This is a genomic window from Desulfogranum marinum, assembly GCF_963675105.2.
Taxonomy (GTDB): Bacteria; Desulfobacterota; Desulfobulbia; order Desulfobulbales; family Desulfobulbaceae; genus Desulfogranum; species Desulfogranum marinum.
The window spans coordinates 7,501-65,171 of record NZ_CAXXRO010000002.1 but is presented as its reverse complement, the minus strand read 5'-3'; the positions used below and the strand labels follow the sequence as shown (position 1 = coordinate 65,171).

Annotated in this window: 45 protein-coding genes (2 of these 45 only partly in view); 14 read left to right on the top strand and 31 right to left on the bottom strand. The window is 46.4% G+C overall.

Annotated features, from left to right (window positions below; genetic code table 11):
• Window positions 1-208: the 5' portion of a TetR/AcrR family transcriptional regulator gene (locus ACHZCY_RS01055; protein WP_319547536.1), read on the bottom strand. The gene continues 398 nt to the left of window position 1, outside the view; 208 of the gene's 606 nt are visible here — the first part of the coding sequence; it begins with the start codon at window positions 206-208; its stop codon lies off the left edge, out of view.
• 207 nt (window positions 209-415) lie between these two features.
• Between ACHZCY_RS01055 and pdxH the strand changes: the two genes are divergently transcribed.
• Both pdxH and ACHZCY_RS01045 read left to right on the top strand, forming a co-directional pair.
• Window positions 416-1,054 carry a pyridoxamine 5'-phosphate oxidase gene (gene pdxH / locus ACHZCY_RS01050; RefSeq protein ID WP_319547535.1) on the top strand — a complete coding sequence of 213 codons (639 nt, stop codon included), beginning with the start codon at window positions 416-418 and terminating at the stop codon, window positions 1,052-1,054.
• 233 nt (window positions 1,055-1,287) lie between these two features.
• Window positions 1,288-2,034 carry an SDR family oxidoreductase gene (locus tag ACHZCY_RS01045; RefSeq protein ID WP_205222987.1) on the top strand — a complete coding sequence of 249 codons (747 nt, stop codon included), beginning with the start codon at window positions 1,288-1,290 and terminating at the stop codon, window positions 2,032-2,034.
• Between the two features lie 27 nt (window positions 2,035-2,061).
• Here the strand turns inward: ACHZCY_RS01045 and ACHZCY_RS01040 are convergent, their stop codons facing one another.
• From ACHZCY_RS01040 to ACHZCY_RS01020, 5 genes are all read right to left on the bottom strand, one after another.
• Window positions 2,062-3,258 carry an MFS transporter gene (locus tag ACHZCY_RS01040; RefSeq protein ID WP_319547534.1) on the bottom strand — a complete coding sequence of 399 codons (1,197 nt, stop codon included), beginning with the start codon at window positions 3,256-3,258 and terminating at the stop codon, window positions 2,062-2,064.
• A 64-nt stretch (window positions 3,259-3,322) separates the two neighbouring features.
• Entirely contained in the window at window positions 3,323-4,225 is a 903-nt protein-coding gene (locus tag ACHZCY_RS01035; RefSeq protein WP_232371070.1) for a nucleoside recognition protein, read from the bottom strand.
• 65 nt (window positions 4,226-4,290) lie between these two features.
• Window positions 4,291-4,521, bottom strand: coding sequence for a hypothetical protein (locus ACHZCY_RS01030; RefSeq protein ID WP_319547533.1), 231 nt, complete (start codon window positions 4,519-4,521; stop codon window positions 4,291-4,293).
• 36 nt (window positions 4,522-4,557) lie between these two features.
• Window positions 4,558-4,866, bottom strand: coding sequence for a hypothetical protein (locus ACHZCY_RS01025; RefSeq protein WP_205222985.1), 309 nt, complete (start codon window positions 4,864-4,866; stop codon window positions 4,558-4,560).
• Window positions 4,867-5,223: 357 nt separating this feature from the next.
• Window positions 5,224-6,924 carry a potassium channel family protein gene (locus ACHZCY_RS01020; RefSeq protein ID WP_319547532.1) on the bottom strand — a complete coding sequence of 567 codons (1,701 nt, stop codon included), beginning with the start codon at window positions 6,922-6,924 and terminating at the stop codon, window positions 5,224-5,226.
• A gap of 1,111 nt (window positions 6,925-8,035) precedes the next feature.
• Here ACHZCY_RS01020 and ACHZCY_RS01015 point away from each other — a divergent pair.
• On the top strand, window positions 8,036-9,256 hold the full coding sequence (locus ACHZCY_RS01015) for a TDT family transporter (protein ID WP_319547531.1): 1,221 nt from the start codon (window positions 8,036-8,038) through the stop codon (window positions 9,254-9,256).
• A gap of 885 nt (window positions 9,257-10,141) precedes the next feature.
• Here the strand turns inward: ACHZCY_RS01015 and ACHZCY_RS01010 are convergent.
• The 6 genes from ACHZCY_RS01010 to ACHZCY_RS00985 form a co-directional block, all read right to left on the bottom strand.
• Window positions 10,142-10,372 (bottom strand): hypothetical protein, encoded by a 231-nt coding sequence (locus ACHZCY_RS01010; protein ID WP_319547530.1) that lies wholly within the window; start codon window positions 10,370-10,372, stop codon window positions 10,142-10,144.
• Between the two features lie 508 nt (window positions 10,373-10,880).
• The gene (ldhH, locus tag ACHZCY_RS01005; RefSeq protein WP_319547529.1) at window positions 10,881-13,055 is read right to left on the bottom strand and encodes an L-lactate dehydrogenase (quinone) large subunit LdhH; all 2,175 of its coding nucleotides are present in this window, start codon (window positions 13,053-13,055) and stop codon (window positions 10,881-10,883) included.
• A gap of 26 nt (window positions 13,056-13,081) precedes the next feature.
• Window positions 13,082-13,645, bottom strand: coding sequence for a LutC/YkgG family protein (locus ACHZCY_RS01000; protein WP_319547528.1), 564 nt, complete (start codon window positions 13,643-13,645; stop codon window positions 13,082-13,084).
• Between the two features lie 126 nt (window positions 13,646-13,771).
• Window positions 13,772-15,484 carry an L-lactate permease gene (locus ACHZCY_RS00995; RefSeq protein WP_319547527.1) on the bottom strand — a complete coding sequence of 571 codons (1,713 nt, stop codon included), beginning with the start codon at window positions 15,482-15,484 and terminating at the stop codon, window positions 13,772-13,774.
• A 766-nt stretch (window positions 15,485-16,250) separates the two neighbouring features.
• Window positions 16,251-17,693: a sigma-54-dependent transcriptional regulator gene (locus ACHZCY_RS00990; protein WP_205222978.1), complete on the bottom strand. Its 1,443-nt coding sequence runs from the start codon at window positions 17,691-17,693 to the stop codon at window positions 16,251-16,253.
• Between the two features lie 87 nt (window positions 17,694-17,780).
• Window positions 17,781-20,465, bottom strand: a complete 2,685-nt coding sequence (locus tag ACHZCY_RS00985; RefSeq protein ID WP_319547526.1) for a hybrid sensor histidine kinase/response regulator — start codon at window positions 20,463-20,465, stop codon at window positions 17,781-17,783.
• An 820-nt stretch (window positions 20,466-21,285) separates the two neighbouring features.
• Here ACHZCY_RS00985 and ACHZCY_RS00980 point away from each other — a divergent pair.
• Both ACHZCY_RS00980 and ACHZCY_RS00975 read left to right on the top strand, forming a co-directional pair.
• Window positions 21,286-24,117: an FAD-binding and (Fe-S)-binding domain-containing protein gene (locus tag ACHZCY_RS00980; protein ID WP_319547525.1), complete on the top strand. Its 2,832-nt coding sequence runs from the start codon at window positions 21,286-21,288 to the stop codon at window positions 24,115-24,117.
• Between the two features lie 316 nt (window positions 24,118-24,433).
• On the top strand, window positions 24,434-25,231 hold the full coding sequence (locus ACHZCY_RS00975; RefSeq protein WP_319547524.1) for a hypothetical protein: 798 nt from the start codon (window positions 24,434-24,436) through the stop codon (window positions 25,229-25,231).
• 100 nt (window positions 25,232-25,331) lie between these two features.
• Here the strand turns inward: ACHZCY_RS00975 and ACHZCY_RS00970 are convergent, their stop codons facing one another.
• From ACHZCY_RS00970 to ACHZCY_RS00955, 4 genes are all read right to left on the bottom strand, one after another.
• Complete coding sequence (locus ACHZCY_RS00970; RefSeq protein ID WP_319547523.1) at window positions 25,332-26,873, bottom strand: FMN-binding glutamate synthase family protein; 1,542 nt, start codon at window positions 26,871-26,873, stop codon at window positions 25,332-25,334.
• A gap of 720 nt (window positions 26,874-27,593) precedes the next feature.
• On the bottom strand, window positions 27,594-28,259 hold the full coding sequence (locus ACHZCY_RS00965; protein ID WP_319547522.1) for a DUF2459 domain-containing protein: 666 nt from the start codon (window positions 28,257-28,259) through the stop codon (window positions 27,594-27,596).
• 234 nt (window positions 28,260-28,493) lie between these two features.
• Window positions 28,494-30,896, bottom strand: a complete 2,403-nt coding sequence (locus ACHZCY_RS00960) for a hypothetical protein (protein WP_319547521.1) — start codon at window positions 30,894-30,896, stop codon at window positions 28,494-28,496.
• Window positions 30,893-31,654 (bottom strand): protein-L-isoaspartate(D-aspartate) O-methyltransferase, encoded by a 762-nt coding sequence (locus ACHZCY_RS00955; RefSeq protein WP_319547520.1) that lies wholly within the window; start codon window positions 31,652-31,654, stop codon window positions 30,893-30,895. Before ACHZCY_RS00955 ends, ACHZCY_RS00960 begins: the two co-directional genes overlap by 4 nt.
• Window positions 31,655-31,833: 179 nt before the next feature.
• Here ACHZCY_RS00955 and ACHZCY_RS00950 point away from each other — a divergent pair, with 179 nt between their 5' ends.
• The 3 genes from ACHZCY_RS00950 (at window position 31,834) to ACHZCY_RS00940 (ending at window position 34,558) form a co-directional block, all read left to right on the top strand.
• The gene (locus ACHZCY_RS00950) at window positions 31,834-32,238 is read left to right on the top strand and encodes a regulatory protein GemA (protein ID WP_319547519.1); all 405 of its coding nucleotides are present in this window, start codon (window positions 31,834-31,836) and stop codon (window positions 32,236-32,238) included.
• Window positions 32,239-32,321: 83 nt separating this feature from the next.
• Entirely contained in the window at window positions 32,322-32,771 is a 450-nt protein-coding gene (locus tag ACHZCY_RS00945; protein ID WP_319547518.1) for a CBS domain-containing protein, read from the top strand.
• A 401-nt stretch (window positions 32,772-33,172) separates the two neighbouring features.
• Window positions 33,173-34,558 (top strand): IS4 family transposase, encoded by a 1,386-nt coding sequence (locus tag ACHZCY_RS00940; RefSeq protein WP_319547517.1) that lies wholly within the window; start codon window positions 33,173-33,175, stop codon window positions 34,556-34,558.
• Window positions 34,559-34,754: 196 nt separating this feature from the next.
• On the opposite strand, the gene ACHZCY_RS00935 is transcribed toward ACHZCY_RS00940, so the two are convergent.
• The 9 genes from ACHZCY_RS00935 to ACHZCY_RS00895 form a co-directional block, all read right to left on the bottom strand.
• The gene (locus ACHZCY_RS00935) at window positions 34,755-35,396 is read right to left on the bottom strand and encodes a FlgO family outer membrane protein (protein ID WP_319547516.1); all 642 of its coding nucleotides are present in this window, start codon (window positions 35,394-35,396) and stop codon (window positions 34,755-34,757) included.
• A complete protein-coding gene (locus tag ACHZCY_RS00930) occupies window positions 35,389-36,087 on the bottom strand; it encodes a hypothetical protein (RefSeq protein WP_319547515.1) in 699 nt (232 codons plus the stop codon). The genes ACHZCY_RS00935 and ACHZCY_RS00930 overlap by 8 nt, the downstream gene beginning before the upstream one ends.
• Before the next feature lie 92 nt (window positions 36,088-36,179).
• Window positions 36,180-36,623 (bottom strand): thioredoxin TrxC, encoded by a 444-nt coding sequence (gene trxC / locus ACHZCY_RS00925; protein WP_205222966.1) that lies wholly within the window; start codon window positions 36,621-36,623, stop codon window positions 36,180-36,182.
• A gap of 12 nt (window positions 36,624-36,635) precedes the next feature.
• On the bottom strand, window positions 36,636-38,987 hold the full coding sequence (locus ACHZCY_RS00920) for a fatty acid cis/trans isomerase (protein WP_319547514.1): 2,352 nt from the start codon (window positions 38,985-38,987) through the stop codon (window positions 36,636-36,638).
• Window positions 38,988-39,003: 16 nt separating this feature from the next.
• A complete protein-coding gene (locus ACHZCY_RS00915) occupies window positions 39,004-39,192 on the bottom strand; it encodes a hypothetical protein (RefSeq protein WP_205222964.1) in 189 nt (62 codons plus the stop codon).
• A gap of 93 nt (window positions 39,193-39,285) precedes the next feature.
• On the bottom strand, window positions 39,286-40,392 hold the full coding sequence (gene mnmH, locus ACHZCY_RS00910; RefSeq protein ID WP_319547513.1) for a tRNA 2-selenouridine(34) synthase MnmH: 1,107 nt from the start codon (window positions 40,390-40,392) through the stop codon (window positions 39,286-39,288).
• A 266-nt stretch (window positions 40,393-40,658) separates the two neighbouring features.
• Window positions 40,659-41,597 carry an AEC family transporter gene (locus tag ACHZCY_RS00905; RefSeq protein ID WP_205222962.1) on the bottom strand — a complete coding sequence of 313 codons (939 nt, stop codon included), beginning with the start codon at window positions 41,595-41,597 and terminating at the stop codon, window positions 40,659-40,661.
• A gap of 118 nt (window positions 41,598-41,715) precedes the next feature.
• Entirely contained in the window at window positions 41,716-42,519 is an 804-nt protein-coding gene (locus ACHZCY_RS00900) for a sulfite exporter TauE/SafE family protein (protein ID WP_205222961.1), read from the bottom strand.
• Between the two features lie 142 nt (window positions 42,520-42,661).
• A complete protein-coding gene (locus tag ACHZCY_RS00895; RefSeq protein ID WP_205222960.1) occupies window positions 42,662-43,366 on the bottom strand; it encodes a FadR/GntR family transcriptional regulator in 705 nt (234 codons plus the stop codon).
• Between the two features lie 215 nt (window positions 43,367-43,581).
• On the opposite strand from ACHZCY_RS00895, the gene ACHZCY_RS00890 reads away from it, so the two are divergent.
• The 5 genes from ACHZCY_RS00890 to ACHZCY_RS00870 all read left to right on the top strand — a co-directional run bounded on the left by ACHZCY_RS00890 (window position 43,582) and on the right by ACHZCY_RS00870 (window position 48,200).
• Window positions 43,582-43,980, top strand: coding sequence for a PilZ domain-containing protein (locus ACHZCY_RS00890; protein ID WP_319547512.1), 399 nt, complete (start codon window positions 43,582-43,584; stop codon window positions 43,978-43,980).
• 158 nt (window positions 43,981-44,138) lie between these two features.
• Window positions 44,139-44,702, top strand: coding sequence for a TetR/AcrR family transcriptional regulator (locus ACHZCY_RS00885; protein ID WP_319547511.1), 564 nt, complete (start codon window positions 44,139-44,141; stop codon window positions 44,700-44,702).
• A gap of 246 nt (window positions 44,703-44,948) precedes the next feature.
• Window positions 44,949-46,103 carry a radical SAM protein gene (locus tag ACHZCY_RS00880; RefSeq protein ID WP_319547510.1) on the top strand — a complete coding sequence of 385 codons (1,155 nt, stop codon included), beginning with the start codon at window positions 44,949-44,951 and terminating at the stop codon, window positions 46,101-46,103.
• A gap of 97 nt (window positions 46,104-46,200) precedes the next feature.
• Window positions 46,201-46,824 carry a hypothetical protein gene (locus ACHZCY_RS00875; protein ID WP_319547509.1) on the top strand — a complete coding sequence of 208 codons (624 nt, stop codon included), beginning with the start codon at window positions 46,201-46,203 and terminating at the stop codon, window positions 46,822-46,824.
• A 38-nt stretch (window positions 46,825-46,862) separates the two neighbouring features.
• Entirely contained in the window at window positions 46,863-48,200 is a 1,338-nt protein-coding gene (locus ACHZCY_RS00870; protein ID WP_319547508.1) for an aldehyde dehydrogenase family protein, read from the top strand.
• Between the two features lie 229 nt (window positions 48,201-48,429).
• On the opposite strand, the gene ACHZCY_RS00865 is transcribed toward ACHZCY_RS00870, so the two are convergent.
• Genes ACHZCY_RS00865 through ACHZCY_RS00845 form a run of 5 tightly spaced genes read right to left on the bottom strand, consistent with a single transcriptional unit; the run spans window position 48,430 to window position 53,776 of the window.
• Window positions 48,430-49,398 carry an ABC transporter ATP-binding protein gene (locus tag ACHZCY_RS00865; protein WP_319547507.1) on the bottom strand — a complete coding sequence of 323 codons (969 nt, stop codon included), beginning with the start codon at window positions 49,396-49,398 and terminating at the stop codon, window positions 48,430-48,432.
• Complete coding sequence (locus ACHZCY_RS00860) at window positions 49,395-50,366, bottom strand: ABC transporter ATP-binding protein (protein WP_319547506.1); 972 nt, start codon at window positions 50,364-50,366, stop codon at window positions 49,395-49,397. The genes ACHZCY_RS00865 and ACHZCY_RS00860 overlap by 4 nt, the downstream gene beginning before the upstream one ends.
• On the bottom strand, window positions 50,367-51,206 hold the full coding sequence (locus ACHZCY_RS00855) for an ABC transporter permease (RefSeq protein WP_205224878.1): 840 nt from the start codon (window positions 51,204-51,206) through the stop codon (window positions 50,367-50,369).
• Complete coding sequence (locus tag ACHZCY_RS00850) at window positions 51,199-52,209, bottom strand: ABC transporter permease (RefSeq protein ID WP_319547505.1); 1,011 nt, start codon at window positions 52,207-52,209, stop codon at window positions 51,199-51,201. The genes ACHZCY_RS00855 and ACHZCY_RS00850 overlap by 8 nt, the downstream gene beginning before the upstream one ends.
• Window positions 52,210-52,222: 13 nt before the next feature.
• Complete coding sequence (locus ACHZCY_RS00845; RefSeq protein WP_319547504.1) at window positions 52,223-53,776, bottom strand: ABC transporter substrate-binding protein; 1,554 nt, start codon at window positions 53,774-53,776, stop codon at window positions 52,223-52,225.
• 451 nt (window positions 53,777-54,227) lie between these two features.
• Here ACHZCY_RS00845 and ACHZCY_RS00840 point away from each other — a divergent pair, with 451 nt between their 5' ends.
• Window positions 54,228-55,190 carry a helix-turn-helix domain-containing protein gene (locus ACHZCY_RS00840; RefSeq protein ID WP_319547503.1) on the top strand — a complete coding sequence of 321 codons (963 nt, stop codon included), beginning with the start codon at window positions 54,228-54,230 and terminating at the stop codon, window positions 55,188-55,190.
• Here ACHZCY_RS00840 and ACHZCY_RS00835 read toward each other — a convergent pair.
• A protein-coding gene (locus ACHZCY_RS00835; RefSeq protein ID WP_319547502.1) for a M14 family metallopeptidase crosses the window boundary here: on the bottom strand, window positions 55,187-57,671 show its 3' portion. The gene runs 857 nt beyond the window's last position; 2,485 of the gene's 3,342 nt are visible here — the last part of the coding sequence; its start codon lies off the right edge, out of view — the gene reads right to left on this strand; its stop codon occupies window positions 55,187-55,189. The genes ACHZCY_RS00840 and ACHZCY_RS00835 overlap by 4 nt on opposite strands.

The window sequence follows — 57,671 nt, the reverse complement described above, 5'->3', positions numbered from 1 at the left end:
TCAGATAGAGTTGTTCTCGGCAGAATGCTAAAAAGATCTCCTGCTTGGTTGTAAAGTAGGAGTAAATGGTACCTTTACCAATTCCTGCCTCAACAGCCAAATCGGTAATACTTGTATTCTTATACCCTTTAACGCTAAAGAGCCGCATACCGGCATCCAGGATTGCCTGACGGGTTAACTGTTTTTTTTCTTCTCGTCGTCCAGACATAGTCTCTTCTGTTTTAAGGTATCGTGACGTTTTAGGTCGCTGTAATACCACATGTCAACAAAAGAGCAAGCAAATTTCGACCGCGGTCGAAATTTTAATTTGCATACAAAATTAGGCTGTTACTCACTTCAAAAGCAACATTTCAGTTGACCGCTCTCAAGAAAAGACCTATCAGTGAGAAAAAGACAACGAATAAAAAGGCTTACCATGGATATCAAAGGCTTCCGCAAAGATTACAAAAGTCCGGTGTTACAAAAACACATGCTTCATCCGGACCCGTTTAAACAATTTGAGCTCTGGTTCAATGATGCATGTAACAAGAACATTGCGGAACCTAATGCGATGTCGCTTGCTACTGCAAACGCTGCAGGCCACCCAAGCCTACGAACAGTGTTGCTTAAGCTCTTTGACATGAATGGCTTTGTTTTTTTTACGAATTACAAAAGCAGAAAGGCAAAAGAATTGGCTGAAAACCCCCACGTATCTTTGCTTTTCCCATGGATACCGCTAGAACGGCAGGTGACTGTCATTGGCGTTGCTGCAAAAGTATCCCCTGCTGAATCGGCAAGATATTTTGCCGGCCGCCCCAGAGAGAGCCAGCTCGGAGCCTGGATCAGCAACCAGAGCTCCATCATCACCTCGCGTAACCTCTTACTGGCAGAACTGGAAAAAGCAAAAAACAAATTCCTGCAGGGTGAAATACCGCTCCCCGATTTCTGGGGAGGTTACCGGGTTGAGCCGCAAAGTATAGAATTTTGGCAGGGAAGAACCAGCCGCTTGCACGACAGATTCCTGTATACAAAAGATGAAGCAGGATTGTGGACGATAGATCGCCTGGCTCCATAACTTCCCCCCTGCCCCCCTACAACCGAACCTATTGATTGGCTGGGATTTTCGTTCAAGATCGAGGCATAGCGACACCATAAACACAGGCATGTAATTGATAGTGGGGCTCTAAGGATTATTTTTTCATATAACACGGAGATCGGGCAAAAAGGCCGTAAATCAACAGGCTCAGAGATTGAACAGAAAGATTGGACAAAAAGAAAGTAAATCAGACTCATAACTGGAGGATGCTCATGGACACACCCCTTGCTGGAAAAATCGCCCTCATCACCGGATCCTCACGCGGCATTGGCCGGGAGATAGCCTGCAAGCTGGCACAAATGGGCGCCGCAGTGGTTATCAACTACAACCAAAGCAAAACAAAAGCTCAAGAAGTCTGCAGCCTGATAAACACGGCCGGAGGTAAGGCTATCGCAATCCAGGCAGATGTGAGGGATGTGGGGCAACTGGAGCACCTCTTTGACCAGACCCTGGAGAAACTGGAAAAAATCGACATCCTGGTCAACAACGCAGGCATCCTGCTTACCAAACCGATTGAACAGGTCAGCGAAGAGGAATACGACCTTTTATTTGCCGCCAATGTTAAGAGTGTCTTTTTTGCCTGCCAACAGGCAGCAAAAAAACTATCTCCCGGCGGCAGGATCATCAACATCTCAACCACGGTCACCAAAATCATGATGCCGGGGTATGGCTTGTATGCTGCAAGCAAAGGGGCTGTGGACCAGGTAACGCGAGTTCTTTCCAGGGAACTGGGCGAAAAAAACATTACCGTCAACGCCATTTCTCCCGGCCCGGTTGATACAGAGCTTTTTAGAGCAGGCAAGAGCAAAGAACAGATTGCGCAGATGGCAGGAATGTCACCTTTTAACCGGATAGGTACTCCAGCAGATGTTGCCGGTGCCGTGGCCCTGCTTGTGAGTGATGATGCGGCATGGATTACCGGGCAAAACCTCTACGTAAACGGTGGCATAGCAGGCTGATGCCTTACCAACAAGTATATTCTATGTTCAGGGAGACAGGGTGAGCTGCTCTTCCTGAAAGTTGGCCACACTCTGCTGGAGTCTGAACACACAAAACAGACAAAAACACAGTACCAACAAGAGATTACCCAAAAATACCTGCCACCCGAAATAACTGTAAATGATTCCCGGGGCAAAAGAGCCTATGGTCCCGCCCATGTAATAGAAAGAGATATAAAGGCCGTTGGCAATCCCTTTTTTCCCTTGAGAAAGCGTGTTGACATAACCGGACAAAATGGAATGTGCGGTAAACATCCCGGTACAAAAGACAAACATACAGAGGAACATACTCTGGTAATTGGTAATCATAAACCCGGCAGCCCCTACCCCGTACAACAGTATCCCGGCACTGACAGCCCTGGTCTCGCTACCAAAAAACCGGATAATCCGCCGTACATTTAAGGAAACGACCACCCCCATCACATACCCGCTATACATAATGCCGATACCCGTTTCCCGAAATGCAGGATTAATACTCTTTAGGGCAAAAGGGAGAAAGTTCAGCGCTCCGGCAAAAACAAAAAACACACAAAAAATGGCGCTATACAGCCAGAAATAGCGCGCCTGGCGCATAATTCCAAGTGCCTCACCCAAGTTCGGCTTTGAATACTGCAGGTTAGCATCTTTTTCCAGCCTACGAAGCAGGTAAAAGCCCCACACTAACAGGACCCCAAGGACAAAGAAAAAAAACCGCCAACCAAAGAGATCCGTAAAAAAACCAGATAAAAGGCGACCAAGAAAACCACCGATAATTGTCGCCGCAATATAGCGGGCAATCGCAGCCTGCATCTGTTCGGCTGTTGAAGTAAATGATATATAGCTTACAAGAGAGGTCAAAATAGCTGGAATCACCATCCCTTGCACCCCTCGGATGGAGAGCAGCAGCAGATAGCTATCTGTTATACAGAAGACGAATTCCAGTAGGCCCAGAATTAAAATAGCCGACCGAACAAGGAGTCGAGCGGAAAACGACTCCAAAAGAATGCCATAAAACAAAGGGGCAATGCCAAGGGGCATCATCATCAAGGTAGTAAACAAAATAGCCTGCAGGGAAGTAAGCCCGAACTCCTGCTGAAAAACAGGTTGAATCGGCTGGGCCGCATACAAAGAACAAAAGGTGACAACAGTACAAAAATAAATTGCCGGTAGCGGACTGTATAGCCGCATTTTGTTTAACAGGTACACCAAGCTCCTCCTGATTTTCTCCAGGCTCTTTTACCAGCCGAGAATTGGCCACACCCCTTGGTTTTCAAGCACGAACAACCCTGTCCAAAGAAAACAACCTGGGAGTTAAAAATAATAATACATAACTCAAAACTACAGCGGTGAACAAACGAGCGATAACAATAACCCACAAGTTTGCGCCAAAAATAACAAAAAGCAGCACGTCTTCTATCAACGAGTGACATATCATCAAAAAAGTCGAGATAAAAAATATATCCCGCTGAGATAAGTTCCCCTGGCTTGCCTCCCTGATTAAAATGGTTGCACCGTACGTTATCCCCAGCAACTGACCGACAATGATGGAAAACGAAGTGTTGACTTTGTCCATATGGTCTTTGATCACTTTGGATGCCTTGAGTAGATCCATACAAATAATAATCGCACTGATAAGCACAATGATCTTCAGCGAAAGAATCCCGGCTTGCAGAATAGATTCGCCAAGCATCTGCCCCACACTCTCAGGCAACACCTTGGCAGCCGGCGCCTGGCGAACAGCAGTATCAGCAAAAAAAGAAGGCGGCAGGAATAAAACAGGCAACACCGCAAGAAAAGCACCAACAATTCGAAGCACAATCGAATAACCGTACGACACCCCAAGCTTGGCCATTATTGCACTTTCAACTACCAGCGCGTGACAGACACCAAGAAAGATACCGAGAATTGTCCATTGGTAGGCTGTCAAGCCAAGAGGTGCCGCAAAGGCAATTGCAGCGTACACATTAAGTAACATGCCGCCGGCAACCGCAACGGCAGCTTCTGCGGGCAGATGAAGTAGCTCCGTCAGTGGTGTGAAAAGAAAACTTATATGGCGGAGGAGGTCATAATAAAGCAGAAAATCCGACAGGATATAAAGGGGAACCACCAGCTTAAGAATCAACCAGGCACTGCTCATGGAGGAGCGCAGGCTTTCAATGAATAATATTTTCAAAACACACGGTACTGTAAAATCAATAATATAGAATATACCTGCCGGCTGCTGCCTTTTGGTGCAATCTACCTTCTTTTGGTGCCACTGTAGGTAAAGGCCTTTGCAATCATCTTGTAAAAACTTCCTTTGTCAATCCCAATGGGCTTGCCGCACACACATCGCAACTTGCCGTCCTTTTCCACAAATGCATAGGTTCTCTCAATTCTTGCCTTATGACAACGAAGGACTTCACCGGGCCCTATCTTGTCATATCTCCACAGCTTTCTTTTGCAGGCTGCACATCGGATTATCAGCATGACTTTTTTTCAAACGGATGATTACAAAAGCAAGCGCTAAATTTTCCGGCGCGGATTTTCCAATTCAGCGGGATCTTTAAACTTCACCAGCCTTACCTTACGACTACGGGGAAATTCTCGTTTGATCATTTCCTTTAACAGACGTGACAAACCATCAGTACGGGATACCACTTCCTGCACAATATAACCATGCTCTTTTATTAAAAAAATCTCTTCATCTTGCCTTATGAGAGCAACAGACCTATTCCGCTTATAGGAAAACAAAGCCACCCCTCCCGGTGGAGTGGTCTTCATCAGAGTGGTAATTGTTTTTTTGCGAACAGCACTAATGTTGATCAATGCCATGGTTTTGTCAGAGAGCCGATGGATAGTATTACGTTCTTAGGAAGAGGTAGCATTTTCATTGCTCTGTTCGGTTATAGTGGTACCTAAATCCTGCAATTGACAATTTCGGAGTCTACGCTACCTGCCGAAGATGTTAGGCACCGGAGGCGCAGACGTATAAAAATACTTCAAGCCTTCGGTAACGTAGCAGATTCGGTAAAATTGGCGATCCCGATAGGGCGTTGAAGGTGAGAAAAAATAGGTTCACCCAAACAGTGAATAGAACTTCAAATCAATTATCTGCTCAATATGTTGTTTTTAAAGGTAGAATTTATTTTTTCTAACATTCGACGTGCAGGATTTAGGTGGTAAACATATCTACCGCGTGAGCCTCAGGAACAGTTCCTCATTCTCCGCAGTACCTATAAATATCAATTCGTCGTTTGCTTCGAGAATGGTCTCAGGGGCTGGATTGACGAGGAGAGTGTCGTTTCGCCTGAGGGCAACGATACTGCAGCCGGTCTTGTCCCTTACCCCGCTCTCCATTATTGAACGACCCTGGAAATAGCTACCGGCGGTCCTGTTGAACACAATAAGCCCCTCAATAAACAAGGAGACCTCATTGGGTCTGAGTAACTGGAAAATGGTTCCTGCCCCCAAGGAAGCATAAGACATAACCTGATCGGCACCTGCCGAATGGAGCTTGGAAACATTACGTTCGAGGATGGAACGGCTGATTATCTGAATATCCGGCCGCAGCTGTCGGCAATAAAATGTCAGGTAGATATTCATATCGTCACTGTGGGTGGTCACGATAACCGACCTTGCTGTTTTAATACCCGCAGCTTCCAGTGTCTTAATGTCTGCTGCGTCGCCGACAATAAATTGTTCTTCCTGCTGATGAGTTATCTTGAGAGGACGTTTTTCCACTATTCGGTAGTTAATTCCATGTTCAGCCAGAGTCTTGGCAGCAGACAGGCCGACCCGTCCCCCGCCAAGAATCAATACATGATTGTTTTCAGCGGTCTGGGGGTGTTCGCCGCCGAAAAGATCTTCAAAGGCCTTGAGTTGATTGACCGTACCGGAGAGCACCAGTATCGTCCCCCTTGACATGACGGTGCTGGGCGCTGATGGGCTAAAAATGCCTTTTTGCATTAATCCAATCACCGTCACGCCGGTCCGACTCCTTATGTTTGCCTCAAGCAGTGTCTTGCCAATCAGTTCACTGTCCTTGACCGGCATTTCCGTGATCATGAGTTCTTCAAATCGGCCTATGACATTGGCGGTCATACACACGCCCTGGGTCCTCTTCGCCAAATGGATCCCGAGCATGTTCGTAAACTGATAAACACTGTTGTTCCCGGAAAACTCGAGGATATCGATGGAGTGTTCCCTGTCAGCGTTGGTAACGATGGGCACCACCTTGTCCACTTCTCTGATAGTAAAACAGATATTGGTGGAAATAAGGTCGTCATTTGTGACCACCACCAGAGAGGCATCGGCAATCCGCAGTGCTTCGTAGGTACTCGGTTTGTCGGGCTCGCCGATCACCACCAGGCAGTCAAGATCATGCAGCTCGTTGGCCAACTGATGATCGGGCGTCACCAGGGCATAGGGGATATTATATTTTACCATCCGCTCAATCAGACGGGCGGTGATAGGATCATAGCTGGTCAGGATGACGTGGTTGTGTATATGCGCAGGTAAAGCCCTGGGGATCTTAGCACGTTCCTGGGCTTCCAGCCAAGGAGTGTAAAAAAACTGGATAAAGATAAAAGGCAGCATAATCAGGAGAAACAACACTCCCGAAAAAAGAACAACCATTGTAAAAAGTAGGCCAAGGTCACTGTGAAAGGTGATGTCGCCAAAACCGAGGGTGGACATGACGGTCATGGTCCAATAGACGCCGGTGATCCAGCTGAAGTTACGCCCTTCATAAATCATCAACACGTGGAACAACGCCGAGTAGAGGCAAATAACAAAAAAAAGAGAGGTGAAAAACTTCCACAGCACGGCAAAATTTCGCTGTACCTTTCTATGGCGAAAGAAAAAAATAAGTTGGCTTGCTAGGGTTTTCATCGATTGCTGAAGACTGTGTTATAATTACCGGCTTAGGAACACACCAAGCGTAATATTCCCACGCGTAAAGGTTAGCCGTTTTTGGTTAAATTATCCATGGGGTAGACAGGGCAGACATTTTTAGCCAGAAAATTGCCAAACACTGCAAATTCTAAATTTCTCTGAGCTATTTAACTTTACAATGTTTTTATAGGCATTTGAAACAACTGGGGATACCTTGTAATGTTACCTGACAACCTTGCTTTCAATGCAGAAAAAATCGACAGTTTCTCCAGCTCTATCTTGGTATATACTTTACTAACAATACCAAAGATACCTTGACGTCACTATTCGAACAAAGTCGGTTTCAAGATCCTTCCGTGCAGGAGTACCTTACAGTTGGCTGCCGGCAATTTCAAGATTACCAGTAACTGTAGTTCGAGACCTTTCTAGTCATTTAAAACTCCATGTAGCATCAAATGTGACTGGAAGCATAATTACTTTCGATTAGCCCGGATTTCTCATCAGTGAAGTTTTTTGCAGATCGAGGCGCAGGGCACGCAGCAGGTAAGCGAAGGCTCCGGTAGCAAGCTACCGCAAATGGCCTGCAACAAAGAGTCTGCGGAAAAATCCGCTTACCCGGAGGGTGAGCTTTTTTGATTATCGACGAAAAAACAGTCTGTTTTTTAGCGCTACTGTATTTTCTATAAATATCAGAAACTTAAGTCGAAAGTCAAAAAAATTATGAGAAATTCGGGTTGGGCGCCTGTCCGGAAGGGTAGCAGTTAAAGACACAAGGGTTCTTTTTTCAGAGCCATCTAGATTTTAAACTTTCCTTAACATATTCATAATGACCCTATGAAAATAGACAGAAAGAGCTTAAAAGAAATTCCAAATGCTGAAGATAAAAAAGGTCAGGTAAGCAATGACTTCGAGGCATGCGCAAAAAACGACCACAGGCATATAAATAATATCGGCATCTATCGCTGTATCTCTGTGGATATTTTTTTAAGCATAACAAGCTGAGTGCAAGACTCCGAGAGGCTGGGCGAAATAGCATTTTTTCGAGATGATCTTCTCCACTACAGGAAAAATCTATTGAAACCTTATACCCAAAAACAGGACGATAAAATTGGACAAAGACCTTAAAAATACAAGTTCAAAAGGGTTTTGGTGGAAGCGTTTTTTTTATTCAGTCACTGGGGCTAATGGTGATTATGAATTAGGCCCGAACTGGTTTGCTTCGGTTATGGGGACTGGCATTATCGCCAATGCAGCTGCCTCTTTGCCGCTATTTTCGGAAAGGCTTCACTCCTTCGCCCTGGTAACGTGGTGCCTTGCCTCCATCATGTTACTTGGACTCGTCGCCTGGACATTCGTTTTCCTGGTAACAGGGCATAGTGTTTGGATAAAGCATTTTAGAGACCCGATGATGGCCCAGTTCTATGGAGCACCACCTATGGCTATGCTCACAGTAGCAGGGGGGACTTTATTAATCGGAGAAAGCGTGCTTGGTCACTCAGTGGCGCAAAACATTGCCTGGGGCCTCTGGTTTCTTGGTACAATGACAGGGCTTGGCTCAGCTCTAGTCATTCCTTACCGCTTGTTTACTACTTTCAGGGTCCGACCGGACTCCGCCTTTGGTGGCTGGCTCATGCCGGTGGTTCCTCCTATGGTATCGGCCGCCATAGGCGCCATGCTTGTTCCGTATGTCCCGGAAGGTGTCTTCAGGGAAACAATGTTCTACGTCTGCTTCTCTATGTTTGGCCTCAGCCTGATAGCCGCAATGATTATTATATCTATGATATGGAGCCGCTTGGCTCATCATGGAACGTCAGGTACTTCCCGTGTCCCCACGCTCTGGATTGTCCTGGGGCCGCTTGGACAATCAATGACAGCTGCGGGTATACTTGGTACCGTTGCCAAGGGTGCCGTCCCTCTTGAGATTGCATCCGGATTTGAGCTTTTTGCTGTACTGTACAGTGTTCCGGTTCTGGGTTTTGTGTTGCTCTGGACCTGTATGGCAATACTGTTATCAATTCGAGCCCACTATAGGCAAATGAAATTTGCGCTTACTTATTGGGCCTTTACATTTCCAGTCGGTACGTGTGTGACCGGTATCGCGCAGTTGGCAAACCACACAGGATTGCCGTTATTTGAGTGGACAAGTATTCTCTACTTCATAGGCTTACTCGGAGCCTGGACAGTTGCTGCTTTTGGAACAACAAGAGGCATGATAACCGGGCATCTATTTCAGCCACCACCGCCGGCAAAAGCTATTGTATCTTTGAAAGAACCACATTTCCAGGGTGATATACTTGATGATATAGAAAAAAAATCTGATTACCCATGAAACGCAGCCTTTTTTTGACTCGGGAGACAGATCGAAGTCTCCGCTATCTGATTTTCATAAAAAGCCATGAAAAAAATCAGTCACCTACCTCAGTACTGAGAAATTTAGGTAAGCGAAGACTTCGATCTGTCTCCCGGGTTTACAAGAGAAATAAAATCAGTCCCCTGTCTGCTTCGATAGATAAATGACTGAGTTTTGTACGTAATCAGAAAAGGAAAGGGAAAAGGAAATCGCAGTATTTTTTTCACTTTTTCTGCGCTGTACTACGCATGATTCTACGCTGTTCAGCGAAGGTCTAAAAACACCCAATCCATCGAACTGTAACTAGCCTCGCCAGTTACATAATACCTAAATTCTGCAATTGGAAATTTCGGAGTCTACGCTACCTGCCGAAGATGTGAGGCACCGGAGGCGCAGACGTATAAAAATACTTCAAGCCTTCGGTAACGTAGCAGATTTGGCGAAATTGCCGATCCCGAAGGGCGTTGAAGGTGAGAAAAAATAGGTTCACTCAAACAGTGAATAGAACTTCAAATCAATTGTCTGCTCAATATGTTGTTTTTTAAAGAAGAACCTAAATCCTGCAATTGCCAAGTTTGCCGAAGGTGCGAGGCTGCGTACACGCAGACGTACTGTAGTACTTCAAGTGTGCGCAAACAAAGCAGATTCGGTAAAATCGGCAATCCCGAAGGGTGGCAAGCATGAGAAAAATGCTCTTAAACCTAACTCACATTAAAAGTGAACTGATTTCTTGTTGATAAAACCGATAACTGTCTGGAAAAACATAACTAAAAGCGTTTTTGTCAAGTTTGACATGCAAGATTTAGGTAGAATTTATTTTTTCTAACATTCGACGTGCAGAATTTAGGTAATAGTAAGTAACCACTACATTAAAGAAAAATATTTCTCCAGGCCATCGCTTCGTTTTTCCGGGGTCATCTCGTTTGGAGATGCTTTTTCGTGTTGCCATTGCTGCCAGAAAAAAAAGAACTCGTCCCATGATATTTTAAAGACCCCACTTTCTACAAGTTCTTGGTACAGATCAATTGCGTCTTGCAAGACACTTGGCTCAAATTGTCTCCAGGAAGCTTCCCCCTGCATTTGTGTATGATTCATGACGAAAGCACTTAAGTCTGTTGAGTATAATCAATATAATGCTGCCACCCTCGATTCCGAGAAGCGTAAGAACTTACTTAGCGGATGTTTTGAAATGTATAGGAAGAGGTTAGAACGATGTTATAATTTGACGCATCGGTTCCACTGCAAAAAACACACATATAACTAACCTTTTTTGTAGAGAATTCAAGCGATGCTAATAGTGGGATATCTAGCCCGAATTTCTCATGAGTTTTTTTGATTTTCAACTTAACTTTTTGATATTTATAGAAAATACGGTAGTGCTAAAAAAACAGACTGTTTTTTCGTCGATAATCAAAAAACTCACCCTCCGGGTCAGCGGATTTTTCCGCAGACTCTTTGTTGCAGGCCATTTGCGGTAGCTTACTATCGGAGTCTACGCTTACCTGCTGCGTGTCCTGCGCCTCGATCTGCGAAAAACTTCACTGATGAGAAATCCGGGCTGAGTAACTATCCCCCGGCAAAGCCGGGGGGTGCCAAGAGGAAATTACTCTTTTCCGTCGAGTGCCTCTGCCATCAACTCAATGGTATGAGCGCAGCGGACATTTGGGTCAGCCTTGCCCATAGCCCCCTTGAGCATAATCATGCATCCGGGACAATCCATAGCCACGGTTTTACTGTTTACGGCCTTGATAGTCTGCACCTTGTCAGTTGTAATTTGTTTAGAAATCTGGGGATGACTGAGAAAGGAGTAGGTACCGCCAAAACCACAACAGCGGTCACTATTCTTCATTTCTTCAACCGAATATCCGCCGGCATTCAGCAAGGCACGTGGTTCTTTAAAAACCTTATTACCACGCTTGAGATGACAGGAATCATGGTACGTTACCGTTCCTTGTGGTTTGAAGCCTGTCAGTTTTTCCGAAGCGTGCAGTACATTTTCAAGAAAATCTGATGCATCCATGGTTTTTTCACTCAAGGCTCTTGCCTTGGCTGACCAGTCTGGGGAATCGGCAAGGCGCTTAACAAAATCCCCCTTGACTCCCATGGTACATGTCGGGCAGACGCAGAGGATGTAATCAACTTCGGCTTCCGTAAAAGCCTCCACATTTTGCCTGGCAAGGTCCACACCGGTTTCCGTATCACCGGAGTAGAGCGCCGGAATACCGCAACAGTTCTGTTTCTGTGGAAAAACCACTTCTACATCAAGTGCATTAAGCACCTTGATGAGGCTGGTACCAACTTCCGGATAAACAAAATCCGCCCCACAACCAACGAAAAACCCGACCTTGTATCTTGGATTTTTGACGTTCTGGACGATACCTTTGAACTGGTCCCGAAAGGATTTTTCTGCAACAGATGGCAGATCACGCCACTCTGTAAAATCCCTATCCATGAAATGCATAGGCAAATGGCGGATAATCGGCCGCTCACCATCAACCGCATTTTTATGCGTCACCGGACGCTGCAGCTTAGACGCGGCGCGGATCATAGAGTGGAAGAGGCCGCGGTTTTTCATCACCGCCTTGAAGGCAACATTTTTGATCATTCCCATCCCGTACTCTTGGGTAACTTGAGTGCGGAGGTGAAGAATAATCTCTTCCAAATCGATGTTGGAAGGACAAACGGCACTGCATGAACGGCAACCAATGCAGGCCCGGGTAATTTCTTTAGCCTTGTCAAGCCCTTCATAAAAGGCGGTGAGTATAACACCGATGGCGGATATATAGGTGGAACCAAAGACATGCCCACCCACGGTCTGATAGACAGGACATACATTTGCACATGCCCCGCACTGGATGCAGCGAAGAGCATCGCGGCAGGCTTTGGACTCATAAAGAGCCTCACGACCACCGTCAATCAAGACAATATGTTGCTCCTTTGCTTTTCCATCCGTTGGTACGGCACCACGAATCCAGGTGATATAGGAGGTAAGCAGCTGGCCGGTTGCATTACGCGGCAGAAGTCTGGTAATTTTCACGGCGTCTTCCATACTTCGCACTAATTTATGAATGCCTGAAAAAACAACATGCACTTCCGGTAACGTTGCACAGAGTCTGGCATTCCCTTCATTGGTGACAAGACCTATCCCGCCTGTATCAGCAACGAGAAAGTTTGCGCCGGTAAGACCAATATCAGCATCGAAATATCCTTTTCGTAACTGTTCTCTGGCAACGTTTACCAGGCTCTTGATATCTGGAGAAAGTTGCTGTCCTGTTTCTTTGCTAAATAATTCAGCCACTTCCTCTTTGAACATATGGATAGCCGGCATGACCATGTGACTAGGACGTTGCCCGGCAAGCTGGATGATCCACTCGCCAAGATCCGTTTCAGAGGTTTTGATGCCTTCAGCTTCAAGCGCTGCGTTGAAGTGCGCCTCCTCTGATACCATGGACTTTGATTTAGCAATCAGTTTTGCATTTTTCTTTTTCGCAAGATTGATCACATATTCGTTTGCCTCTTGGGTATCCTTTGCAATAAAAACTGTCGAGCCTGCAGCCTCAGCATTTTTTATAAATTCAGCCAAAAGCTCTTTGCGTCTTATCCTGACATCGTCCTTGATCTCTGCCAGATCCTTGCGCATTGCCTCAAAGTCAAGGCCCTGAAAAGCATTTTCCCTGGAGGTAAGGTATGCGTCACCAAACAAATGCAGGGCTTCACTCAATTTCGGGTTGTTTATTGCGGATTCAACTTTCTTTTTATATGTCTGGTCGGTGGCCATAGCAGCTCTCCCTGTACTTTTTTCTTTTAAATTTCCATGAGATCGCTGGAGATTCCTTCAACCAACAGGATATGCAATTCTCTAGGGCCATGGCAGCCAATGGTGAGCACACGCTCAATATCGGCAGTACGGCTGGGGCCTGTTATATAGGCAACAAACCTTGGTTCTGAGCCCTTATGCATCTCCGTCATTGGTTTGACGGCAGAGAGATTGTCTTCCAGTATTGTTTTCGGATCAACCAAAACAAAATGAATTTCCGGGAGAGTAGTGGCGAGTCGAATGTTTTCCATTGTGCTCTCAAGCACTACTGTACCAGTATCTGCCATGGCAAAATTACTGAAGGTGATACCCGCATTCGGAACATGGCCGGCTTTTCGAAAGTCGCCTTCGTATACGCCGACACCTGCAGCTCCGAGAAGAGTTTTCAAGTCGTGCTTATCAGCCAGTACAGTCTCAGGAACGAGTGCTATTCCACTTGTTTTTTCAGCAATGTAGGCAGCCGCATCCTGTAGACTGTCAACCTGGGTTACTTCTGTACCAACTCGACGGGCAGCTTCAACAAAGCATGAGAGATGAGTGTTAGGGGTCATGAACCAACTCCATTTATTAATTTCCATTTCCCTTGCTTCCACAACGGACTGTTGTAAAGGGCGCATACTGAAATAGCAGGGTTAAAAACAATTTAACCCTGCTATTCAAAAACAAATTAAAGGGGACTAAAACAGATGAGGTAGAAAAACAAAAGCCATAAGGGCAGTAACAGTACCGACCACAAGACCATAAAGCAGGAAAGGCCACACTGTACGTCTGAGGATCGCACCTTCCATACCGGAGAGGCCTACAACAGCACATGCCGCAACAATGTTGTGAATACAAACCATGTTGCCCATTGCGCCGCCAACTGCCTGCGAAGCAACGATAATTTGGTGAGGCAGCGCAAGAGAAGCAGCTACGCCCCATTGGAACTCGGCAAACAGAAGATCCGAAACCGTGTTAGAACCGGTTATAAAAGAACCGAGACCACCGACAAAGGAGGCAAATAGAGGCCATGTCTGCCCTGCGATGCTGGAAACAGCTTGTGCCAGGGCCAGAGGCATAGACAGGTATCCATTGGGATTAAGAGCAGCGTCGGCAACACCGGATCCACGGAAGATTGAAACGATGGCAACCGAGAAGAACAAGGCGATTGCCGGACTTTTCATTTTTACAATAGCTTCCTTCCACGCTATTGCAGCTTTCCCTATCGGCATTTTGTGGATGAAAATGGTAAGAATTGCAACAAGGGCAAAAGGAATAGTACCTGGAAGATATAAATATTTTATAGAACCATTGACCCCCTCAAAACCGAAAATATTCGTGAAGGAAACAGAGACGCCAGCAAGCATGGACTTGAGGCCAAGTTCAGGGATACGGGTAACAACAAGGATCAAACCTATGAGAATATAAGGGGTCCATGCGCGAAACTGACTCATATTTGCTTTAAATTTGCCACTGCTGTCTGCGCTGACCGTACCGGTCCATTCCTTGTCCCATTCAGAAGCTGGGCCGAAATCCCAAATTGTGGAAGGTATACAGAAATTCTTTTTTGCCCCTACAATAATAATAGCAAGACCGACAAGACCGCCGATGAGCGACGGGAACTCAGGACCGATAAACCAGGCTGTCAGGAGATAAGGAACTGAGAAGGCAGTAGATGCGAACAAACTGAACTTCCATGCGCCGAAACCTTCAGACCATTTACGGTTCTGGCCGAAAAATTTGGTCATGAAGCCAAGCATAAAAATCGGCAAGATATAGATCATGGGTAAATGCATCAAAGTCGCCCACTGACCTACCACGATGTTAAAAGATTCCATGGAATCAAAATTCACACCGGGAGCACCGGAAACAACAGCTGCCTCAACCAGACCTGTAAGATATTTAAACCCTAAGATAACAGGCGTACCGACAGCACCGAAAGTTACCGGGAAAGAATTAAAGACAAGACACATGATCACGGCTGCCAGGGGAGGAAAACCGAGGCTCAAAAGAAGCGGTGCGGCTAACGCTGCCGGGGTTCCAAAACCTGCTGCGCCTTCTATGAATGCGGGAAACATGAAGCCGATGATGAGCACCTGAACTCGGCGGTCACGGCTGATATTTTGAAAACCGTGTTGAATAGTTTCCATACCGCCACTGTACTGCAGGGTATAGAGAATAATAATCGCTCCAAACACAATAATCAGAATACCGAGCGCAGTCACAGCACCCTGGGTGGTCAAGGCTGCTATATATGCTACTGGAAGCTTCCAGAAGACCATTGCGCCGACCGCACATGATAACCAGGCAGTAGGCATTGCTTTTGTTGCGGGCCAGCGTAGGCCGACCATCAGAATAAGGGCGAGAGCTATTGGGACAAGTGCTACAAGCGCTAAAATTTGTACAGGCATGTTTTCCCCACTTTGTAGGATTTGTGGTTAAGCATAACATTTTTTAAAAAAAATATTTCCAATCATCAACACCGGTTTTTTTTACCCTTTTGGTTGCCTGGCACTGCTCGCTACAAAGAGCAATGACCGGGCAGGAGCAACTGATTTCTCCCTGTTTTTCCTCAAGATTTCCTCCAAAATAAAGTTATAGGTGGCAGTACAGACTCACATGGTGACAAAGGGCATACAAGAAACAGGCGAACAATATCGGCTTGCTTCTCCATGCAACTGGTCTACTAATAGCACTAACTGTGCCAAACTAGATAAATCGTAATTTTCTTAATCAAATCTATATATTGCAGGCACATTCACCTACCAACCCTGATAATTCCAAGCGCCCCAGAGTCTCAAAAAAAGGATTCAAGCTAGGCTGTTTTGGGTAAATAACTTGTAGAACCGGCTACACACCAGGAAATCAAGTTCTCTACAGAGAGCTAACCCTCTGTTTTTACATTTTTAAAAATAAAAAAAGAAAAGTGCCTCTTCTTGAAAACAGCAAAGGCAATAGATTGTCCTAAAAACAGGACAGAGGTGAGGACTCCCAAAAAAAAGACACACAAAAGGAATGATCGAGGACACCGTTTAAAAACACAATTTCTGCCCAATCAATCAATCAATCATTTTATCTGGGGAAAAATAGAAGTTATACAAGAAACACAACAGCGCTTATTTTTGCAAAAGGTCGAGAGGTGAAAAAAAATCTATTTTCGGACAGGTCCTTACTCTTTCACAGGGTAAGGCTATTTTTTTTCAGGAGAAGATAGAAATGCGACCGGGACAAACCAGACTTTTTCAATATTTCTGGTACATTACCATCGCATTGACGGATCAATTCACTTAGATAAACCTTTTCGGCAGTCCCTTTGAACTCTTTGAGCGACGGCAGAGGACTGTCAAAGATATCTTCAAAAATCCGTTGTCCTATTTTCAAGACACCATCATTGCCGGTGCGGTCATCCGCCTCACTCAGTTCCCCAGAGCCGGTCATCTGCTGTATTTGAGATTTAGCCACTTTTATACGAAGATCGCGTGATAAATGAACGGCATAAAGGGTGTCTTCCTCACCAGCATCTATCATCGCCCTTTCCAGGATATTGAAGAGCTCTCTCACGTTTCCCGGCCAAGAATATCTTAAAAGAGTGTCTAAAAAATCCTGTCCCAATTTTTTGGGAGACAAGCCGAATTTCTCACCGAGATAATCCATGCGGGCATGCAACAAATCCTCAATGTCTTCAGTTCGATTGCGTAATGCAGGAAGGTGAATTCGTATGGTTTTAATACGAAAGAGAAGATCACGACGAAAAGTTCCCTGCTCTACCATTGTGTCAAGATCACGGTTGGTAGCGGCGATAAGGCGAAAATTGCTGGACAGTTGTTGATTATCGCCAACCGGTCGAAAATGTTGTTCCTGTAGGACCCTCAAAAAAACCTTTTGAATGGAAAGCGGCATTTCGCCTACTTCATCCAGAAAAAGAGTGCCGCCATCGGCCAATTTGATTAAACCCAGGCGATCTGATTGAGCGCCGGTAAAGGCACCTTTACGATAACCAAACAAGGTGGACTCTACCAGTGATTCAGTGAGCGAAGCGCAATCAACTACCACAAACTGCCCAGATGCCCTTTGACTGTTCTGATGGATGGTGGAGGCAAAGAGTTCTTTTCCGGTCCCGGTCTCCCCAGTTATAAGGACGTAGGCGTCTGAACGGGCAGCCTTGGCGGTCAGTTGCAAACTCGCCTGTATTCTCTGACTTTTCCCGATCACCTGGTTAAATTCCAGTTTACTCTGTTCAGCCCGTGTCTTTTTCTCTTTGTGATACTTGAGTGCTCTATCCAGCGTAAGCCGTATCTCTTTTACACTCGAGGGCTTAAGCAGATAATCCCACACACCGCCTTTAATGGCGAGTTCAGCGCCATCAGGATCTCCTCTTCCCGTCAGAATAACCACCTCCGGCGGTTCTGGTCCGGCCATTATATCTGGCAAAATCTCCAAACCATTGCCATCCGGGAGGCACACATCGAGAAAAAGAATGGCATAGTTTTTCTGCTTCAGCAAAGGCAAGCCTGTTTTTAAATCATATGCCATATCGCACTGGTATCCGAGCCTGGAAATCAGACTCTCCATGGTCTCGCAAGTTTCCTTATCGTCGTCGATAATGAGCATCTGTTCCATTTCAAAACATTCCTGGTAAGAGGTATGAGGCAATAACAAAAACAAATCCGCCAAAAACTAGGCCTGCAGGTTTACCTACAAAAAAAATTATTGTTCAAGGTCCCCTATATTCAACAATAGGTTGTTGAGTTCTACATCAGTATGCCGGCGGGCCTGAATGGTTACAGCGCTAATAGTTTTTTGCAAATCATTTCTAGCATAGGGTTTCACAAGAACAGCAACGATATTATCACAGGTCGCAGCAGCAGTGACAGCATCCTCTCTTCCGGAAACAATAATCACCGGTAAATAATGCAGCGCTGTCGCCAGTTCAATGCCACTCATTTTGGGCATATCATAGTCAGAAATAATCAAATCAAACCAGTTAGGATCCCTTTTAACCATCTCCAGGGCGGTCATTGGATTGCGAACAGCCTCGACCCGATGTCCCATGTCAGTCAAAATCCGGGGCGTCGTGTTCAACTGATCTTCATCATCCTCCACAAAAAGAATGGATAGTTGACCAGATGCCGAATACATTCTATTCCTGTCAGCAAAAGCAAAAGGCTTTTCACTCTGAGGAAGATACACGGTAATAACAGTACCTTTACCAAGGTCGCTCTGTACCTCAATCCCACCATGGTGTCCTTTTACTATTCCAAGAACCACAGACAGTCCCAACCCTGTTCCATCCGTGATATCCTTGGTAGTGAAAAAGGGATCAAAAATTTTATCCAGGATTTCGGGATTGATCCCTGGACCGTTGTCTCCTACTTTGATTGAGACATATCTTCCTGGTGTAACATTTAGAACTGCTGCTCTTTCCTCATGAATAACCTCCTCATTCACCTGCACCTCGAGCTGTCCGCCATTATCGCGAAGTGAGTGGAATGCATTCGTACAGAGATTAAGGATCACTTGATGAATCTGGCTTGGATCCGCATTGACGAACATATTGGGAGTATCTAATTTCGATTTAACCGAAATTGTTGCCGGCAAGGAAACATCCATCAAACTTAAGACCTCTTTAACCACCATGCCGATATCGGTGGCCCTGAATTTCCCTTTTGAAGGTCTACTGAAAGAAAGTATCTGTTTTACCACCCCAGCCCCGCGTCTGGCGGCCTTGAGAACACGCCGCAAGTCTTTAGCTGTTTGGGAATCCGCCGGTACATCGCCAATTGCCAGTTCAGTGGAATTGATGATAGAAGTGAGGATATTGTTGAAATCATGTGCAATTCCACCGGCCAGGGTACCGATAGCTTCCAATTTTTGTGATTGCAGAAGCTGTTTTTCCAGGTTGTGTTCCTTGGTTACATTTTCCGCAGTCGTGAGGATACCCACAACTCGTCCGGCTTGATCACGTAAAGGCACCTTGTGGACCTCAAGCCAACTATGGGTACCGTTGTATTGAATAATTTTCCTTCGAGTCTTGAGAAATGCATTCCGGTTACTGACAACGGCGGTATCTGCATTGGCTGACCATTGGACATAAGCATCATTGTCTGCTACATCTTTGATTGTTTTTCCGACCATGTCTTCAAGATCATCAATACCAAAAAACTCCAGAAAAGTCCTATTCGCGCCAAGATAGTTCCCTTTGGTATCTTTCCATGAAACAAGCTGGGGAAGAGTATCCATGAGCGTTCCCTGAAAAGAGAGTTGCTCTATTACTTTACGCTCTATCCTTCGCCGGCTGATCATGGTTGTCCCCAGGAAAATAAAGGCGATGACCAGGAGAATAAAACTCACCATGATTGTCCAAAAAAGCTCCTTGGACAGCTCATAAAAAGCTCTTGGGCTGTTTATCACCTTTGATGACGTTGGGAGTAAGCTCATATCTACCTGTAATCGCTGCATGACACGGTAATCAAACATATATTCACTTGGAGACTCATAAACAATTGGGATAGTCTCAACCGGTTCACCTTGCAAAATACGCAGAGCAATCTTGGCACCATCCTGGCCATGTTTAAAAGCTGAAAGCAATTTACCGCCAATGGCCCCATACCCGAGCAGGAACTCCCAGGCGGTATAAATGGGAACCGAAGAGTGGGCATAGATCGCCTGCATAACCTCCTCTGTTGTATAGAACTTATCCTGGACGGTCTGATACCAGGGGGTGAAAAACAAAAAAGTGTCTTCCGGCAAATTTTCGATGCGCTCCAGCGTTTCTTCAAGAGTAAGGTGGGACCAGAATTCAACCAGAAGTTCTTTATTATACGTGGCCAACTGGCCTGTGATCTGGCGCTTAATGGCTCTGCCGCCTGCAGTTGCCTGATCACCAATAAAAATCATTCTTCTTTTTTCAGGATGAAGGCGCCTAGCAACGTCAATTGTTGAAATAAGATCGAAAGTCTCTGCAACACCCGTAATATTTTTACGGGTAAGCTCAACCGAACTGATATCATTAATCCCGCAAAAAACAACAGGAACATCGCCAAACAGAGCTTCACCATAACTTTGGATAAAATTAAGGGCATCATTATCCGAGACGATTATGGCTTCAAAAGTTTCGTCCTTAAATTTCTCACGATACAGAGTCAGTAAACGACTGCTGATATACTCATAGTTATATTTTTTTGCATCCATGTACTCTATCTGAAGGTCCACTTTATATTCACTTTCATCGAAAATGGAAAGGATACCTTGCAGAAGTCTGTCCGACCAACGATAGCCATAATGATAGGAGTTAAGATACAGTACATGCTTTTTTTCTTTGGCATGTGCTAAAAAACATGTACTGAGAAGTATCTGCAGAATGAGCGTTGTAATAAGAGCAATTTTTCCCATAAAGGCACTTTTCCGTTGATAGAGTGAATCCAGACGATATTATCCCTTGGAAGCAGCTTGCAAATGTTAAGCCAAAAGCCCTCCGGCTTCTTCTCAAGTTAGTCTCTGCATGTCATTTTGGCAATCTTACGCGGTACTCACCCCAAAAAAAAGGGTGCTCAGATTCAGTTGTTGCAGGTTTGGGCCAATGACATCATTGAGTGCATACAAGTGGGGTTGAGCTGATATAGTCCATAGGCTCCTGCTTACAGGAAAAAGATTTCGAGCTCTCGTGTCTCATTTTTAGGATTTTGTGATTAACAGGGACATCTCCCTTGCCGGCACACTAATACTAGTAGCGATAACTAACTGTAAAAAATTAACATTTTCTACAAATTACCAAAAAATGGCCGTCCTATTTTCCATACAAATCATTTAGTATTGGAAAGGCGGCTAACACTGCTGTCTGATATTTCGGATAAATACATCATATCATTCTGCCATAGTATTTTTTTATTGCCTCAATAATCATCGCGCTCTATCCTGAACTTCTTAGCAAAAAATATAACCCACTTGAATTACATTAAAATATAATAAAGGGTTAGCGGATCTCCACCCTCCCCTTACACCTCCTTTTTTTACATAACCACTAACATTTTTCCCTCACTGGCATGCATCGTGCTTAGTGTTTACCACATTAAACATTTAGGTCAGATTCGGGTGATCTCATCGAACAATGGAAGTTTTTTTTACAAAACCTGACTATCAATCGATGATTTATCAATACATTTAGCACACCGCAACACGCTGAAATTTATCCAATATTTATGGAGAGGCAGCCATGATCGACGTTGAATATCAAAAATATGTAAAGGCAATATCCACCCAAATTCCTGAAGAACGAATCTTTACCGATACGCTTCACCGCCTCGCCTATGGTACAGACGGCGGTTTTTACCGGTTGGAACCACAGGTGGTAGTACGAGTTGCAAACGAAAAGGAAATGCAGCTTTGTCTACGCGAAGCATCGTCCAGAAAACTCCCGGTAACCTTCAAAGCAGCGGGTACCTCTCTTTCCGGCCAAACCATCTCTGATTCTATTTTGCTCATGGCCAGTGATGGGTGGGAAGACTACGAAGTATTGGAAGAAGGACAAAAGATTCGTCTACAACCAGGGATTATAGGAGCAAAGGTGAACACCATTCTGGCTCCGTATGGTCGCAAATTTGGTCCGGATCCTGCTTCCATAAACTCTGCCATGGTTGGCGGTATCATTATTAACAACGCTTCAGGCATGAACTGCGGCACCCATGAAAATGCCTACCAAACTATTGAATCTGCTAAAATTATTTTCGCAGACGGCACCCTTCTTGATACCGCAGATGCCGACAGCCGTGAATCGTTTCGACGAACACGCCCGGGATTTATTGAAAAAATTGAGGAAATTCGTGACAGGGTCCGTGCAGATGAAGCATTTGCCGCTCGAATACGCAAAAAATATTCCATCAAGAACACCACCGGCTTTTCCATTAATCCTTTTGTCGACTACGATGACCCTTTCCAGATTATCATTAACCTGATGATCGGCTCAGAAGGAGCATTGGCATTCATCTCTGAAGTGGTGATGCGTTCCGTGCCCAACTACCCTTGCAAGGCAAGTTCCATGGTTTATTTTCCAGACATCATGACTGCATGCCGGGCAACAGTAGCACTCAAAGAAGGACCGGTAGATGGCGCAGAGCTACTTGACCGACTGGCATTAAAATCAGTGGAGAACGAAAAGGGTATTCCTGATTTCATCAAACAATTTGATGAAACAACCACTGCGGTCCTTTTAGAGACCATGGCCTTGGATGACGATACACTCGCTGAAAATATTGCCCAAATCAAAAATATTCTGGACGACTTTACAACACTTCGTCCCGTGGAATTCACTTCTGACCCCGCTGAAAACGCACAGTTGTGGAATATCCGTAAAGGGGTCTTTCCTGCTGTCGGCGGCATGCGTGAAATCGGCACGACCTGTCTGATTGAAGACGTCGCCTACCACATGGATACCCTGGCCGAGGCAACTAAAGAGCTGCAGGATATCGTCGCTGAATATGGGTACACTGACGCAGTTATTTATGGCCACGCTCTCGAGGGAAATTTCCATTTCATCCTCAATCAGGACTTCAGTGACCCCAAAGAAGTAGAACGTTACGAAAAAATGATGCACGCAGTCATTGAGATGACTGTTGATAAATATGACGGTTCTTTAAAGGCGGAACACGGCACAGGTCGTAATATGGCACCATTCGTCAAAAAAGAATGGGGCGAGAAAGGCTACGAACTGATGCGGGAAATCAAGCAACTCTTTGACCCGGATACTATCCTTAATCCGGGTGTCATCATTAATGATGATCCTGAGTGCTATTTAAAAAATTTCAAACCGCTGCCCCAGTGCGATCCAATAATTGATAAATGTATTGAATGTGGTTTTTGTGAAGTTAACTGCATGTCAAACAATTTCAGCCTCACCGCCCGCCAACGTATTGTCATCCAGCGAGAGATTACGAGACTGAAGAAAAGTGGAAAAAACCCAGAGCGCCTTGCAGAGCTTGAAAAAGGTTTTATCTTCGAGGGCGATGAGAGCTGCGCTGGTGACGGACTTTGCCAAACTTCATGCCCGGTATCTATTGATACTGGAAAATATATAAAGCAAATACGCGCTGCCAATCGCAGTAAGCTTAGCAAAAAAATCGGCAAGTTCACTGGAGATCATCTTGACCTGGTTTGCAGCAGTGCTTCCGTGGCACTTGGGGTGGTCGGAGGTATGCATAGTCTTCTGGGTACCAAAAATTTTGGTAAGATATGCGATACTGCCCGTAGTGTAAGCGGCAATCGCATTCCACAATGGACACCTGCCATGCCTAAAGGCGCATCAGCACCAAAAGCGACCCCGATCAACGCCCACGCTGAGAAAAAAGTCGTCTATTTTCCTGCTTGTATTACACGCTCCATGGGACCGGCAAAGGATGACCCGGTGAACGATTCAGTGACCGAGGTAACCATTCGGGTACTCAAAAAAGCGGGTTATGGCATCATTTTTCCAGAAGGTATGAAAAACCTCTGTTGCGGTACACCTTGGGAGTCTAAGGGCTTTATCGAAACAGCAGACATGAAGTCCAGCGAACTTGAAAAGGCACTGCTTATCGCTTCCGAACAGGGCAAGTATCCAGTACTGTGTGACACATCTCCCTGTTTATATCGAATGCGTAAAGTCATGGACAGCAAGCTGGAACTCTACGAACCGATCGAATTTGTACATAAATTTCTGTTGGACAAATTAGATTTTACTCCTAAAAAGGAGACCGTAGCCATCCACCAAACCTGCTCAACCAAAAAAATGGGCATTGCCGCACTTTTGAAAGATGTTGCCTCAATGTGTGCAGAAAAGGTAGTTTTACCTCCTGATGTAAACTGTTGCGGATTTGCCGGAGACAAAGGTTTTCACATCCCTGATCTGAACGCTCATGGACTGAGAAAAGCGGTTCCGGTGATCAAACAGGAGGGCCCTGTGGCCGGGTATTCAAACAGCCGTACGTGTGAAATCGGCTGCACATCTGAGCTCGGTATCCCCTACATGTCGATCATGTACCTGGTAGATGAAGTAACAACAGGCAAAAATTAAAGTGTATAAGACGTGGTCCCCGTGAAAGCGGGGACTACGTCTGCCCATTGCTGTGCTCTAATAATTTCAGAGATCTTTTTGCTTGATAACAAGTACGTTCGGGTAGCGTGGGCAAAATCAATATTTCATATCCAGAATGTATAGCTCTCATCACAATAGGGCGGTCGAAATGAGCGACAACCCTTTTTTCAGATAATTGTACCCAATCCAGAAAAGCTCTATCACTACTCATTTCATTATATTGACCACCTAACTCAGGTCCCTGCTCTATTTACAAGTGATCCATCAGGATTGTTAGACCACTTGGAGAGAAGCGATGAATTCATCGAAGTCTATTCGCCCCCTCGTTTCAGGAAATTTTAGTTGGCGTCATGTCATTTTATTAATTCTTATTTTTGGCTCACTTCTCTGGTTGTTGAGCTTGCCCCCCATTGCCCAAAACACCGAATACCATTTATTTGCAGACACCCGCAACATCATTGGTATACCAAACGGTTTTAACGTTGTGTCTAATCTACCATTTTTAACCATTGGGATTCTAGGCTTGCGGTTTTGTATGCAAAAAGACGTTGGTGCAGTTCGCCACGCGTGGACCGTTTTTTTTGCTGGCGTTGGTTTAGTGAGCGTTGGCTCTGCATACTATCACCTGAACCCTACCAATGATTCTTTGGCTTGGGATAGATTATTAATGACCATTGGATTCATGGGGCTATTTGTTGCTCTTTTAGGGGAATATATAGACAACCGACTAGCCACGCTTTCACTTGCACCTGCAGTAATAATTGGTCTTGCCTCTGTTATGTATTGGCACTGGACAGATGACCTACGGCCTTACTTGTGGGTTCAACTTGTCCCCTTGCTGACCATTCCAGCGGTGATAACCTTGTTTCAGAAGAAATACTCGCATCAGTGGCTTTTGCTTGCCGCTCTTGGTTGGTACATCCTGGCCAAAGTGGCAGAGTTCTACGACATACCACTATTTCGAATGACTCAAGGATTTATTAGTGGTCATTCACTCAAACATCTACTGGCTGCTGTCAGCTGTTACAGCATTCTTCTAATGCTGCAAAAAAGAAAAAATGTTGACCGTAACTTAACGTCAGAACATAAGTAATTTTAATCCATAACACGCCGATATTTGGAGGCTAGCACAAAACAAGCTGCACAGGAGAATATTTTCAGATGATTATTCTTTTCCTTCCATATGTCTTAGTTTATGCGCTTCGATGCCCATCATCCAAAACCAACCGTATAATTGCCTCTGTGTCTGTCTCATCGGGCAGCCCCCAGTTGGGTTGGTATCCAAAGAGTTCTTGCAAAGCTGTAGACCTGAAGCTGTTATCGAGGATTTCTAAATGGTCGCAGGTGATCAGGCCGGGATGGCAAATGCCACAGGCACGGGAGAGATATGTTAGCTCCTTGCGGAGTGTCACAACATAATTCGCCATTCGGGCCGCTTTGGATGTCGGTTCCAAGCCTCTCATCAACCAGCGATTTTGGGTGGCTATACCTGTAGGACAATGTCCGGTATGACACCGTTGTGCCTGTATGCAACCAATCGACAGCATTGCTTCGCGGGCAACGTTGATCATGTCGCACCCCAATGCAAAAGCAAACAGTGCCGATTCGGGAAGCCCCAGTTTACCTGAACCGATGAACACAAGGTCATGATGGAGATCGGATTCGGCAAACACGCTATAAACCTTGCTCATGCCTATTTTAAAAGGTAGCGCGACATGATCGCTGAATGTCAAAGGTGCTGCACCGGTGCCCCCTTCGCCACCATCGATGGTGATAAAGTCGACGCCGCGATCAGTTGTTGACATAGCCTTAGCCAACTTTTGCCAGAAAACCGATTCGCCAACCGCTGCTTTGATGCCTACCGGCAGGCCCGTCTTGTCAGCGATCAATTCCACAAAATCGAGCATGCTGTCAACATCTTGAAATGCACTGTGGTAGTTGGGGCTGGCGCAGTCGATGCCTATTGGAATGCCGCGAATAGCTGCAATCTCGGGAGTAATTTTAGCGGCAGGCAACAACCCGCCCAAGCCGGGCTTTGCGCCTTGACTCAGCTTGATTTCGATCGCACGGATAGGGCTTGCGTGAACGGTCTCCACCAGTCTATTGAGATCAAAATTGCCGTGCGAGTCACGACATCCAAAATACCCTGTACCGATTTGCCAAATCAAGTCCCCTCCATGCAAATGGTATGGCGAGACACCCCCCTCACCCGTATTATGGAGACACTGAACTATCTTTGCACCGCGATTCAGCGCTTCGATCGCTGGGGCGCTGAGCGCTCCAAAACTCATCGCCGAGATATTCACGACCGAAGCGGGACGAAAGGCGTGTTTTCTTCCACGTCGCCCACCCATCACTTTGGCACACGGTAACGGATACTGCGGATCAAAACCTGGGTCACTACTCTTAGGAGTAGGCAACGGAAACATGGCCTGTTTGATAATCAGGTAATTTGGCGACTGCTCCAGGTCATTATCCGTTCCGAATCCAAAATAGTTGTTGGCGTTTTTCGAGGACGCATAGATCCAGCGCCGCTGATCGCGCGAAAACGGTCGCTCTTCATCGTTGTCGGTCACAATGTATTGCCTTAACTCCGGCCCGACTGTTTCGAGCAAATACCTGCAATGGCCGACAATGGGAAAATTGCGAAGAATTGAGTGCTTGGTTTGCACCAAGTCGTAGATGACTATGAGGAGTAGAAAAAGCCCTATGCCAACAAATATCCAAAACCACATGGGTGTCTATCCTTTCGAATTAGCGACAACGTATCGCGGACGGATTGTAGAGAGGGCAGCGTAATTTCATGTGCGACGTTGCTTGCAAGGTGTCAGGCCTAAGGAGTTGTGCTGAAACAACTTGAATCGCTCACATCGCATCTTCAGGTCATCTTTGACTGATCTTCACTCACAAAATCCTCAACCTAGCACAACTACACCTGCGGCTTTGTTCAATTAGATCGTCAAAATCCAACCTATACATGAGCGCAATATTCAATTTATTTACGAACAGTTCCAGAGAAAAAACACCTTACACACACTTATGGTGAAACGGCAGTTTCGCCAAACCACCCGCCTGGACCATCGTCCAGGCCTGCCCCCATTGAGCTGCCCACAGCACCCATTGTGCCGCAAGCTATAGACCATCTTGCATAATTACTTTTTCGCCCAATCTCTCGGAGTGTAGCGCTTCCCTCGTTATGCCCAAAAAAAATATCCTCGAAATAAGAATCCAATATGAATGATATGCTTGCGGTATTTTTTTGGGCATGCCTCAAGCTTGTGCCAAAAATAGAATGATTCAAGATACCCCTAATCACAGTTATTAAACACAAATATGGGAATCTGGATAAACCTGCTGTAAGCACCTCTACTCTGTGGACTCACAGAAAAATATGCCAATACCATTCTCTATTTTTCTGGCTCAAACAGGCATAGACTATTATCTATTCATTTTCTTTACCGTGGTTCAGATTTTACCTGTATAACTTCTCCAAATCGGCGTACCTGAGACATTAGACCGTTCACCGTTATAGAAGAGTTGACAGGGCACCCAGCGCTCTGCAGGATAGTTTCTGTCCAGGTGTTGCATGTCTTGAAAAGATGATAGGTTTCCTCTGATGCATAGAACTGACTGGTGCCGTAATTTCCATGACCCAAAGCAACTGCCGAACCAGATTTATCACGCGAGAAGCTTTTTGATATACAGCGGATCATTTTCTCAAATCCCGGTACGGAAAGCTGTAACTTGACGATCTCGCTGTATGGAAAATAGTTCTCAGGTTGTCCTCGAAAACCAACCAGGTGCACAACACTTGAGGTCGGCAACAACAAAGCCTTGGCAGCAAGTCCCGATCCGGGGTCGGGAGAGGTATAATATGCTCTATCTCCCCAGCCGATTTCTACATAATCCATATCAGCGAATACATCGGGTTTTGGCCAGTCTGAGTGCATAATATCGCTACGTTTTACAACAATCCCTGCGTGCCAGCCATGATTGACCAGAAATATTATCTTTTTCTCCTCATCCTCTTGGGGAGGGAATAATGCATTAGGTTGCACTGCGCAGCCATTTACCAGTATCACTATGACGAAAGGCAGTACTTTGGCTAACAGCTTCCCCATATCTTTCCTCCGAAATGATGCAAATAGCAGCCTTAATAGACTCATAGTACCCTGACTTCGCCTAGGAGTCTGTCGGACTGAACCCTTTTCCCTCAACTCGGCGTTATTGCCGAAAAAATAATGCTCGCAATATTAAGTATATGGCTGTGCTTATTTTTTCGACAATGCCTTGATTTGAAGAAAAAATTGCTCAATCCGACAGGCTCCTAGAATAGTAAATTGAACAAATCCGCATTATGGCTGACTTTTCAAGAGAGCTGCCACCGCAGCCAACACATATGCACAACCGGCCATGACCAGGACTACCGAAAACCCGAATTCCACAGCCACGATGGTTGCCAGCCCGGCAGACACAACTGAAGAACACCCATTTATCCCCCAGGCCCATGCTGCCTGCCTTTTACTCTGCCCTGCCAGCTGCGCGAGACCAAGGGGAAACGGCATCCCCATGATGATACCAGGCGGGGTAATAACCAGTAAAAAAACAATAGATTTCCAGACCGCTGAGCCGACCATGGCCCAAGAAAGTATTGGCGACAGAATCCGGCTGTATAGCAAAAGCAGTATGCCGGCGACCAGAGCAATCGGAGCCAGGCCAACACCCTGGCTCGAAACCCATGACGAGAGACGGCTGCCTACACCGGAGAAAATTAAAAGACTGCTGATTCCTGCTGCAGCAGCATAGAGCGGATGACCGAAAAACAGGGTCAGTTTATATATCAACATAATCTCAAAAAACATATACCCCAGCCCCAGGGCGCCGAAATAAAGTACAGCCCATCCCTGTAACCTTCTATCCCCAGGTCTTCCGACATGGAGTAACGGCAAAAGAATCAGTACAATCGCCGCCACCGTCGCCTGGAGGAAGCTGACGAGCACTACGAGATATCCCAGTTCTAAAAAAGAGACTGATCGCTCACCAAACAGGCGAGTAAGATCCGGTAGTGATTGCCAGCGAAGAAACTGGGAAAAAAACGGCCTTCCATCGCTGGTTGGCTGGATATCAAACGCATACCCTGCATACAATATCTGTCGCAAGGAGGGGGAGGAGAGCATATCCAGGTTTGAAAAAAAATCAGGATCCGCAATGGTATGATAGCGTTGCCGCTCTTCAGTCTGCAGACCGGGTAAAAGTATTGGATCAAATTGCAGATCATTGCAAAAGACTCGAACCTGTTCTATCTCACCGCTGGTAAGCTTTGAGCGTTTCACAATAAACGTCACCAGGTTCCAGCTACGAAGAGCCACTGTATGCAGGGCCGGTTTCACTCCCTGTTCTTCCAACACTTCGCGGATCGTTGCTGCCAAACGCAGTGTGTTGCGGCTTGGCGTATCGACCCAGGTGGATATCTGAAGAACGCCTTTAACTGAGAGACTATGCCACATTTCTGTTATAGCCTCTTTGGTAAGGAGGTACTGCTCCTGCAGCGCCATTACCCCTGATCCCCCTCCAAAACGGCCTACGACGGGCAGTGTTATTAAATCATATTTTGTCTGGTTTCGGGCAAGCCACGTTCGAGGCTGGACAAACACGTATTCCTGCTGATGCTCTTGATTCGTAAATGGGCTATTCAACCCAAAACCCGACCATGAAAGTCTGGCGGCCTTCTGGTGCGGTTCTACCGCCGTAATCGTTGTTGCTCCCTTCTCTTGAGCCAGCGTAATCTCTGCTCCTGTTCCAGCCTGCAAAAGGAGTACTCGTTCTCGCATAGAGATGGCGTAAGGAAGAGCAGTAGTGGTTGCCTGGTAAAAACGAGGAGGAGCATCGTTAACCACGCCAAACCAATCTCCATTGATGAGGACAACGCCGCTGACTTCCGGTATTTCTTTGGTATAGGTCAAGCTTAGTCCTGGAGCATAGCGCAGGGTCGGAGCGCGTACCAAATGCACTTGCCCTTGCGGATCGGGGTGCGCAGCCACTATTGCAGCACCAGGGATATCGAGAATACGCCTGATATCCTTGTACTCGGAGAATCGAGTTTGCTGGGGCTGAACGAGCAATACGACAATACCTACCAAGCTGAGCAAACCGGTACTGCAGACGAGCATGCGCCTGACTTCTGTAGCCACCAGGCACCCCGCCGCCCAGGGAAGGAAGGCTGTCACGGCTGGAAGATCCAGCGGCCAAAGAAACCCCATGAAAAATACCGCTCCCACACCGCCGAGTCCGGATCCAACCAGGTTCGCACTATAGAGACTGTTAATCCGGTGGCTATGGGCAATAAAAACCAGGCCTATGGGCAAGGCACCGAAAAAAAAGACCAGCAAATAGATAGCCTGGCTGAGCAGAAGAGAGATGGGCTGTACAGGTTCCACCACAACAAAAAAAATATCGAACGTCTCAATCATCCCCTTGGAAAAGGGTAGCGCACAAGCCATGAGCAAAGCGCAAACAAAGAGTAAAACAGGCAGCAGCCAGTTCAGGTTACGCAACAAAAAAGGACGAAAGAGAGCTATACATGTACCGCTTGCACCAAAACCAAGCAAAGCAACCGAGATAACCAAATAAGCGAAGTGGTGCCATTGTATCATGGCCAATAACTGCATCTGCTCCAGTTGAAACCCGATCAAGGCAGCAGAAATCAGCACCAGGGCCATATGCAGCCTCATACCAGGTGCGATTATGCTTTTGCTCACTCTTTTCTCCTAAACGGGACAAAGCGGACCGGCATTAGACTGCGGGTGGTGATCTCATCGTTTTTTTTCTCTACCAGCATGAGGTGCTGAACGAAAAAGGGAGAGCCGACGGGTATAATCATGCGTCCACCTTCCCGTAATTGCTTGAGCAGCGGTGGAGGAATAAATTCAGCGGCAGCGGTCACGATCACAGCATCAAAAGGTGCTGCCGAAGGCCATCCGTTATATCCATCCCCCTGCCGCAGCTGCACGCTGGTATATCCAGCAGCTTTCAAACGGCTGTCAGCGGAGGTAGCCAATTCAGGTATAATTTCCATCGTATAGACATGGTCGGTCAATTCGGCAAGCACTGCGGCCTGATACCCGGAACCGGTACCAATCTCAAGCACCTTATGGTGTGGCTCGAGCGCCAGCATAGCTGTCATATAGGCAACAATGTAGGGTTGAGAAATGGTCTGACCATGACCAATGGGCAGAGGCGTGTCTGCATAAGCACTTCGCTGAAGCGAATCAGGAACAAAGAGGTGACGTGGAACAGTGGCCATCGCGCGAAGCGTTGCCGCGTCTTCGACCCCCCGTTCGCGCAGCTGGGTGGTTACCATGTGTCGACGTTCCTGCTCGAATCCGTTGGCGGGCTCGCTTCTACAAGGTGATATTTCTGCAATCAACGTAAAGACAACCGCCGCAACAGCCCATAGAAACGCAACCGTTACGGCTCTGCTTTTCAGCACATTTAAAAGGTCAATCCCGGCATTCATACTCACCTCTCTTCGGTTTTAGAAAAAAAACAGGTTTGCCCTGTATCTTGTATTTTTCCTGCTGGGCCGAGGATATAGATGACAATGCTCTTAGAATAATTATACTCTTTTTAGAGATGGAGTAATAAAAAAAATGTAGTGAACTAAAAAAAACACCTCCATGACTCGCTGATTTTTGTGTGTCCGCAGCAAGGAGCATCCAATGCCGATCGACAAAAAAAAAATTAGCCGTTATCCATATCGTCAAAAAGGAACTGGGACTCTCTGACGAAGATTACCGAGACATTCTTGAGCGTGAAACAGGCGTCCGCTCGGCAAAGGATCTCGACCCGCAAAGCTTCCAACGTCTTATGCGCTACTTCACCCGCAGCGGCTATTATCGTATCAACCAATACGGCCTCACCTTCAGGCAAAAAGCGTATATCAATCACTTGGCAGCAGAGCTTGGATGGGAAGAGCAGCACCTCAATAACTTTATTGCAAAATACTTTAAAAAACCTGCCGTGACGCAGCTCAATAAAAAGGAAGCGAGCAAGGTGATAGAAGCGCTGAAAAACATACACCAGCGTACTATAAGTTCTTGACCGGAAAAATCGGGGAAGAATTACCACTATGCGATTGTCTACAGAGCTTATCATCGGCAATCATTACAAGAAAGGAGGAACTCATGTCCACTGGAGCATTTTGTAACAGGGAAGTGGTGATCGCTGAACGGAGCACAGAAATTATTACATTGGCCCAACTCATGCGCAAACATCATGTTGGCGATGTAGTTGTTGTTGACAAACAAGGAGAAAAGGTCGTACCGATTGGAGTTATTACTGATCGTGATATTGTTGTAGAACTCGTAGCTGCAGAACAAGATCTTGCTTCTGTAACTGCCAATGACCTCATAAGTCGCGAGCTGGTAACAGGCCTGGATACGGAGAGCATCTGGGACGCCTTGCAACGTATGCGCCGTAGAGGCATTCGACGCATGCCGGTTGTTAATGACGCTGGAAGCCTTGAGGGTATTTTGACGGTAGACGATATCATTGAGCTCCTTGCTGACGAGTTATCCATGCTCGCCGCCATTGCAGGACGTAGCCGGGAACAGGAGCAAAAAACACGAGATTAATTACTGAAGGAGCCTATAACACAGTAGCAACAGTACAATCTGCTACAATATAGCTGAGAACCGCATTGCCACAAAAAGATACGATTGAGCAAGTGTGGAATGTTCGTGTCAGGGAAAATGAAATAGTCTTTTGCGATCGGCGTGGCACACACTGCAAAAAAGATCACTTCCTCTGCAGTCGAGTGCCACCGTAGCTTGAGGAGCTTAAAAAAACAGGAAACATTTATGAGCCCGTTGATTTACTGTCTTTTCGCCCAATCCTCAACTTTCGGGGTTGGAAGCGCATGACAGAAAATATATAGCAACCACCTGAAAATAGCATAAAAAAAAGAAAAGCTCTTCGCTTTCTGGTATATTGGGATCTGCGAAAAAACCAACAATACCAGGAAGAAAGAGCTTTTATGGAAACTACCAGTTATTTCGAAGCACAACAAGAGGCAAAACAGCTGCAATCTCGAATTGCATCGTTCTTTGACACCTTCACGATCGGCACTTTGCTCAATACCAGCGGAATACGCAAACTCAAAGGCACGACACCGTTAGTAATTTTTCAAGCGATCTTCATGCTTCCTTTCCAAGGAGCAAACTTTTATCGAGGGATCGTGCTCAATGATAATGTTGCTTTTGGCAAAGACGCTGCCTATGAGCTGTTGGCATCGCCCAAGTACAATTGGCGAGCCTTCATGCTCAAATTAAGTGCATTGGTTTGTCGATATTACGATGCATTGACTAATGATGACCGGGTAAAAGTTCTGATTGCTGATGACAGCGTCTACGATCGCGGCCGTTCCAAAAAGGTGGAACTCCTGGCAAGAATTTTTGACCATAACAGCAGGCGCTACCTTAATGGGTTTAAACTCTTGCAGTTAGGCTGGTCGGATGGAGCGAGCTTTGTCCCGTTGGATTTCGCCCTTCGCTCCTCAGTGGCAAAAAAGAACCGGCTTCAAGAATCCACCAAAGAGCTGGACAAAAGATGCTGTGGCTCCAAGCGCCGGAAGGAAGCTACGACAAAAACACCAGCGGTGCTGGAAGAAATGGTCAAGCGTGTTCTGGCTAGAGGAGTACGAGCTGATTACCTCCTGCTGGACAGCTGGTTCTGCTTTTCCGGCTTGATTGCCAGACTGAGCAAAGACATACCGGTAATCTGCATGGCTAAGGATCTCAAAAGCGTTCTTTATTGTCACAAAAATGTCCATGTCCGGCTGAGTGAACTATACAAGCGTTTGCGTAAAAAACCGGGACTGGCAAAAGTCCTTGCCAGCACTGTAGTAGAAATGAAAGGGGGAACGGCGGTTAAGGTCGTTTTTGTTCGTCATCGCAATACAAGGAAATGGCTGGCCTTGCTCAGCACTGACCTCGAGCTTGCCGATGAGGAAATAGTCAGGATATACGGAAAACGCTGGGACATAGAAGTGTTTTTTAAAATGGCGAAGCAGCACCTGAACCTTGAGCGTGAGGTCCAACTCCGTGACTACGATGGCCTCATCGGACATACAACCATTGTCATGACTCGTTATATTTTCCTGGCTTTTGAACAGAGGCATTATGACGACCCGCGGACGCTAGGCAGCCTGTTCCATGCCTGTTGTGATGAGGTGGCCGACATCAGCCTGCTGGAATCGATGAAGCGCCTGTTGGCCCTGGTCCTGGATGCAATACGATCTACAGGAGAATTCTCGGAGCAAATAATTTCATCAATGATTGATGTAATCATGGGGACGGCTGTTGATATCCTGAATTCACACCAGGCGTGCACCTCTGTTTTAAACGGTAAAACAGTAAAATGAGGCAACCCCGAAAGTTGAGCCCAATCTCTCGGAGTCTAGCGCTTACCTCGTTATGCTGAAAAAATAATCCTCGGAGGTAAGCGAAGACTCCGATATCAACTATATGCCTGTGTTTATTTTTTCGGCATGCCTCGGAGTCTTCGCTTACCTGACCTTGAACGAAAACCCTCGTAAATCAACAGACTCATTTATACATTTAATAAAATATCTTGTCGATAAAGGATTCCTCCGGCGGTTTAACCATACTGCTGTCCTGGCTTTTAAACTGAAGGCTGAGCATACGAAGCGTATTTTCATCCAGGTATAAACGATCATCATACGCTGCGCGGATGGTACGGTCCTGGGGAGTGACCAGGCGTATGGAAAGGTACATCATACGATTGGTCATGGTATACGTTCCCACCACGACGGCCTGCGCATTTTGCTTGTCTGCTATTTCGTTTAAGTCTCGCGATAGCATGAATTCGCCGACATTGGCTTGAACCAGCACATTACCTCTTAGCTTTATTTCCCTGGAAATAAATCCTTTTTTCACAAACCCACTGGTAATGGTATTCTGCAGATTACGGCCGAAATCAGATGTCTGGTTAAGCTGTTGATTGTCCACCAAAGTGGTAACAATAATCGGCTGCTCAGGTTGACGCGGGAACAACGGTGGTACAGCCTGCTCAATCAATGTCTGGGCTATTTTGTCGCCTAATTTAACCAGATTAACATCTGCTCCCATCAAAGGTTCAAGCCTGGTTCCGTTGAGGCTTGAACAACCATTCAACAGGAGAGTGCAAACAAGCAAACTGGGTAACAAGAAAAAAAAACGAACCAAGCCCATATTAATCATTACTCCCTGAATAGTGTGAACTCGTCAACTCAAGTTCCGGGGCAGGAGAAGCCTGCTGATAATGCCAGAAATCAGCATCGTTTATGTAGTAGATATTGGAACTGCGCATGATGTACCGATTGTCATCAACGATAGAGGTGGTGATGATAACCTCGTAATGGCCGTTAACCACAGTGGTGGCCAGCGCCGCATCGACCGCACCGGCGGTGGCTAGTGCTAAAATTTCCCCTGGCGCATTTCTAAAGACAACTATCCCTGCGGTCAGCGCAGTAAGCACACCCGGCTGGAGCCATTGGTGCCTGTTTGCCTGGTGATAGAGGACCTGCACCTTATAATCCACGACCAGTGCATCCTCTTCCTTAGCCGCTCTGGTTGGTACTCCAAACTTGACTAATTGGGAGACGAGCAGATCATTGAACCCTTCATCAAAGGGAAAGGTTTCTCCTTTTCCGCAGGTATCGGGCAGCCCGCATGAATGGCGAACATACACAGGGGTGACCAGATATTCACGGTTTATCAACTCCGTATTTATTTGACTGGCAACATCATTGGCCAATACTTGCCAATGGTGGGCAGCCTGCATTTTCTGCTGCTTGGTGTAGGCATATCCCGTGGGTTGGGGAATGCGCAGGCATCCAGCAAACATAGTGACTGCAACCAGCAGGGCTGCAACTATAGCGTATCTGCTCATTACACCTCCGAAAAAAACAATCTCAATGGAAGACTCTATTTCTATGTCGGCTGTATGCCTTTTAAAATATAGGACTTTTTTGCGCAGCTCGCCTACAGGCAGTTATTGAGTCTAGCCTCGATGTCAGCCTGAGGTGCCGCACCCACTAACTGGTCGACCATTTTACCGTCTTTAAAATAAAGGATGGTCGGCACTCCCCGTATCTGAAAACGAGAGGCTATCATATTGTGGGCAGCAGTGTTTAGTTTACAGACCACAGCCTTGCCGGCATAGGCTGCAGCGATATTCTCTATAACAGGGGCCACCATCTGACAGGGGCCGCAGGTAGGTGAATAAAAATCTACCAAAACCGGCAATGGTGATTTTTCCACAATCTGCGTAAAGGTGTCATCGGTCAAGGCAACAACCACGCCGGTCACAGGGGCACCTTCCAGGCTCTCTCCACAACGTCCGCATTTTGCTTTAAGCTGCTGTTTAGCAACTGGAACGCGATTTTTCGCACCACAGCCCGAACATACTACAATCGTATTTTGCATGCTGTCTCCCTCCTATCTGGCTTCATAATAGTAACGGTTCAAATCAAACAATCCTGCCGTTTCCGGGTTATCTCTGCTAAATCTTTCTTGAAACCAATCATGCACTTCCCAAAAGTTGTCGTCTGCACGATTTACACTGAACTTCTCCATTTTTTGTATATCCTCTACGCTGCCGTCAAAATGAGCAAGCAGAGACAAAAAGGCAGGCAACTCCTCAACACTCAAGTCAATATAATTATTGGGATAGGAGCCGACAAAACCACTGATAAAATCAGCCTGGTCTTTTTCCGGATTCAACGTCCTTTTTTCACTGAACAAAAAAGTAACATTGTCATGCCAACGATGAATGACAATGGATACCACGGCATCTTCGCGATCAGGAATGCGAATGCGCATATGTGCTACATTAACATTCTGGTCCTGTACAAATCGAAAAAAAGCCGTTCCAGGCGCGGAAACAGCATGAAAGCCCCGTAGATAGTCTTCTGTGGTTGTATAGTTTTGTGGAAGAGCCGGGTACGTTTCACCAGCCTTGAGATAATTATTGTCAAAGTCGATACCGGTTTCCGGCAGCACGTGCTTAGACACAAGACGCTCAATAAACTCTCGCTGAGGGTCAGAGGTCGTATACTCCACAGTTGTTCCCATTCCGGCAGGGTAATAGTTCACCTCATCAAAACTGACACCATGGTACCACTGGCGCATAAGCTCTTCGCGGTCTGCTTGCGGTAAAAAATCAAGGAAATAACTTTCCCCTTCTATCCGCAATCTATCCATGTACAAGCGAGTTGCCAGCTGGTGGCCCACAGTTCCGTAAACATCGAAACCTGCTACCAATGAATAATAAATTCTTTCAAGTAACGGAAAATCCATCACCCATGCAGTATGGGGCAGCCCACCGAGAACTCCTTTATGGACTGAAGCACTGTCAAAATGACGAAACACTGTGAGCAGTGGTGTATCTGCCGCCCTGTTTCCTTTCCAAATAGAATCCATCCCCTGCCCCTGGTACAGATAGGAGGCGTAAAAATCCTGACGCGCCTTATAAAACCGGACAGCACCCTGACTGTACCTGTTGCCCAAAGCATTAAACAACCGGTAACCGCTACCCTCTTCGGAGGGCATTGTTAAATCACTGCTGTGCAGTTTCAAAAAACCGGGATGGCGTACGGTCAAATCATGATCCGGATCAAGAAACATGACCCAGAAATGGTCGTTAATCACATTGAGCGCAACTTGTCCCTTGCACACAGGTCCGCGAATAAAAGTCATGATAATGTAGTTGGCATTATCAAGGAGAAACTGGTAGCGGGAACGAGGGGGAATCTGCTCAAAAGCTGCAAAAGGATTAGCGCTGACAACAGGATCGAAGCTAACAGCGTGCGGTTCCTGCAGCCATTTGGGCTCTATAAAGAGTGCATTTATCCGGGCATATTGCTCTCCGTCTAACGGAAAGACCATATGGGTTTTATGGACAATGGTAGAATGAATCCTTCGAAATCGGTAATAAAACGGTGCCGTGCCAGGATCGTCGTAAGGGCGAACCGTTGGAATGACATCGACAGGCCGGCCAAAAGGTGTGCGAGAACGAACCAATTCATAAAAAGCATCTGAACCGGTTTTAAATGTAATGTGGGCCAGGAACAGATGCTCATACAGATAACGGGCCGTTACCACGTACTTGAGTTTGGGATTGTTTAGAAATGTTTCCCATTGCTCTACCAATTGCTTATCCAGACCATCAATTGCGGTAAGAATCCTTTGCTCGGCAACGCTTGGTCCATGGGCCCCTTGAACAATCCACCCGGCAATAATCGAATATTCTTCTTTTTTAAGGGGAGGAAAACCAAACGGCATTCCGCGGTTAGGGTGTTTTTGCAGATAGCTGCCAAGTTCGGCACTATCTTTAGAACAGGTCAGGTCATTGGCTTCTGAAAAATAGCTCCCGGTACTTTTCGGATGCTCCATTTTATGGTTAAGCAACTGCAGCATGAGGGAATCGCTGAAGCCATCTGCGGCACGGTTTTGTGTGACGCTGAAAAACTCTTTTTCCCGCCACTGCTCAGTGGTTTGCGCATCAATAAAAAGTCTGCTCGGATCCATGGTCTGTAAGCGAGAAGAGTCGTAAATCGCCTTTTTACTAGCCCCTCTATCAGCCCCTTCAAAGGAGCTCAACTTTAACTGGCAAGGAGAGTTATAACAGGAGTGACAAACCACACATCGCTTGTCCAGGATTGGCTTAACCTCTTGCAGATAGTCTACCTTGTGTGAGGGGATGCTTATCGCAACAGGCGGCAAAGGCTTTTGCGCACAACCACCGATGATGACAACCAGTAAACAGGGCAACAGCAGCCATTTGTTCATATTCTATTCCTTTTGCCTACTGTTTGCCGATAGTTGGAATGGTATAGCCGATATCAAACACATCATGACAGGCTGGACAAATAAAGAGCCACCGGGTTATGCTCTCTTCTTTCTTGAACATTGAATGAAAGCCGTCTTTGTAGCCGCAGCTGGGACAAATCTTGAACTCATCTTCCATATCGATGGATATAATATCATATGCCATAAGAGTCTCTTTTATGCAGGTTGTTCATTTTGGTGAATTTAGGTGATCAATCAGCCTACAACTTCACCCGCCTCTTTCCCCTAACAGCTTTTCTTACGCCCCTTTATATTCTTGCAAAAAAGAGAGGACGGCATCATAATCCCCTGAAAAAAGGAGCAATGGGGCCTTCTTTTTTATTTTATAGTCATACATTGGGTCATAATAATCACCAAGCAATTTTTCTATCCACATCTTGTGCCAGTCGGGGCGCCCCTCTTCCAACTGCTTGTTGTGGGCTTCAAGCTGCAACTGTTTTACAACGGCTACACGTTGCCCACCAAGACGCCGGGATATTTTATCCACCTTATGCTGCATGCTTTCCAACCAACGAACCAAGCCGTTTTCCTCGCCAAATGCCTGTCTATAATCTGCCTGTTCCTTGACCACATACTCATCAAAGGTTATTTGTACCCGTTGTGCCAATGACGCTTCGAGTAAAACCAGCGGACAGGTGTTAAAATGGGCAGCCAAAGGACCCGGCAGATAACAACGGCCGACATGGGTTCCTTCCGCTTCAAGCACCATGGTCGAATGCCCTTCACTGGCGTGTTTGACCAAAGCAAAGGCCAGTAGGTTCTCAAAATTTGCCTGACCAGGCTGAGGGTCGATAAAATTTCCAAAGGAGGATCCGCGATGATTGGCAATTTTTTCCAGGTCTATGGCGTTATCAAGGTGCTGCAACAAGATGGTTTTTCCCGCTCCGGTTCGCCCGTTAAGGATAATCGGCATACTGGTAAGCTTACCAGGCTCCAACTGTTCTACGAGATACCTCCTAAAGGCCTTGTAGCCGCCATCTATGCGAGGGACAGATAGGCCGGTTTGGTCATTGATCCACTGTTGAGAAATCTGGGACCGCAGTCCGCCACGGGAGCAAAACAACAGAGTATCGGGATGCGCAGCAATAAAATCAGCCCAGGCCTGAATTCTCTTCTTTTTAATAGCTCCATTGACCAATTCGTGCCCCAGTTCAAGTGCGGCCTCTCTCCCTTTTTTCTTATAACAAATACCGACCTTGTGCCTCTCATCATCATCCATCAAAGGTAGGTTCACTGCACCCGGCAAGGTGGCGCCTTGATACTCAAGAGGAGCACGGACATCAATCAATGGTCGTTGTGTTGCTATAATCTGCTGATAATCACTTACAATTTGTGTTGCTTGCATCGAGTCCTTTGTCAAGACACTCTGAAAAAAAGCATTATGCAAAGGAAACAGACTTTACATTCTTGCTCAATCCGGAAATGACCTGTTCGTTATAGATAAAGGTAAGAAATAATTTTAGAGCTACCTTAAAAATGAATGTGCTGCTCGTTAGGCACACACATAAAAGCGCCTCCGAGTGAGAGTTTCAAGTGGTTTTTTGAAACGTATTCCAGCTCATCCTGGAGCCCGCTTAGAAAGAAGTGGACGAAGACTATCACCGATGGGGATCAGAACAAGCCGGAAACATACGCATATATCGCTAACATCACCGGAACATAGACAATGGAAAGCAGATTGGAAAGCAGCACTGCCAAGGCTGCCTTTTCGGGCTTTGCGTTCAACAATACTGCCAGGGTAACGGTGTTGCCTGCCATGGGCACAATAGAAAAAACAAACATTACCTTATACAGCTCACCATACAGCAGATGGGTAAAAGTTGTATCCAGCAGGATAACCAGGCAAACTAATGTGGGCCAAAGGAGGTGTTTGGCAGTCAAGGATATTTTTAAAAACGTTACATCCACCCCACCTCCTTTCCGCATGCCATCCAGTCCCATCCCGATAACCATCATGCCGAGGATGGAAAACACCACCTTAAATTGACCAGCATATGCGGTAATGGATTCCGGCAGTCCAATTCCAGTGAGGTTTAACACAAGCGCCGCTAAAAATGCATAAACCGTCGGCAGCCTGCAAACCTTTTTAAAGCTCTCCAGAGCCGTAAATGTCCCCTTGGCAGTGATGTAAAAACCGGTTGTCGCCTCATAAAAAAAAGAGGCTAATACCGTAAAGATAAAAATATCAGCTATTGCAGGCTCAAACAAAACCAGAGCCAGGGCGATTCCGTAGTATCCTGAATTACCGGTACCGGCAGTAAAGCCAAGGATATTGCTGGTAGCATCCGGCCATGTTTTTTCAAAAAGTTTGAGATGGATAAAAGCAAGCAAGGAGCCGAGCAGATAGAAAAAAACAGGTAAAAAAAGGACAGCAGGATTTATAGTTACACTCAAAGTGGCACTGAAAACCACCATGGGACCAACAACATAAAATAAGACAGTGGCTATTGCCTCTTTATTAACCCGGAGGTAACGGGAGGCCAGGTAGCCCAATACGATATTGGCGTAAAGGGGAAGGATCTTCCCCAGTAGAACAAAAAAAACACTCACAACATGAGCCTTATTACAAAAAGAAAGTTCATCATTACGCCGCTATGTGGGTTGATCCTCTTTTACCGTCTTCTCCGGACAGGTCTTTGATACAGCTACAGAAAAAGGCTACAATCGATTAACTGATCAACCCCCAAACCATCTTGGTGGCTACAGCATAAAGGAAAAGAGCAAAGATACGCTTTAGTTTATCCACCGGTAGTGAATGTGCCAGTTTCGCCCCCAGAGGTGCGGTGAGCACACTGAGACTGACAATAAAAACCAGTGCCGGCAGGTACACATAACCGATACTGTAAGGAGGCAAGCCACTGGCGTGCAGATTATTAACTACATACCCAAACGCCCCGGCAATGGCAATGGGAAAGCCGATAGCGGCAGAGGTGCCGATAGCCCGGTGAGCAGGCACGTTACACCAGAGCATAAACGGAACAGACAGCGACCCGCCTCCAATACCAACCAGACTCGAGGCAACGCCTATGATATTCCCCACTCCGAACATGCCTGGTTTATGGGGTAACTCCCTCGAAGCTTTGGGTTTTTTACTCAAAATCATCTGGGTAGCAACACTGTAAAGAAAAATACAGAAAAAAACTTTAAGAAAGCCGGTGGACAGTCGTGAGGCTACAAGCGTCCCCATAAAGGTACCGATAAGGATTCCCGGAATAATTTCCTTTACGATAGACCAGTCTACCGCTCCTCTTCGGTGATGCGACATAAAACTGGAAATAGAGGTAAAAATAATGCTTGCCAAAGAAGTCCCAAGGGCTAAATGCATTATCACCTCTGAGCCGATATCCTGCTTTATAAAACAAAACACCAACATCGGAACAATGACCAAGCCACCGCCTACGCCGAGCAAGCCGGCAAGCAGCCCAGCGATGAGCCCAACAGGCAAATACATTAATACAATTTCTACTGACATGTGTCCTCCTTACCGACTCTAGCTTGAAAGAAAAGCCGGATAAAAAAATAGAAACGCCTATAACAGACGGGTTATGTTTCTTCTCAACTAGTCAAAGGTTTTAGGTATAATGCGTCAAAGATGCTATCAACCCAGTGAGTAGTTATATCTCTTCTCCTAAAACATGTTCCTCAATATCGGTAATGTGCGATTGCATTGCCCTGTAAGCAGCACCAGCATCTCTATTCTCAAGGGCCTGGATAATGCGCAGATGTCCATTAACTGATGTTACAGTCCGCTCGTTGCTTTGCAGCCAGGTGGAACGGGTCGCATCCATCAACGATTGAATAGTATTCATCACTTGGGTAAGAACGGGATTTGCGCAACATTTTGTCAGTAACCGATGGAATTCAGCATCAAGGGCATCGCAATCTTTCCCCTGCAACATTACATTCTGTTGATCGCAAACGAGTATCTTCAGTTTATCTAAAAGCTCGGGTGTTACTCTCCGAGCTGCCAGAGCTGCAATTTGCGGTTCTATCAATTGTCGAAGTTCAATGACGTAACCCAGATTTTGATCCTGCCTGCTGATGGCACTGAGGAGAGAATCAACCGGCGTGAATGCATCACTATCAGCTATCAGATAGGTCCCGTTCCCCTGCCGGCTTTCAATAATTTTTCTTTCGCCAAGGGCCTGCAAAGCCCTGCGAAGGATACTGCGGGATACACCAAGAGATTCTGCTAGTTTTCTTTCAGGCAATAATCTATCTCCCGGGCGCAGCTGCCCGTCGACAACCAGCGTACGGATCTGTTCGATAACACCAAGATACCCTTGAACATTCTCAACAGGCTTGCCTAGGTCGGTCACAATCCCTCCAGAATCAACAATTGGTTAACCAATATATCACAAAGAAATGTTTCATACATTGTATGCCAAAATAAAACAATGTTTCTCATTTACAATTGGGTGACCAATTGCAATAAAACAATATTTCTGGTGGCCACAAACAATCTTCGCTTGAAAACTCTTTGCAAAGTGATAGAATTAAAAGTTTTAACCAATGTTTTCGCAGGTTGGAAAAATTGACCACCCTATTGAAGGGTATCTGGCAAATACTACACACCATTTCAGCCCCTACTCCGGTATCCACATTGACAGCACCAGAAGACCGCAGAAAAGCATTTCGAATGCCCTTCAATGCCGACGTTGTTTGTCGGGATAAAAAAACAGGTATCGCCTACCAGGGAAGACTCAAGGACATTAGTGCATTGGGAGTGTTTATTGAAGCAAGTGATCCTCCCCCCGTTGGGAGCGTTTGCGAATTGGAGATTGCTCTTCAGGGGTCAAGCAGCCGTCTGGTCATCGATAAGCTGAAAGGAACAATCGTGCGCCATGTAAACAGTGGCATGGCCATTCGCTTTGATGATCGACTGGAATGGATAGCATTGGTCCCTATCTATTTTCATAAAATGAAACCATAAACTCCCCTTAAGCTGTTCATAGTACATCAAAAACTCTTCTCTCCATTTTTTCTCTCTTCACCTTGCCTCTTCCATTATCATTTTGAGTTACGCAACTGACTGCACCAACAGTGAAAACACGCTTGACACCCACCCTACCTACTAGTAGGTTTTTAATTATGAAAGACACACGAATAAAAATACTTGACGCCGCACAAGACCTGGTACAACGTGTTGGTGTCAATGCGATGAGCTACAAGCATATCAGCGATACGGTAGGAATTCGTAAGGCCTCTATCCATCACCATTTCCCTAAAAAAGAAAATTTGGTCGATGAGTTGCTGAAACGCTGTCAGCTCTCCTACGGTGCATACTACAATGATATCGTGAGAGGGAGTGACTCTGCTCCGGAAAAGTTAAGAAAACTTGCTACAGTTTTTGAAAATGGGCTGAGCAATCAAAAGCTCTGTCTGGTTGGGTCGATAAGTACAGACAGCAGCACCCTTCAGGAGCATTCCTGCAGAATTCTTGAACAGAGCATTCAAAATACAGTTACTATATTTGCCACCGTCTTTATTCAGGGAAAAAAAGAATGTTCCCTGTCGTTTTCAGAAACTGCTGAAGATGCAGCCTTTGCCTTTTTCTCCTTTTTGGTCGGCACCCAGATCGTTGCCAGATCGTGTGGAGGCACAGAGTTTTTCCACAAAGCTGCACAAATAATAATAGACGCGCTTGAAAAATGATATTCTCTTGGAGATGCAATCGCTCCAAGGGTAACAGATATATTTCCACACTCTCAACACTGAGGGACTCGTAAAAAGTCCATCACACACTAAAGATGGCTAGGTACAAAAGTTCGATATACAAGGCGCAGTGTTTTGCTCGAAGCGTTGACTATACATTTGGTATGTCAAAGCCTCGGGCAAAACCTGCAACACCGTAGACCGGACTTTTTACGACGCCATCAACACTGACTAACAACAATTATCATGGCTAATAAAGAACAATACAAAGGATTTGAACAAGGCCCCATACGTCCTCCCAGCGAGGCGGAAAGTCTTTTGATTCGCATAACCAGGAATTGTCCATGGAACAAATGTACCTTCTGTCCGGTCTACAAAGGTGCTCAGTTCAGCAGACGTCCAATTGAACATGTACTGCAGGATATTGACACTGTCCGTTTATTTGTCGACGCTATCAATCATGCTCGACAATCTGGTGATCAGCTCTCTCATCACAAATTGAAAGAGTTGACACAGGATGGAAACGAAAACGACATGCAGGCACTCCACGCTGCATACGCGTTTGTTGCCGGCGGCATGAAATCAATTTTTCTTCAAGATGGAAACAGCTTAATCATTAAGCCCGAAGACATGATCCGCATCCTGAACCACCTAAAAGATGCTTTTCCGAAAGTGGAACGTATCACCTCTTACGGCAGGTCCCAGACCATTGCCAAAATCAGCGACGATCACTTGCTGCAAATGGCTGAAGCAGGGTTGAACAGAATCCATATTGGGATGGAATCAGGTTCAGACAAGGTACTGAAGATGGTAAAAAAGGGTGCCGACAAGGCAACGCAGGTGCTTGCAGGGAAAAAGGTAAAAAAGGCAGGAATCCAGTTGTCTGAATATTACATGCCCGGTCTAGGCGGCAAGGCCCTGTCCAAAGAAAACGCAATGGAAACCGCTGATGCCTTAAATCAAATCAACCCTGATTACATACGGCTGCGAACCCTCGCACTACCTGAATCTGCCCCGCTCACGGAACAGTTTCGCCAGGGTCATTTTGATAAAATGGGAGAGGTCGATACAGCCGAAGAGCTGCTGCTTTTTCTTGAAAACCTCCACGGAATTACCAGTACAGTGAAAAGTGATCACGTGTTGAACCTGTTTCCTGAGGTAGATGGCGTACTACCGACTGACCGGGAGAAAATGCTGCAACCGATACAAAAATTTCTCGCACTTGAGCGTGATCAGCAAATGATTTTTTGCATTGGCAGGCGTACTCACCGTCTATCGCGTATCAGCGATTTGGATGATCCTGTTCTCCGTGGCCATGCCCTGAAAATGTGCTCTGAGTTCGGGGTAACGGTCGACAATATGGATCAAGTTACAGAGGCGCTTATGCAGCGTTTTATATAAAAACAGATTAACAACAGCAAAGAACAGTCAAAGAACAAGGGACAGCCCCTGTTCTTTGACTGTTCTTCTCGTAAATCCCACAGAAAGAGATAAAACGATGACTCACAGTCCCGCTACAAAGACCATTCCCAAAGACACCATGCCAGCCATAACGCTTCAACTTTCTGAGGAGGGAATAGACAAATTCACCGCGCTTCTCCAGTCTGGCGTGGAGATCGAAACCAACGCCGGGGAACCGCTCCTGCAATTCCTTGAAAAAATACCTGGATTTACCCCTGAGTATATTGACAACGAGATACAAACTATTTTTCTCGATGGTACAGCAATCGATGATGTACATGCTCCATTGACGGACACAGAAACTGTTATCGCTCTTTCAGCTGCCATGCCCGGTCTTTCCGGTGCCATTTACAGAAAAAACAGTATCCACTCGCCCCTTCGCTCAGTACATCACCAGTATGATACGACAAAGGTCGACGAAAAAACAATATCGATTTACCTCAAACTCTTTAATTCTATCGCAAGAGATCGGGGTGCCGAGATGCTCAGACAAGGCGTAACGTTGAAGGCATCCACCATGTTGACATTTTTACAGACACGACCTTGGCTGGTTGACCATATACAGGCAGTCACCATTAACGACGATCCCGCTGCCAATACTGATTCTCTGGTGGACACGCTTCGTAACACTGAGCGGGCTCATCTCAGTTTAACAAATTAATAATAGACACACTCAACAACCGGGAAAAGGAGTCTCCAATGACACCCATGCTACAGTCCTTTGATCCTTTTACAGGGGAACTGATTGATGAAGTTGCGATTACCTCTCCTGCGCAGCTGCAGCACACTGTAGCAGCAAGTCATGACGCGGCAAAACAGTGGCAAGCTCTAACCCCGGAAAAGCGTTTACATCACATCCATGCTGCTTATGCCGCTGCTGAGCCGGAAATGGAGACACTGGCAGAGCTGCTCAGCCGTGAGATGGGCAAGGACATCCGCCGCTCTACCGGAGAGGTACACGGCACAGTTATGGGCGGACCATACATTGCTGAAGCCGCCTTGCAGGCTTTACAGCCACAGCACCTCAACGGAAGCACCCTGGAATATAGACCTTTGGGAACAGTGGCGGTGATCTCCCCCTGGAATTATCCTCTAGCCATGGCCAATAACCTTATTATTCCCGCTCTGATTGCAGGAAACTGTGTTATCTGGAAGCCATCGGAAGAAACACCGCTTGTTGCCCAGACATTTTTTGATCTCATAAAAAAAGAATTGCCACCACATGTTCTTCAGCTCATCCATGGTACAGGAGAACAGGGCCGAATGTTAGTTGAAAGCGATGTAGATATGATCGCCTTCACCGGCTCCCAGATCGTTGGTAAAGATATTATGCAAAGGACCGGCAAAGATCTAAAAAGGCTTGTTATGGAGCTTGGCGGCAACGACCCGATGATCGTTTTACACGATGCGAATCTCGATGCTGCGGCCAGGTTTGCAGTGGCGAGCAGCTTTGAGAATGCGGGCCAGATGTGTACTTCTACTGAGCGGATATATGTTGATGCTGCAATAGCGGATATTTTTGAGCAGAAGGTTGTTGAGTATGCCAAACACTACAAAGTCGGTCCCTGGAACCTGGCAGGAGTCAATATCGGTCCCATTATCAATCACGGGCAGCACCAAAAAATCTTAGAACATATCCAGGAGGCGGTCGAGAAAAATTGCAGGCTGCTCCATGGCTCAGTCGATCAAAAACCGCCCTTTATTACGCCTACAGTGCTTGCTGACCTGACCCCGGAAATGCGTATCATGCGGGAAGAGACATTCGGCCCAGTGGTTTGCATCAGCAGGTTCACCAACCTTGACGAGGCTATCCACCAGGCAAATGATACCAGTTACGGTCTGGGTGCGGTTGTGTTCGGCAACAAAGATGCACAGCACGTGGCTGATCAATTTGAAGCAGGAATGATCGGTATCAATCAAGGGGTTGGTGGTGGTGGAGATGCCCCTTGGGTTGGCGCCAAGCAAAGCGGGTTCGGTTTCCACGGCTCTCCCGAAGGGCATAGGCAGTTTGCTCAGACCACAGTAATAAATAAGTAAAAAGTACAATTAAACTAAAAATTAATAACAAACAGACCTAAATTAACAGAAAATAAAAGCCTCAGATTTACCACTCCTTTCTTTGCCTTACCCATCAAAAAAGTATCTTTGGCAAAGTTGCAAACCTGGATTTCCCCCTCCTGCCAGATTCTCAGGTAGTGGTATTTGTAAAGCAGTGGAGATGAATTTAATGAGTCGTGCAGCTTTCGTTCTATGCAAGACACTTGAATCAGGAGCGCATATGACAAGCAACCATATGCCCATTTCCAAGATCTTTAAGAACAGGTCTGTCTGTCTTGCAAATGGTAGTCGCTTCAGGACATCGAGGATGAAAATGACACCCGGAAGGGGGGTTGATAGGACTAGGTACATCTCCTTGCAAGATAATGCGTTGCTTTTTGGCTCCTGGTACTGGTTGCGGTGCAGCAGAAAGAAGGGCCTGGCTGTAAGGGTGCTGGGCTCCGGCATAGAATGCCTTTTTATCGGCGGTCTCAACCAGCCTACCGAGATACATAACCGCTACCCGATCGCAGATATGCTCCACCACTGACAGATCATGGGAAATAAAAATATAAGTAAGCCCGAACTGTTTACGCAGATCCTGAAGCAAGTTAATAACTTGCGCTTGAATGGAGACATCAAGAGCCGATACTGGTTCGTCAGCCAGAATAAGTTTAGGCTGCAGGGCCAAAGCACGGGCGATGACAATACGCTGACGCTGCCCTCCTGAAAACTCGTGTGGGTACCTCCTGGCCTGCCCTGGTCGCAACCCTACCACATTCATCAGCCATTGCACCCGCTCCTCGTGCTCTTTCTTTGTACCCTGATGATGAATAACCAGTGGCTCGCCAATAATATCGCCCACCTTTTGCCGCGGGTTAAGCGCAGAGTACGGATCCTGGTAGATAATCTGCGCCTGACGCCGAAATTCCTTTAATTCACCCCCCTGCAATGAGCATAGATCCCGGCTTTCAAATTCCACCTTTCCGGTAGTTGGCTCCTCCAAGCGCAGCAACGTTCTTCCCAAGCTTGATTTACCACAACCGGATTCACCAACCAGCCCATACACCTCACCGGCACGTACCGATAAGCTCACACCATCTACCGCGCGCACCACGCCCTTACGGGAACCAAAGCCTGAACTTTGCACAGGATAGTATTTGCAGACGTTTTCAGCTTTGAGAATAGTAGTGTTCATATGCCCTCCTCCAACGGATGCCAACAGCGTACGCCATGCTTTGCATCGACTTCCTGCCAGGGTGGAACCTGGCTGCACTGCTTATCAGCATATGTGCACCGGTCCTGAAAGGCACAACCTGGAGGCAAATGCAACAGGCTTGGTACCGCCCCTGGAATGGTGGGCAATGCCCCTATATGCCCTCGCTTAGGCAATGAGTCGAACAGTCCTTTGCTATAAGGATGGGCTGGACGAGTAAATAACTCCCCCACATCGGCTGATTCGACTATTTTACCGGCATACATTACCATCACTCGGTGACAAGTTTCGGCAACCACTCCAAGGTCATGGGTGATCAACAATATTGCCATGCCGATTTCCTGCTGTAGTTTTTTCATCAACTCCAGAATCTGAGCCTGGATAGTGACGTCAAGAGCGGTGGTTGGCTCGTCAGCGATCATGACCGCCGGGTGGCAGGCTAGAGCCATGGCAATCATTACTCGCTGACGCATCCCGCCGGAAAGCTGATGGGGATAATCATCAATTCTTGCTGTTGGCTCTGGTATCCCGACCAGTTCCAACAGTTGCACAGCCTCCTGCCGCGCTTGGGCTTTTTTCATCCCGCGATGCTGCTTCAAGGGTTCCATAATCTGATACCCTACTGTAAAGACAGGGTTCAGACTGGTCATGGGTTCCTGGAATATCATGGAAATCTGGTTACCCCGGATATCCCGAATAACCGATTCTTTTGCCTTGACCAGGTCCTGCCCATTAAAAAGAATTTTCCCTTCGGCAATGTGGGCCAAAGGTTTAGGCAAAAGTTGCAATATCGACAAAGCAGTAACCGATTTGCCACAACCGGATTCCCCCACAATCCCTAAAGTTTCGCCCTGGTCAACATGCAAACTAACGCCATCGACAGCAGTAAGCATACCGCGCTTGGTGGCAAACCTGGTCTTTAGCCCTTGAATCTGTAACACTGGTTCCATTTATTGCGACCTCAAAGACGGGTCTAAAACATCGCGCAAACCATCACCGAACAGGTTGAACCCAAGTACCAGGATAAGAATAGCTGCTCCAGGGAAAGCAGCAACATGAGGGGCTAACTGAATATATTGCCGCCCTTCGCTTAACATGGCTCCCCATTCAGGTGAAGGAGGCTGGGCACCGAGTCCTAAAAAACCCAAGGCTGCAGCCTGCAAGACTGCAGTTCCCATACCCAGCGTAGCATACACTATGATCGGCGGCAGACAGTTAGGTAGGATATGCTTAAAAAGAATGCGTCCATGGCTCCCACCAAGATGCACAATAGCCTGGACAAATAATTGCTCTTTCAAGCTTAAGACACCTGCACGCACGATCCTGGCATAATGGGGAATGTATACAATCCCCACAGCTACCATGGTGTTGGTTAAATTTGGTTCGAGAATAGCAGTAATAAAGATAGCCAAAAGTATGGCTGGAAAGGCAAGAAGCATATCCATACATCGCATAATGATACTGTCGATTCTCTTCCCAAAATAACCGGCAAGAAGTCCCAAAAGAGTGCCGGGAATAAGCGAAATAGTTACTGATATGACGCCAATCATCAAAGAGATTCTGGCTCCGTAGATCACCCGACTAAAGATATCTCTGCCAAGACTGTCTGTGCCGAATAAATGCTCTACACTTGGTCCCTGCAGACGAATAAGCGGCGATGGAATGAGCGGGTCGGCTGGAGCAATCCATGGTCCCATAATTGCGACCACCACAATCAGCAAAATCAAAACCAATCCGACCATGGCACTGACGCTTTGCCGCAGGTCTTTAAGAGCTTCCCACCTACTCATCAACTCGTAACCTCGGATCCAGGAAAACGTACATTAAATCCACTGCCAGATTAATAGCTGCCATTAGGGCGGCAAACACAAGAATGCATCCCTGTACAGCGGCATAATCCCTTCCAGCAAGGGAATCAACGACATAGCGCCCTAACCCGGGCCAGGAAAAGATAGTTTCGGTCAACACTGCTCCGCCAAGCAACAAGCCAAGATTAAGGCCAAGCACAGTAACCACCGGCAAAAAAGCATTGCGCAAGGCGTGACGCAAAACAACCACACTCTCAGCCATCCCCTTGGCTCTGGCGGTTCTCACATAATCCTTACTCATTACCTCCAGCATGGAACTACGTGTAATCCGGGCAACAATAGCCATGGGAATGGTAGCCAGAGTGAACGAAGGAAGGATAAGATGTTTTACGGCAGAGAGAAAGGCCTGCCCATTGCCGGCTAAAAGGGAATCAACCACCATCAGGCCGGTCATTTCCGGAACCTCAAGTCCCAGGGTGATCCGCCCCATCATCGGCAAGATGGGATACTTTACGGAAAAAAGGTAAATCAACATGAGGCCGAGCCAGAAGATGGGCATGGAAACACCCACCAAAGCAAGGAACATGGAAGCGTAATCTAAAAAGGAACGTTGTTTGACTGCGGACAAAACGCCGGCCGCCACGCCAACCACGGTTGCAATAAACATGGCGGCCAGAGACAGTTCCAGAGTGGCAATCAAGCGCACCCATATCTCCCCAGCTACGGGCGCATTGCTGCGCAGTGAATTGCCCAGGTCGCCCTGAATGATATTACTGAGATAAATCCAGTACTGAGTCAGCAAAGATTGATTCAACCCCAGCTGCGCGCGAAGGCTTTCCAGCTCCTCGGGGTTGGCAAATTCGCCTAACAACAGCTGGGCAGGGTCTCCTGGGATCATCCTTAGCATCAGGAAGACCAGCACGGAAACCCCGAACATGATCAATACCAGGTGAAACAGCCGCCTTGATATATATCCCAGCGTCATCGGTTTTTCGCCTCTACTTCTTGCTTACCATCTGGAAACTGTTGAGTCCGTTGGGGCGCAGAGGCACATTATTAAGCCGTTTATTATAACAGCGAACGATGGTAGTATGTGCCAGTGGAATCCATGGCGCTTCGTTATGTGCTATAACCTGGGCTTTCATATAGTATTCAGTACGCTCCTGCTTATCAAAAACAGTCTGGGCTTTTTTACACAGCTCGGTAAACTCCTGATTTTTCCATAAAGAAACGTTGGAAGCACCAGGTGTCTTTGCTGTATCAGCAGACAGTAAACCATAGAGGAAATTGTCTGGGTCGGCGTTGCCACCCAGCCAACCAAGCATGCACAGGTCATGCTCACCATTGGAGGTCTTCTTTAGATAGGCCCCCCAATCCATGCGCACGATTTTTGCCTTTACGCCAACCGAAGCCAGGTATGCCTGAATAAGTTCAGCAGTCTTTACCGGATCCGGCATGTAGGCACGGCTGACGGGCATGGCCCACAATTCCAGTTCACGGCTAAAATCAAATCCAGCTTCCTTGAGCATCTTCTTGGCCTTGGCAGGATCATACTCATACGGTTGGACGGAATCGTTATAACTCCAGATGGATGGAGCAAAGGGATTTTTGGCTGGAATTGCCATGCCTTGAAAGATTGCCTGTATAATAGCATTTTTATCGATGGCATGGCTCAGACCGATGCGCACCTTGGGATCTTTTAAATACGGTTTTTCAGTATTCAAGGCAAGATAGCCGACATTAACACTAGGGCGCTTGATCATCGCCAAATTAGCATTTTTTTCGACTAACTTAATACTATCCGGGTCAAGGTCGTCTGCAATATCCACAGCACCTGATTGCAGGGCCATCAATCGTGCAGAGGGTTCAGGGATAGATTTAAGCACGATTTTTTTGACCTTGGCCTTTTCTCCCCAGTAATCTTCATTACGTTCAAACACGATCTGATCGTCTTTCACCCATTTCACGAATGTAAATGGACCGGTTCCAACCGGATGTTGACCTATCTGATCTTTATATTCATACATCGCCTTGGGTGACAAAATCGGACAAAGCCAGAGGGCCAGATTATTGAGCAGTGGTGCAAAGGGTTTTTCCGTGACCAATTGGATTGTATACTCATCAACCACATTAATGCTTTTAACCGGTTTTAAAGAGAGACTTAAATAACGCCACTTGCCATATCCATGAAGCGGGTGTTTATCATCAATGACACGGGCAAAGGAATCATAAACTGCCTGGGCATTAAAGGGTTCGCCATCATGAAATGTAACACCTTTGCGCAACTTAAAGGTCCAGGTCAAACCATCTTCGGAAACAGACCAGGACTCAGCCAGTTGCGGCTCCACATCCATACTATCCTTGCCGAAAATAACCAGATTCTCGAGCACCTGAATACCTGCCTTAATGGACTCCCCATCGGTTGCCTGAGCAAGATCAAGACTGACTGAATCTCCACCTCGCCCCCAGACAAGGGTATCAGCCTGACTGGCATAGGTAGCGCCAGGCAAAATCAGAGCTGCAGCTAAAAGTGCCAACAATAAAGTACGCATGCGTTTCCTCCTTTTAGTGTAATTATTGTATAATCTTCGCTCATATCTTCAAAACTGGGCGAAGCCTCACCACTCTTTCATTATCTGACTGAATCCAGGTAACTATTCAGCGAAAATATAAAAACGGACAATCTAGCCCGAACTGTAACTGTTCAGCAGTGCTCCAAATGTTCACCAGCATACCGATTTAGCAAATAAGCCCCGACTTCGATACATCGGTATGCTGGGCGGGCAGATCGTGGAGAGAGGTAAGCGCAGACTCCGTGGAGTGCTGCTGAAGAGTTACGAATTTAGAATGTTATTACTCTGTACGTCAAGCAAAATATTAAACTGGCTTAATATAAAATATTAAATTACTTTTTGTTTTCAACTTAAAATGATTTAATATAAACTTCACATGAAAAATTAGCTAAATGGTCATTCTCCCTGCAAAACCAAACAGAGCGCTTTTGTGCGTTCCCAACAAAAAAACGTCACCATGTCTTTAACCAAGCAGCGACGCCTCAGAGCCGACCTCATCTGTACGCTGATTAGTTCCAGCAAAATGCCCCGTAACCAGGTCGCAGCCGCAGCCGGTCTTACCAACACCTATATCAGGGACCTGGAACAGGGCAAAATCGCCAATGTGGACCGCCGAAAACTCCTACGTCTTGCCATCGCCTTGAATATGAATTTAAACCGCATCGATGAAATGCTCAGGGTCTTTGATAGAGCAAGTCTTTCCTCAGACGATATTGACAGTTTTATTGAATCCGCTCACAAGCGGAAAACAACCACGGCACTATTCCCTCTCCGTGATTTTTATGCTTATGAACTGGCCGTCTATGCCATGGAATATATACAAGGCGACCAAATTATGGTCAATGATCGCCCAACGGTCTGTTTGCGAGAGCCTGGCCATCGCAGCTTTAGTGACAGTCGGCTGGTAGAAGCACACCCCTTGTACGCAGAATTACTCGAAACCATAGGGAAAGTTCGCCGCAAGCAGCTTGAGGTCAACCTCAAAAACTATACCACCACCCACTATCTCTGCCGTGAATGCCTGGAAGACTATGTTCGGGCAAACGGGAATACGCAAGAGGAATACTGGAGGAAAAAACATGTGGCAAACCTGCTCGATTACCACCAACGGTATCCCAACCTTATAGTGCGTATTACCGGTGTCTGCTCTTATATGCTCTTTTCCATCAAACAGCCGACAGACGGCTCAGACATTCAGTTCAACTTCTGTGCAAAGCCTGGTCATTACGTGCCTGGCGAACGCCCTGGAAGACTATCAGGGTTTTCCACCAGCAACCCGGTTATCCTGCAGACCTTTCAGGAGGAACTCGACTCCATTAAGAGATGGATTCTCCCTGAATTCTCAACCAGGGAAGCAGTGGAGGCATACCTGCAACAACTGGTAACCTCTTAACCGTTTTCTTGTCTGCGCCAGGAAAACAAAACTCCACCTGGCTGCTCCTCACGAACCAAATCTGCTTTTTGTCGGCTATTGCACATACGGGTTAACATGGTTTTGATGATAACCAGATGAGCCCTTGTGCACTGTTCAAGCCAAGGACCTCGCGCAACCTCGTCAAGCACTTCGGTAATCACCTCACTTTTTACCAACGGCCATTTCCGGTGCGCATAATTCGTTTTACTGATTCTTTCGCATGTCGGAACCACTACCAATGATCGTTCCAAATCCGAAGTAAATACTTCCGGCTCAAAGGCTTTCGCATACCGCTCGTACCGGTTAAAAATCTCTTGGTTGAGTTGGACAATATCCTGTTCTTTTTCCATGGCCGCTGACATTGTCGCTGCAAGCTGTTTAGCCTCATCACTACCGGGATGGTCTGGTTGATCATAAAACGGCAGAATGGCATAGACAAAGGAACGCGGAATCCAGTGTTCCTTAAAACGGGGGCTGATATATCCTGCAAAAGGCTGTTCCCACTCATGGCTGGGTACACCGTGCAGGTCAAGCATATACTCAGGTAACCACCGTTCAAACAATCTTGCTTTTACCCTCGCCTCACTAAAAGGCGTGTCAGGATCAAAATACTGATCATACCACTCCATGCCGAGCGCATTATAGCGAGCAGCATGCAGTTTGTGGTCTGTAGCGTATGGTAACATTTCTTCTAGGGTCGCCACACCGTCGGCATTTTCAAGTGGTACGACAACAACATTGGATCTCATAAGCATTTCTGATGTGGCGGCACCTGAGGCAAGTTCATGCAGCAAACACATGGCTGCATTAGAACCGGAAACCTCATTAGCATGATGGCGTGCATTGATAAAAAGGGTGGGCTTCAGTAAACGAGCCCTGCTCGCCGCCATCCCATTGTCTCCAGTTGCTTCAACTGCAAGAATATCACGCCCCATAAGACTCTTTCCTGCTTTTATTACTCGAATACCCGGCCTGCTGGAGAGAGACTTCGTCCACGTTCGTATCTGTTCACCACTGGGAATAGCAGTGGCATCGGGTACAGAAAGGTTCCCTGCAACTTCTTGTTTATTATTATTCTTTGCTGGACGAGCTTTAAACAGAAAACCATTTTCAGTCGGATTTAAATTGAACCCCCATGCTTTGGCAGCCTCGCACAATCGTTCACGCTCTTTAATGTTCGTTGAGTGCTGGTCGCACGGAAATTCTACAAGTAAATATCCTTGTTCAAAGCCGATATTGCCGATTTGAGGTGTAGACTCGGCACACGAAATCCGGTGCTTATATGGCTTCAACAGGAGTTTTGCCCAGGGTTGTTTTCCATCCGCAGGGCGCACAAAGGGTACAATCCGTCCTAACTGAATATTCGTTTCAGGACAATACTTGTCGCGAAAGGCCTGCATAAAGGCAAGCAGCCCGAAATATACATCTTCATGCAACGCTTCCATGGGTGCGATTCGTTCTTCGCCAAGCCCGAGTTGTTCCTGTTCTTCGTCTATGGCTATCTCAAAACGGATTTCTTCCCAAAAAGCCAGAGCGTTGCGTTCAAGTAATGTAGGTAAGGCATCCTTCATTAATGCTGTTATTTCGGGTAGCCATTTTTCTTGGAATCGGCCCCAGAAAAGTTCGCGATCAGTGGGTACCTGGCAATGCCAAAAGATCTTCTTATCTTGTTTGAGTTGGATGCCCGCAGTTGTAGGATAGCACTGTTGATCGCTTCTCAATTCTAACGTGTAGTCAATACGAGAAAAAAGTGGAGTAAGGCCACATTCGCTAAGCAACTCACCATCGCAGTTCAACGCCTGGACAAGGTAGGCGTGATTCTGCGTTGTATCCATAACCATGTGTATTCGATCGACTGACCATCCTCGGCGCTGACAAACGACATCAGGTGCCGGATATATTTCCTGAGCCCAACGGGTTGAACTTTCCATTTGGTTGGGCATAGAGAAGGGACGAAAACTAATGCGCAGGGAATGTACCATCTTGGGTAGAGCAGGCTCAACCTCTTCCAACAGCCAACTAACTGCCGGTTTATGCGTTCGTAAAACAACGACTTGAGGATCATAGCCTTTTTGTTGCAAGAGAGCGTGCAACTTAGCTTGAAGTTGAAAACGTTTTTGTTTATTAGCCCCCAAATAGGCACGACAGAATATCTGACCTTGCCCAACTGGGATGTTGGTCGCAGCAGTCAACAGTCGTTTCCATTCCCCTGCAAGCTTCATCTTACGGGTAATAGGAAGACTTTTTACCTGTTGTTCAGGTACGGATAGTCCAAGCCTGCGACAGGCGTTTGAAATTCTATTCCAACTTAACCGCCCTTGTACTAGTTCATGAGCAAGGTAACCTTCTTGACCCGCTCCTTGGACAATCATGGCAGCTGCAGCGACCCGTGTTTTCCAAGTCTCTAAAGAATCGCCACCAGGTATGTCGCTTTCAAACCAGAGACGTTCGAGTTCTTTG

Coding starts and splice junctions, on each gene's coding strand:
- ACHZCY_RS00880 (WP_319547510.1), top strand. CDS start 44,949: ATGGCTAATAAAGAACAATACAAAGGATTTGAACAAGGCCCCATACGT.
- ACHZCY_RS01020 (WP_319547532.1), bottom strand. CDS start 6,924: ATGAAAACCCTAGCAAGCCAACTTATTTTTTTCTTTCGCCATAGAAAG.
- ACHZCY_RS00920 (WP_319547514.1), bottom strand. CDS start 38,987: ATGAACAAATGGCTGCTGTTGCCCTGTTTACTGGTTGTCATCATCGGT.
- ACHZCY_RS00965 (WP_319547522.1), bottom strand. CDS start 28,259: ATGGGGAAGCTGTTAGCCAAAGTACTGCCTTTCGTCATAGTGATACTG.
- ACHZCY_RS00985 (WP_319547526.1), bottom strand. CDS start 20,465: ATGGGAAAAATTGCTCTTATTACAACGCTCATTCTGCAGATACTTCTC.
- ACHZCY_RS00990 (WP_205222978.1), bottom strand. CDS start 17,693: ATGGAACAGATGCTCATTATCGACGACGATAAGGAAACTTGCGAGACC.
- mnmH (WP_319547513.1), bottom strand. CDS start 40,392: ATGCAAGCAACACAAATTGTAAGTGATTATCAGCAGATTATAGCAACA.
- ACHZCY_RS00980 (WP_319547525.1), top strand. CDS start 21,286: ATGATCGACGTTGAATATCAAAAATATGTAAAGGCAATATCCACCCAA.
- ACHZCY_RS00975 (WP_319547524.1), top strand. CDS start 24,434: ATGAATTCATCGAAGTCTATTCGCCCCCTCGTTTCAGGAAATTTTAGT.
- ACHZCY_RS00850 (WP_319547505.1), bottom strand. CDS start 52,209: ATGACGCTGGGATATATATCAAGGCGGCTGTTTCACCTGGTATTGATC.
- ACHZCY_RS01045 (WP_205222987.1), top strand. CDS start 1,288: ATGGACACACCCCTTGCTGGAAAAATCGCCCTCATCACCGGATCCTCA.
- ACHZCY_RS00915 (WP_205222964.1), bottom strand. CDS start 39,192: ATGGCATATGATATTATATCCATCGATATGGAAGATGAGTTCAAGATT.
- ACHZCY_RS00970 (WP_319547523.1), bottom strand. CDS start 26,873: ATGTGGTTTTGGATATTTGTTGGCATAGGGCTTTTTCTACTCCTCATA.
- ACHZCY_RS00875 (WP_319547509.1), top strand. CDS start 46,201: ATGACTCACAGTCCCGCTACAAAGACCATTCCCAAAGACACCATGCCA.
- ACHZCY_RS00955 (WP_319547520.1), bottom strand. CDS start 31,654: ATGAATGCCGGGATTGACCTTTTAAATGTGCTGAAAAGCAGAGCCGTA.
- ACHZCY_RS01025 (WP_205222985.1), bottom strand. CDS start 4,866: ATGGCATTGATCAACATTAGTGCTGTTCGCAAAAAAACAATTACCACT.
- pdxH (WP_319547535.1), top strand. CDS start 416: ATGGATATCAAAGGCTTCCGCAAAGATTACAAAAGTCCGGTGTTACAA.
- ACHZCY_RS00900 (WP_205222961.1), bottom strand. CDS start 42,519: ATGTCAGTAGAAATTGTATTAATGTATTTGCCTGTTGGGCTCATCGCT.
- ACHZCY_RS00995 (WP_319547527.1), bottom strand. CDS start 15,484: ATGCCTGTACAAATTTTAGCGCTTGTAGCACTTGTCCCAATAGCTCTC.
- ACHZCY_RS01030 (WP_319547533.1), bottom strand. CDS start 4,521: ATGCTGATAATCCGATGTGCAGCCTGCAAAAGAAAGCTGTGGAGATAT.
- ACHZCY_RS01010 (WP_319547530.1), bottom strand. CDS start 10,372: ATGAATCATACACAAATGCAGGGGGAAGCTTCCTGGAGACAATTTGAG.
- ACHZCY_RS00930 (WP_319547515.1), bottom strand. CDS start 36,087: ATGAGCAGATACGCTATAGTTGCAGCCCTGCTGGTTGCAGTCACTATG.
- ACHZCY_RS00885 (WP_319547511.1), top strand. CDS start 44,139: ATGAAAGACACACGAATAAAAATACTTGACGCCGCACAAGACCTGGTA.
- ACHZCY_RS00865 (WP_319547507.1), bottom strand. CDS start 49,398: ATGAACACTACTATTCTCAAAGCTGAAAACGTCTGCAAATACTATCCT.
- ACHZCY_RS00940 (WP_319547517.1), top strand. CDS start 33,173: ATGGAAACTACCAGTTATTTCGAAGCACAACAAGAGGCAAAACAGCTG.
- ACHZCY_RS00945 (WP_319547518.1), top strand. CDS start 32,322: ATGTCCACTGGAGCATTTTGTAACAGGGAAGTGGTGATCGCTGAACGG.
- ldhH (WP_319547529.1), bottom strand. CDS start 13,055: ATGGCCACCGACCAGACATATAAAAAGAAAGTTGAATCCGCAATAAAC.
- trxC (WP_205222966.1), bottom strand. CDS start 36,623: ATGCAAAATACGATTGTAGTATGTTCGGGCTGTGGTGCGAAAAATCGC.
- ACHZCY_RS00935 (WP_319547516.1), bottom strand. CDS start 35,396: ATGATTAATATGGGCTTGGTTCGTTTTTTTTTCTTGTTACCCAGTTTG.
- ACHZCY_RS00855 (WP_205224878.1), bottom strand. CDS start 51,206: ATGAGTAGGTGGGAAGCTCTTAAAGACCTGCGGCAAAGCGTCAGTGCC.
- ACHZCY_RS00845 (WP_319547504.1), bottom strand. CDS start 53,776: ATGCGTACTTTATTGTTGGCACTTTTAGCTGCAGCTCTGATTTTGCCT.
- ACHZCY_RS00870 (WP_319547508.1), top strand. CDS start 46,863: ATGACACCCATGCTACAGTCCTTTGATCCTTTTACAGGGGAACTGATT.
- ACHZCY_RS00860 (WP_319547506.1), bottom strand. CDS start 50,366: ATGGAACCAGTGTTACAGATTCAAGGGCTAAAGACCAGGTTTGCCACC.
- ACHZCY_RS01000 (WP_319547528.1), bottom strand. CDS start 13,645: ATGACCCCTAACACTCATCTCTCATGCTTTGTTGAAGCTGCCCGTCGA.